The organism is Pseudomonas ulcerans, from assembly GCF_036324125.1.
In the GTDB taxonomy this organism is placed as follows: Bacteria; Pseudomonadota; Gammaproteobacteria; order Pseudomonadales; family Pseudomonadaceae; genus Aquipseudomonas; species Aquipseudomonas ulcerans.
Genome location: NZ_JAZDQN010000004.1, coordinates 169,877 through 225,741, shown reverse-complemented (window position 1 = coordinate 225,741; position 55,865 = coordinate 169,877). Strand labels below are relative to the sequence as shown.

The 55,865-nt window shown below is 65.4% G+C and carries 55 protein-coding genes (2 of these 55 running past the window's edge); 36 read left to right on the top strand and 19 right to left on the bottom strand.

From position 1 onward, the window contains the following. The 5 genes from V0R59_RS05975 to V0R59_RS05955 form a co-directional block, all read left to right on the top strand. Positions 1–175, top strand: partial view of an acetyl-CoA hydrolase/transferase C-terminal domain-containing protein gene (locus V0R59_RS05975; protein ID WP_375547337.1) — the end only. Its footprint begins 1,670 nt before the window's first position; only the last 175 of its 1,845 coding nucleotides appear in the window; its start codon lies off the left edge, out of view; the stop codon is at positions 173–175. 288 nt (positions 176–463) lie between these two features. Further along, positions 464–1,363, top strand: coding sequence for a TauD/TfdA dioxygenase family protein (locus V0R59_RS05970; RefSeq protein WP_330072779.1), 900 nt, complete (start codon positions 464–466; stop codon positions 1,361–1,363). Between the two features lie 18 nt (positions 1,364–1,381). After that, positions 1,382–2,401, top strand: a complete 1,020-nt coding sequence (locus tag V0R59_RS05965; protein WP_330072778.1) for an ABC transporter substrate-binding protein — start codon at positions 1,382–1,384, stop codon at positions 2,399–2,401. Positions 2,402–2,405: 4 nt separating this feature from the next. After that, positions 2,406–3,269 carry an ABC transporter ATP-binding protein gene (locus V0R59_RS05960; protein WP_330072777.1) on the top strand — a complete coding sequence of 288 codons (864 nt, stop codon included), beginning with the start codon at positions 2,406–2,408 and terminating at the stop codon, positions 3,267–3,269. 13 nt (positions 3,270–3,282) lie between these two features. Next, positions 3,283–4,149, top strand: a complete 867-nt coding sequence (locus tag V0R59_RS05955; protein WP_330072776.1) for an ABC transporter permease — start codon at positions 3,283–3,285, stop codon at positions 4,147–4,149. Positions 4,150–4,152: 3 nt separating this feature from the next. Here the strand turns inward: V0R59_RS05955 and V0R59_RS05950 are convergent, their stop codons facing one another. Next, positions 4,153–5,160, bottom strand: coding sequence for a helix-turn-helix transcriptional regulator (locus V0R59_RS05950; protein ID WP_330072775.1), 1,008 nt, complete (start codon positions 5,158–5,160; stop codon positions 4,153–4,155). 209 nt (positions 5,161–5,369) lie between these two features. Here V0R59_RS05950 and V0R59_RS05945 point away from each other — a divergent pair, with 209 nt between their 5' ends. From V0R59_RS05945 to V0R59_RS05910, 8 genes are all read left to right on the top strand, one after another. Next, entirely contained in the window at positions 5,370–6,191 is an 822-nt protein-coding gene (locus V0R59_RS05945) for a tetratricopeptide repeat protein (RefSeq protein ID WP_330072774.1), read from the top strand. 89 nt (positions 6,192–6,280) lie between these two features. Continuing rightward, positions 6,281–6,733 (top strand): MarR family winged helix-turn-helix transcriptional regulator, encoded by a 453-nt coding sequence (locus tag V0R59_RS05940; protein WP_330072773.1) that lies wholly within the window; start codon positions 6,281–6,283, stop codon positions 6,731–6,733. Beyond that, a complete protein-coding gene (locus tag V0R59_RS05935) occupies positions 6,730–8,817 on the top strand; it encodes an FUSC family protein (RefSeq protein ID WP_330072772.1) in 2,088 nt (695 codons plus the stop codon). The genes V0R59_RS05940 and V0R59_RS05935 overlap by 4 nt, the downstream gene beginning before the upstream one ends. Beyond that, on the top strand, positions 8,814–9,026 hold the full coding sequence (locus V0R59_RS05930; RefSeq protein WP_330072771.1) for a DUF1656 domain-containing protein: 213 nt from the start codon (positions 8,814–8,816) through the stop codon (positions 9,024–9,026). The genes V0R59_RS05935 and V0R59_RS05930 overlap by 4 nt, the downstream gene beginning before the upstream one ends. Continuing rightward, positions 9,023–9,898 carry an HlyD family secretion protein gene (locus V0R59_RS05925; RefSeq protein ID WP_330072770.1) on the top strand — a complete coding sequence of 292 codons (876 nt, stop codon included), beginning with the start codon at positions 9,023–9,025 and terminating at the stop codon, positions 9,896–9,898. The genes V0R59_RS05930 and V0R59_RS05925 overlap by 4 nt, the downstream gene beginning before the upstream one ends. Next, a complete protein-coding gene (locus tag V0R59_RS05920) occupies positions 9,895–11,295 on the top strand; it encodes an efflux transporter outer membrane subunit (protein WP_330072769.1) in 1,401 nt (466 codons plus the stop codon). Before V0R59_RS05925 ends, V0R59_RS05920 begins: the two co-directional genes overlap by 4 nt. Before the next feature lie 162 nt (positions 11,296–11,457). Continuing rightward, positions 11,458–11,697, top strand: coding sequence for a DUF2789 domain-containing protein (locus V0R59_RS05915; RefSeq protein WP_330072768.1), 240 nt, complete (start codon positions 11,458–11,460; stop codon positions 11,695–11,697). 65 nt (positions 11,698–11,762) lie between these two features. Continuing rightward, positions 11,763–12,401, top strand: a complete 639-nt coding sequence (locus tag V0R59_RS05910; RefSeq protein ID WP_330072767.1) for an NADH:ubiquinone oxidoreductase subunit N — start codon at positions 11,763–11,765, stop codon at positions 12,399–12,401. A 3-nt stretch (positions 12,402–12,404) separates the two neighbouring features. Here the strand turns inward: V0R59_RS05910 and V0R59_RS05905 are convergent, their stop codons facing one another. The 6 genes from V0R59_RS05905 to V0R59_RS05880 all read right to left on the bottom strand — a co-directional run bounded on the left by V0R59_RS05905 (position 12,405) and on the right by V0R59_RS05880 (position 18,282). Next, the gene (locus V0R59_RS05905; RefSeq protein WP_330072766.1) at positions 12,405–12,845 is read right to left on the bottom strand and encodes a CBS domain-containing protein; all 441 of its coding nucleotides are present in this window, start codon (positions 12,843–12,845) and stop codon (positions 12,405–12,407) included. A 148-nt stretch (positions 12,846–12,993) separates the two neighbouring features. Further along, positions 12,994–14,853: a DUF3857 domain-containing transglutaminase family protein gene (locus tag V0R59_RS05900; protein ID WP_330072765.1), complete on the bottom strand. Its 1,860-nt coding sequence runs from the start codon at positions 14,851–14,853 to the stop codon at positions 12,994–12,996. A gap of 98 nt (positions 14,854–14,951) precedes the next feature. Further along, entirely contained in the window at positions 14,952–15,698 is a 747-nt protein-coding gene (gene tcyN, locus V0R59_RS05895) for an L-cystine ABC transporter ATP-binding protein TcyN (RefSeq protein WP_330072764.1), read from the bottom strand. Beyond that, positions 15,695–16,369: a cystine ABC transporter permease gene (tcyL, locus tag V0R59_RS05890; protein WP_330072763.1), complete on the bottom strand. Its 675-nt coding sequence runs from the start codon at positions 16,367–16,369 to the stop codon at positions 15,695–15,697. Before tcyL ends, tcyN begins: the two co-directional genes overlap by 4 nt. Continuing rightward, positions 16,366–17,166, bottom strand: a complete 801-nt coding sequence (gene tcyJ, locus V0R59_RS05885; protein WP_330072762.1) for a cystine ABC transporter substrate-binding protein — start codon at positions 17,164–17,166, stop codon at positions 16,366–16,368. The genes tcyL and tcyJ overlap by 4 nt, the downstream gene beginning before the upstream one ends. A 123-nt stretch (positions 17,167–17,289) precedes the next feature. Continuing rightward, the gene (locus V0R59_RS05880; RefSeq protein WP_330072761.1) at positions 17,290–18,282 is read right to left on the bottom strand and encodes a D-cysteine desulfhydrase; all 993 of its coding nucleotides are present in this window, start codon (positions 18,280–18,282) and stop codon (positions 17,290–17,292) included. A gap of 230 nt (positions 18,283–18,512) precedes the next feature. Here V0R59_RS05880 and epsC point away from each other — a divergent pair, with 230 nt between their 5' ends. Both epsC and betT read left to right on the top strand, forming a co-directional pair. After that, entirely contained in the window at positions 18,513–19,445 is a 933-nt protein-coding gene (epsC, locus tag V0R59_RS05875) for a serine O-acetyltransferase EpsC (protein WP_330072760.1), read from the top strand. A 295-nt stretch (positions 19,446–19,740) separates the two neighbouring features. Beyond that, a complete protein-coding gene (gene betT, locus V0R59_RS05870; RefSeq protein WP_330072759.1) occupies positions 19,741–21,726 on the top strand; it encodes a choline transporter BetT in 1,986 nt (661 codons plus the stop codon). Between the two features lie 111 nt (positions 21,727–21,837). Here betT and V0R59_RS05865 read toward each other — a convergent pair whose 3' ends face one another. Beyond that, positions 21,838–22,878, bottom strand: coding sequence for a LacI family DNA-binding transcriptional regulator (locus V0R59_RS05865; RefSeq protein WP_330072758.1), 1,041 nt, complete (start codon positions 22,876–22,878; stop codon positions 21,838–21,840). Positions 22,879–23,193: 315 nt separating this feature from the next. On the opposite strand from V0R59_RS05865, the gene V0R59_RS05860 reads away from it, so the two are divergent. The 14 genes from V0R59_RS05860 (at position 23,194) to V0R59_RS05795 (ending at position 38,446) form a co-directional block, all read left to right on the top strand. Next, positions 23,194–25,344 carry a TonB-dependent receptor gene (locus tag V0R59_RS05860; RefSeq protein WP_330073014.1) on the top strand — a complete coding sequence of 717 codons (2,151 nt, stop codon included), beginning with the start codon at positions 23,194–23,196 and terminating at the stop codon, positions 25,342–25,344. A 1-nt stretch (position 25,345) separates the two neighbouring features. Further along, the gene (locus tag V0R59_RS05855) at positions 25,346–26,677 is read left to right on the top strand and encodes an LLM class flavin-dependent oxidoreductase (RefSeq protein WP_330072757.1); all 1,332 of its coding nucleotides are present in this window, start codon (positions 25,346–25,348) and stop codon (positions 26,675–26,677) included. Positions 26,678–26,687: 10 nt separating this feature from the next. Beyond that, entirely contained in the window at positions 26,688–27,725 is a 1,038-nt protein-coding gene (mgrA, locus tag V0R59_RS05850) for an L-glyceraldehyde 3-phosphate reductase (RefSeq protein WP_330072756.1), read from the top strand. A 3-nt stretch (positions 27,726–27,728) separates the two neighbouring features. Next, positions 27,729–28,652 carry an aliphatic sulfonate ABC transporter substrate-binding protein gene (locus tag V0R59_RS05845; protein ID WP_330072755.1) on the top strand — a complete coding sequence of 308 codons (924 nt, stop codon included), beginning with the start codon at positions 27,729–27,731 and terminating at the stop codon, positions 28,650–28,652. A 344-nt stretch (positions 28,653–28,996) separates the two neighbouring features. After that, the gene (locus V0R59_RS05840) at positions 28,997–29,470 is read left to right on the top strand and encodes a YMGG-like glycine zipper-containing protein (RefSeq protein ID WP_330072754.1); all 474 of its coding nucleotides are present in this window, start codon (positions 28,997–28,999) and stop codon (positions 29,468–29,470) included. A 339-nt stretch (positions 29,471–29,809) separates the two neighbouring features. Beyond that, on the top strand, positions 29,810–30,892 hold the full coding sequence (locus V0R59_RS05835) for a methyl-accepting chemotaxis protein (RefSeq protein ID WP_375547332.1): 1,083 nt from the start codon (positions 29,810–29,812) through the stop codon (positions 30,890–30,892). 17 nt (positions 30,893–30,909) lie between these two features. Next, positions 30,910–31,275 carry a response regulator gene (locus V0R59_RS05830; protein ID WP_330072752.1) on the top strand — a complete coding sequence of 122 codons (366 nt, stop codon included), beginning with the start codon at positions 30,910–30,912 and terminating at the stop codon, positions 31,273–31,275. Continuing rightward, the gene (locus tag V0R59_RS05825; RefSeq protein ID WP_330072751.1) at positions 31,275–31,598 is read left to right on the top strand and encodes an STAS domain-containing protein; all 324 of its coding nucleotides are present in this window, start codon (positions 31,275–31,277) and stop codon (positions 31,596–31,598) included. The genes V0R59_RS05830 and V0R59_RS05825 overlap by 1 nt, the downstream gene beginning before the upstream one ends. Positions 31,599–31,601: 3 nt before the next feature. Further along, positions 31,602–33,635, top strand: a complete 2,034-nt coding sequence (locus V0R59_RS05820; protein WP_330072750.1) for a chemotaxis protein CheA — start codon at positions 31,602–31,604, stop codon at positions 33,633–33,635. Further along, positions 33,626–35,245: a methyl-accepting chemotaxis protein gene (locus tag V0R59_RS05815; protein ID WP_330072749.1), complete on the top strand. Its 1,620-nt coding sequence runs from the start codon at positions 33,626–33,628 to the stop codon at positions 35,243–35,245. The genes V0R59_RS05820 and V0R59_RS05815 overlap by 10 nt, the downstream gene beginning before the upstream one ends. Before the next feature lie 11 nt (positions 35,246–35,256). Then, positions 35,257–35,760: a chemotaxis protein CheW gene (locus V0R59_RS05810; RefSeq protein WP_330072748.1), complete on the top strand. Its 504-nt coding sequence runs from the start codon at positions 35,257–35,259 to the stop codon at positions 35,758–35,760. A gap of 2 nt (positions 35,761–35,762) precedes the next feature. Beyond that, complete coding sequence (locus V0R59_RS05805; RefSeq protein ID WP_330072747.1) at positions 35,763–36,575, top strand: CheR family methyltransferase; 813 nt, start codon at positions 35,763–35,765, stop codon at positions 36,573–36,575. Continuing rightward, the gene (locus V0R59_RS05800) at positions 36,572–37,642 is read left to right on the top strand and encodes a protein-glutamate methylesterase/protein-glutamine glutaminase (RefSeq protein ID WP_330072746.1); all 1,071 of its coding nucleotides are present in this window, start codon (positions 36,572–36,574) and stop codon (positions 37,640–37,642) included. The genes V0R59_RS05805 and V0R59_RS05800 overlap by 4 nt, the downstream gene beginning before the upstream one ends. 147 nt (positions 37,643–37,789) lie before the next feature. Then, complete coding sequence (locus tag V0R59_RS05795; protein ID WP_330072745.1) at positions 37,790–38,446, top strand: response regulator transcription factor; 657 nt, start codon at positions 37,790–37,792, stop codon at positions 38,444–38,446. Between the two features lie 12 nt (positions 38,447–38,458). Here the strand turns inward: V0R59_RS05795 and V0R59_RS05790 are convergent, their stop codons facing one another. From V0R59_RS05790 to hslO, 3 genes are all read right to left on the bottom strand, one after another. Then, positions 38,459–38,884, bottom strand: a complete 426-nt coding sequence (locus V0R59_RS05790) for an acyl-CoA thioesterase (protein WP_330072744.1) — start codon at positions 38,882–38,884, stop codon at positions 38,459–38,461. A 113-nt stretch (positions 38,885–38,997) separates the two neighbouring features. Further along, on the bottom strand, positions 38,998–40,539 hold the full coding sequence (locus V0R59_RS05785; protein WP_330072743.1) for a phosphoenolpyruvate carboxykinase: 1,542 nt from the start codon (positions 40,537–40,539) through the stop codon (positions 38,998–39,000). A 180-nt stretch (positions 40,540–40,719) separates the two neighbouring features. After that, positions 40,720–41,622, bottom strand: a complete 903-nt coding sequence (gene hslO, locus V0R59_RS05780; RefSeq protein ID WP_330072742.1) for an Hsp33 family molecular chaperone HslO — start codon at positions 41,620–41,622, stop codon at positions 40,720–40,722. Between the two features lie 105 nt (positions 41,623–41,727). Here hslO and V0R59_RS05775 point away from each other — a divergent pair, with 105 nt between their 5' ends. Then, complete coding sequence (locus V0R59_RS05775; RefSeq protein ID WP_330072741.1) at positions 41,728–42,531, top strand: phosphatase PAP2 family protein; 804 nt, start codon at positions 41,728–41,730, stop codon at positions 42,529–42,531. On the opposite strand, the gene V0R59_RS05770 is transcribed toward V0R59_RS05775, so the two are convergent. Further along, positions 42,522–42,920 (bottom strand): RNA-binding S4 domain-containing protein, encoded by a 399-nt coding sequence (locus V0R59_RS05770; protein WP_330072740.1) that lies wholly within the window; start codon positions 42,918–42,920, stop codon positions 42,522–42,524. The two genes, V0R59_RS05775 and V0R59_RS05770, sit on opposite strands and share 10 nt — an antisense overlap. A gap of 108 nt (positions 42,921–43,028) precedes the next feature. On the opposite strand from V0R59_RS05770, the gene rimB reads away from it, so the two are divergent. Both rimB and rimK read left to right on the top strand, forming a co-directional pair. Beyond that, complete coding sequence (gene rimB / locus V0R59_RS05765; protein WP_330072739.1) at positions 43,029–43,511, top strand: retropepsin-like aspartic endopeptidase RimB; 483 nt, start codon at positions 43,029–43,031, stop codon at positions 43,509–43,511. Next, the gene (rimK, locus tag V0R59_RS05760; RefSeq protein WP_330072738.1) at positions 43,508–44,413 is read left to right on the top strand and encodes a 30S ribosomal protein S6--L-glutamate ligase; all 906 of its coding nucleotides are present in this window, start codon (positions 43,508–43,510) and stop codon (positions 44,411–44,413) included. Before rimB ends, rimK begins: the two co-directional genes overlap by 4 nt. Before the next feature lie 33 nt (positions 44,414–44,446). Here the strand turns inward: rimK and V0R59_RS05755 are convergent, their stop codons facing one another. Beyond that, positions 44,447–45,760, bottom strand: coding sequence for an ATP-binding protein (locus V0R59_RS05755; protein WP_330072737.1), 1,314 nt, complete (start codon positions 45,758–45,760; stop codon positions 44,447–44,449). 124 nt (positions 45,761–45,884) lie between these two features. Further along, positions 45,885–46,625: an osmolarity response regulator transcription factor OmpR gene (gene ompR, locus V0R59_RS05750; RefSeq protein ID WP_042121420.1), complete on the bottom strand. Its 741-nt coding sequence runs from the start codon at positions 46,623–46,625 to the stop codon at positions 45,885–45,887. Between the two features lie 242 nt (positions 46,626–46,867). On the opposite strand from ompR, the gene V0R59_RS05745 reads away from it, so the two are divergent. The 4 genes from V0R59_RS05745 (at position 46,868) to V0R59_RS05730 (ending at position 51,934) form a co-directional block, all read left to right on the top strand. Next, complete coding sequence (locus V0R59_RS05745) at positions 46,868–49,186, top strand: Tex family protein (RefSeq protein ID WP_330072736.1); 2,319 nt, start codon at positions 46,868–46,870, stop codon at positions 49,184–49,186. After that, positions 49,186–49,569: a PaaI family thioesterase gene (locus V0R59_RS05740; RefSeq protein ID WP_330072735.1), complete on the top strand. Its 384-nt coding sequence runs from the start codon at positions 49,186–49,188 to the stop codon at positions 49,567–49,569. The genes V0R59_RS05745 and V0R59_RS05740 overlap by 1 nt, the downstream gene beginning before the upstream one ends. A gap of 153 nt (positions 49,570–49,722) precedes the next feature. Further along, positions 49,723–51,306, top strand: coding sequence for a glutamate--cysteine ligase (gshA, locus tag V0R59_RS05735; protein WP_330072734.1), 1,584 nt, complete (start codon positions 49,723–49,725; stop codon positions 51,304–51,306). A gap of 1 nt (position 51,307) precedes the next feature. Next, a complete protein-coding gene (locus tag V0R59_RS05730; RefSeq protein ID WP_330072733.1) occupies positions 51,308–51,934 on the top strand; it encodes a TetR/AcrR family transcriptional regulator in 627 nt (208 codons plus the stop codon). An 84-nt stretch (positions 51,935–52,018) separates the two neighbouring features. Here the strand turns inward: V0R59_RS05730 and V0R59_RS05725 are convergent, their stop codons facing one another. The 5 genes in view from V0R59_RS05725 to V0R59_RS05705 are tightly spaced (at most 58 nt apart) and all read right to left on the bottom strand, a layout consistent with a single transcriptional unit that may run on beyond the window. Beyond that, positions 52,019–52,234, bottom strand: coding sequence for a TOBE domain-containing protein (locus V0R59_RS05725; protein WP_009400132.1), 216 nt, complete (start codon positions 52,232–52,234; stop codon positions 52,019–52,021). A 27-nt stretch (positions 52,235–52,261) separates the two neighbouring features. After that, entirely contained in the window at positions 52,262–53,074 is an 813-nt protein-coding gene (gene ssuB / locus V0R59_RS05720; protein WP_330072732.1) for an aliphatic sulfonates ABC transporter ATP-binding protein, read from the bottom strand. Further along, entirely contained in the window at positions 53,071–53,868 is a 798-nt protein-coding gene (ssuC, locus tag V0R59_RS05715) for an aliphatic sulfonate ABC transporter permease SsuC (RefSeq protein WP_330072731.1), read from the bottom strand. Before ssuC ends, ssuB begins: the two co-directional genes overlap by 4 nt. 10 nt (positions 53,869–53,878) lie before the next feature. Next, positions 53,879–55,030, bottom strand: coding sequence for an FMNH2-dependent alkanesulfonate monooxygenase (ssuD, locus tag V0R59_RS05710; RefSeq protein WP_330072730.1), 1,152 nt, complete (start codon positions 55,028–55,030; stop codon positions 53,879–53,881). Between the two features lie 58 nt (positions 55,031–55,088). Next, positions 55,089–55,865: the 3' portion of a sulfonate ABC transporter substrate-binding protein gene (locus V0R59_RS05705; protein ID WP_330072729.1), read on the bottom strand. Its footprint extends 189 nt past the window's final position; only the last 777 of its 966 coding nucleotides appear in the window; its start codon lies beyond the right edge, outside the window — the gene reads right to left on this strand; it ends in the stop codon at positions 55,089–55,091.

Here is a 55,865-nt window from a genome sequence, read left to right as displayed (position 1 = left end):
GAGCAAGTTCAAGCTGAGCGAGGTGCTGGAGCTGGGCAAGGCGGCGCTGGATGCGCCACCGGCACAGGACTGGCCGGTGCAGTTGGCACGGATGGGGCTGGAGCAGCCGGAGGGACTGAAGGAGGAGATCTACCAGCGGCTGCTGTTGGCGGGATTGCAGGTAACGGCAGGTTGATCGCGGCCCCCTGTGGGAGCGGGTTCACCCGCGATCGCGGTGGTGGTGCCACTATCGTAATCGCGGGTGAACCCGCTCCCACAGAGGCTATGCGAGGCAGAGAAAAGGCGAATATTCATATTTCTTAAAGGTATTTAAATAATTTTTCTTATGCCTTTATAGTTGGTCCCCTGCGTACCCGCCGACCAATCGGCGCGCCGCACGAACACGAACGAACACGGCGAACCCGTGAGTTTCTTGATCGATGCGCGCCAACCGATCGTGCGCGCTCTGCGTGGGAGCAACATCATGCCAGCGGCCTCTAACGCCTTGTCGTCCAACGACAGCGCACTGCAGCAATCCTTCGACATCCAGCCTTTCGACGGCGCAGTCGGCGCCGAGATCATCGGCCTGGACCTGTCCCGCCCGGTCAACGGCGAGGACTTCCGCCGAATCCACCGTGCCCACCTCGACCACCATGTCCTGGTCTTCCGCGACCAACGCATCACGCCCGAACAACAGATCGCCTTCAGCCGCCGCTTCGGCGTCCTGCAGATCCATGTGCTCAAGCAGTTCCTGCTGGCCAACCACCCGGAAATCCTCATCGTCTCCAACATCGTCGAGAACGGCCAGAACATCGGCCTGGGCGATGCCGGCAAGTTCTGGCACTCGGACCTGTCGTACAAGGAACTGCCGAGCCTGGGTTCCATGCTGCACGCCCAGGAACTACCGAGCGAAGGCGGCGACACCCTGTTCGCCGACATGCACAAGGCCTGGGACGGCCTGCCCGAGGCGCTGCGTAACGCAGTCGAAGGCCGCCAGGCGGCGCATTCCTATACCGCGCGATACAGCGAAACCAAGTTCGAGGGCAACTGGCGCCCGACCCTGACCGCCGAGCAACTGGCGCAGGTGGCCGAAGTCATTCACCCGGTGGTCCGCACCCACCCGGAAAACGGCCGCAAGGCGCTGTTCGTCAGCGAAGGCTTCACCACCCGCATCCTCGGTCTGCCCGAAGACGAAAGCCGGCAGATCCTCGCCGAGCTGTACGCCCACAGCGTGCTGGAGCAGAACACCTACCGCCATCAGTGGCGCCCCCATGACCTGGTGTTCTGGGACAACCGCTCGCTGATCCACCTCGCCACCGGCTGCCCGGCGCACCTGCGTCGCAAGCTGTACCGCACCACCATCCAGGGCGACGCCCCGTTCTGATCCGCCGAGGAATCCATCATGCGCAAAACACTCAGCCGCCTCGCGGCCGGTATCGGCCTGAGCGCCAGCCTGGTAGCCGGTAGCCTCGTGGCCCCGGCCACCGCCCACGCCGAAGGCGAAATCCGCATCGCCGAGCAGTTCGGCATCGTCTACCTGCTGCTCAACGTGGTCCGCGACCAGCACCTGATCGAGAAGCACGGCAAGGAGCAGGGCGTCGACATCAAGGTCGACTGGACCCAGCTGTCCGGTGGTGCCGCCACCAACGACGCGCTGCTTTCCGGTTCGGTGGATATCGTCGGTGCCGGCGTCGGCCCGCTGTTGACCATCTGGGACCGCACCTACGGCCGGCAGAACGTCAAGGCCGTGGCGTCGCTGGGCAACTTCCCGTACTACCTGCTGAGCAGCAACCCCAACGTCAAGACCATCGCCGACATCAGCGAGAAGGACCGCATCGCCCTGCCGGCGGTAGGCGTCTCGGTGCAGTCGCGCTTCCTCCAGTACGCCGCGGCCAGGCAGTGGGGCGACAAGGAGTTCAACCGCCTCGACAAGTACACCCTCGCGGTACCGCATCCGGATGCCACCGCGGCGCTGATCGCCGGCGGCACCGAGCTCAACGGCCACTTCTCCAACCCGCCGTTCCAGGAGCAGGCGCTGGCGAACAAGGATGTGCACGTGGTCCTCGATACCTATGAACTGCTCGGCCCCAACTCGCCGACCGTGCTGTTCACCACCGAGAAATTCCGCAAGGACAACCCGAAGACCTACAAGGCCTTCGTCGATGCCCTGGCCGAGGCGGCGGACTTCGCCCAGAAGGACAAGGCCGCTGCCGCCGACACCTATATCCGCGTGACCAAGGCCAAGATCAGCCGCGAAGAACTGCTGAAGATCATCGACAGCCCGAAATACGAGTTCACCGTCACGCCGAAGAACACCTACCCGCTGGCGGAATTCCTCTACCGGGTCGGCGCCATCAAGCACAAGCCCGAGTCGTGGAAGGACTACTTCTTCCAGGATGAAAAGCCGCTTCAGGGGAGCTGAGTTCATGACCGCCCAACTGCAAGGCCACACGGCCAGCAAGCTGAGCCGCGTAGATACCCCACCGCTGTTGCAGGTGGACAACCTCAGCCTGGAATACCGCACCGCGCAGCGCGTGGTGCGGGCCACCCACCAGGTCGGTTTCGAAGTGGACAAGGGCGATCGCTTCGTCCTGCTCGGGCCTTCCGGGTGCGGCAAGTCGACCCTGCTCAAGGCCGTCGGCGGCTTCATCGAGCCGAGCGAAGGCAGCATCCGCCTGCAGGGCCAGGCGGTGCACGGCCCGGGGCCGGACCGCATCGTGGTGTTCCAGGAGTTCGACCAGTTGCCGCCCTGGAAGACGGTGAAGCAGAACGTCATGTTCCCGCTGCTGGTGTCCGGCACCCTCAAGCGCGCCGAGGCCGAACAGCGGGCCCTGGAATACCTGGAGAAGGTCGGCCTGGCCGCCTTCGCCGACGCCTACCCGCACACCCTCTCCGGCGGCATGAAGGCGCGGGTGTCGATTGCCCGTGCCCTGGCCATGCAGCCGAAGATCCTGCTGATGGACGAACCCTTCGCCGCCCTCGACGCCCTGACCCGACGCAAGATGCAGGAAGAGCTGCTGGCGCTCTGGGACGAAGTGAAATTCACCCTGCTGTTCGTCACCCACTCCATCGAGGAAGCGCTGGTGGTGGGCAACCGCATCCTGCTGCTGTCGCCCCATCCGGGCCGGGTGCGGGCCGAAATCCACAGCCATCAGTACGACCTGCACAGCCTCGGCGGCGCCGATTTCCAGGCCAGCGCCCGGCGTATCCACAGCCTGTTGTTCGAGGATGGCCAGCAAGCGCCCGCCGAGGCCGCGCTGGACTTCAACGACATCCGCATCGCCTACTGACGGGAGCTTCGCCATGACTACCTCATCCACTCCACGCCGGGAGTACGAAGTCGCGCTCGAACCCTGGGACGGCGTTGCCCTGGAGCGCGAGCTGCCGCTGCTGCAGCGCCTCTGGCAGCACGGCTGGCTGCGCAAGAGCGTGATCCTGGTCCTGCTGGCGATCGCCTGGGAAGCGGCGGCCCGCTACCAGGGCAACGACCTGCTGTTGCCGACCTTCCTGCAAACCGCCCGGGCGCTGTTCGACGGCCTGGCCAGCGGCGAGCTGCCGGCCAAGGTCGGTGTGTCGCTGGTGGTGCTGCTCAAGGGGTACGTGCTGGGCATCGTCCTGGCCTTCGGCCTGACCAGCCTGGCGGTATCGACCCAGGTTGGCCGCGACCTGCTCGACACCCTGACGTCGATGTTCAACCCGCTGCCGGCCATCGCCTTGCTGCCGCTGGCATTGCTGTGGTTCGGCCTGGGCGAGAACAGCCTGATCTTCGTCCTCGTGCATTCGGTGCTGTGGGCGCTGGCACTGAATACCTACGCCGGCTTCCGTGGCGTCGGCGAAACCTTGCGCATGGCCGGGCGCAACTATGGCCTGCGCGGGCTGCGCCTGGTCGTCCACATCCTGGTGCCGGCGGCGCTGCCGTCGATCCTGTCGGGGCTGAAGATCGGCTGGGCGTTCGCCTGGCGCACGCTGATCGCCGCCGAGCTGGTGTTCGGCGCCACCAGCGGCAAGGGCGGTCTGGGCTGGTACATCTTCCAGAACCGCAACGAGCTGTACACCGACAAGGTGTTCGCCGGCCTTGCCGTGGTGATCCTGATTGGCCTGCTGGTGGAAGGGCTGGTGTTCAACGCCCTGGAGCGGGTGACCGTGCGCCGCTGGGGCATGCAGCGTTAGGCCCTAATCGCTGTACTGCGCCGCGGCGTTGCTCAGGGTCGTGGCAATCAGTTGGCGCAACGCCGCCGGCTGCTCGACGATCAGTTCATCGCCCTGGCTCAGCAGCCACCAGCGCAGGCTCCAGCTGTTGCTGACCGTGGCCTGCAGGCGATGGCCGTGTTCCAGGTCGGTCAGGCTCATGTCCGGCGACAGCGGTGTCTCGCGCATCAGGCGGGCCAGGTTGTCGCTGATCCAGGCGTGCAGTTCGATCTTCTCGGCGCTGCCGAACTGCAGGGCGTCGCTGCGCAGGTAGTGCTGCAGGTCGAACGCGTCCAGGCCCTGGGCCGGGGTGTCCAGCACGCTCAACTGGCGGAAGCGGTGCACCGCGAACTGGCGGATATCGGTGTACGGCTGCGCCGTGGCAATCAGGTAAGCGACCTGGCCGCGCTGGATCAGGGCCAGCGGATTCAGGGTCAGCTCCACGGTGCGGTCGTTGTGCGCCGAGTAGTACAAGCCCTGCAACTGATGCTCTTCGAGCAGGGCCTTCTGCACGGTTTCGAGGATGCTGTCCGGTACCTCGGGAGCGCGCATGTTCAGGTCCGGGCGCACGCTGGCGACCTTGTCCAGCCAGCGCGCCGCCTTGTTTTCCGACGACAGGGTTTCGAGTTTCTGTCGCGCATGGGCGAAGCGTGCATCCAGGCCCTTGAGCATGCTGCCCGGCAGCAGCGGGCGCACGGCTTCTTCCACCAGGGCCAGGCTCAAGGCCTCGCTGACGCTAAGTCCACGCAACTCTACGCAGGCATTCGCTGCCCAATACCAACCATAGGGAATGCTGCGGTCGTTGCGTTCCAGCGGAAAGATCAGCGACAGCTCGTTGAGATCGCGCTCGATGCTGCGCTTGCTGATGTTGAAACCGGCGTCCTTGAGGCGCATCACCAGCTCCGCGGTGGTAATGCCGGGAGAGCGGCTGGGCAACTGGCGCAGCAGTTCCCATTGACGACTGAGGGTGGCGCGGGTGGTGGCGGAGGGCAAAACGGTAAGTCCTTGTCTAGGCTTGCGGCGGTCGCGTGTAGTCGGCGACATCATATGGCAATTTGCCATTAATTTATCCATCCAGGGACGAACCGTTTGAATTGCCCCGACGAACGCGTTCGCGACAGGTTTTGTCGTGGCGCCCCGCAGAATCACGCCTCATCGCCCACAAGGAACCCAAGAAGGAGGGCGGTTCAATGAGGATGAACATGTCTGCTGCCAGCAATATCTATTCTCTGCTCGGACGCCTGCTGCCCGAGCGCGTCGTGCCAGCGCCGGGGCGCGCCCAGGTGCGCCGGCTGTACAGCGGTGTCGGCATGCCGGCGCAGCGGGCGGCGCTGGGGGAGAGCTTCAGCCTGGTCAGCCTGCTGGACGAAGCGCCGGACCTGCAGCATGTCTACGCCGACCTGCGCAAGCAGGCGCTGGACGGCAGCGTGGCAGCGCTCAACGACCTGGGCTGGATCTGGCTGAACGGTCGCTACTGGCGCGCCGATCCGGTACTGGCCGGGCACTTGCTGCGCATGGCGGCGTTGCAGGGGAGTGCGGTGGCCTGGTTCAACCTCGGCCAGCAGTACTACTTCGGCAAGGGCGTGGATATTTCCTATGGCAGTGCCGCCGAGTACTACCGGCATGCTTTCGAAGCCGGGTTGGCGGAAGCCGCCGCGGCGCTAGGCGATCTCTATGAAGAGGAAACCTGCGACGGCGAGGGTGAGCCCAATCCTTGGCAGGTGGACCTGGGCCTGGCGTGCCAATGGTTTCTGCGCGGGGCCCAACGTGGCGATGCGCGCTGCCGGTTCGAGGCCGGGTATCGGCTGTTGCACGGGCAGCAGGTGCCGGCGGACAGCCGGGCCGGGGTTTACTGGCTGGAGTTGGCGGCGGTGGCCGGGGTGGTGCAGGCGGCCGAGGAACTTGCCCTGCATTTCCAGGACTCGGGCAACGAGCTGCGTTACCTGTTCTGGCGCGACCAGGCGATCGGCCTGGGCAGCCCGCTGGCATTGACGATGAAGCTGGAAGATCAGCTCAGGCCCTGATGCTGTTTTGCCTGCCAGCTTGACGCTTCCTGCGGGATGGAAGAATATTGATAGTTAGCAAACTATGAATATGGTCACGACTCTTCCCCATGACTCTCGACGCCCTCCAACTGAACACCAGCAGCGGCATGGTGATGGCCAGCCGCAACTGGCGGCGCATCTGCCAGACCACGCTGGCGCGCTTCGGCGTTTCCGAAGCCTGCGCGGTTCCGCTGCTGATGATCCTGCGGCTCGGCGACGGCGTGCACCAGGTCGCGGTGGCCCAGGCGGTAGGGGTGGAAAGCCCGTCGCTGGTGCGCCTGCTCGACCAGCTGTGCAACGCCGGCTATGTCTGCCGCACCGAGGATCCGGGTGACCGCCGCGCCAAGGCCCTGTGCCTGACCGACAAAGGCCGTGAGCTGGCCGAAGCCATCGAGGGCGAACTGGTGCGCCTGCGCCGTGACGTGCTCAAGGACATCCCGGCCGGCGACCTGGAAGCCGCGCTGCGTGTGGTGAAAGCCTTCGAAGAGGCCGCCCAGCGCTCGCCAGGACTGCCCCTGTGAAAGGCTTCTTCAGCTCGATGCCGCCCGCCCGCGACTGGTTCTACGGCGTGCGCACCTTCGCCGCGTCGATGATCGCCCTGTACATCGCCCTGCTCCTGCAACTGCCGCGCCCCTACTGGGCGATGGCCACCGTGTACATCGTCTCCAGCCCCTTCGTCGGCCCTACCAGTTCCAAGGCGCTGTACCGCGCCCTGGGCACGCTGCTGGGCGCTGCCGGCGCGATCTTCCTGGTACCCATGCTGGTGCAGGCGCCGGTGCTGCTGACCCTCGCCGTGGCCTTGTGGACCGCGACGCTGCTGTTCCTCTCCCTGCACCTGCGTACCGCCAACAGCTACACCCTGATGCTGGCCGGCTACACCCTGCCGATGATCGCCCTGCCGGTGGTGGACAACCCGCTGGCGGTGTTCGACATCGCCTCGTCGCGGGCCCAGGAGATCTGCCTGGGCATCGTCTGCGCCGCCGTGGTCGGGGCGATCTTCTGGCCGCGCCGGCTGACCCCGGTGTTCGTCGGCGCCACCGGCAGCTGGTTCGCCGAGGCGATGCGCTACAGCGACACCTTCCTCGCCCGCAATGCCAGCGCCGACACCGTCGGCAGCCTGCGTGCCTCCATGGTGACCACCTTCAACTCCCTGGAAATGATGATCGGCCAGCTGTCCCACGAAGGCGCGCGGCCGCAGACGGTGAAAAACGCCAGCGAGCTGCGCGGGCGCATGATCCACCTGCTGCCGGTGATCGATGCCCTCGATGACGCCTTGCTCGCCCTCGAAGGCCGCGCGCCACGGCAGGCCGAAGCGATCAAGGACTTGCTGGAGCAGTGCCGGCAATGGCTGCAATCCACCGCCGAGGACGCCTCGGTAGCGCGTTGGTCGGCCCTGCGCGAACAGCTCGAACGCCTGCAGCCCAGCGTCGCCGACCTGGACGAACGCCCCGGCCTGCTGCTGTCCAACGCGCTCTATCGCCTCGGCGAGTGGATCGACCTGTGGCAGGACTGCTGCAGCCTCAAGCACGCCATCGCCCGTGAAGACCTGTCGCCCTGGCGCGCGGTGTATCGGCACTGGCGCCTGGGCCGCCTCACACCGTTCTTCGACCGCGGCCTGATGCTCTACTCGGTGTTCTCCACCTTCAGCGCCATTGTCGTCGCCATCACCCTGTGGATCCTCACCGGCTGGGCCGACGGCGCCAGCGCCGTGATCCTCGCCGCCGTGGCCTGCAGCTTCTTCGCGGCGATGGACGATCCGGCGCCGCAGATCTACCGCTTCTTCTTCTGGACCACGCTGTCGGTGGTGTTCGCCAGCCTGTACCTGTTCCTCGTGCTGCCCAACCTGCACGATTTCCCCATGCTGGTGCTGGCCTTCGCCGTGCCGTTCATCTGCGTCGGCACCCTGACCGTGCAGCCGCGCTTCTACCTCGGCACCCTGCTGACCATCGTCAACACTGCCTCGTTCATCAGTATCCAGGGTGCCTACGACGCGGACTTCCTGGCCTTCATCAACGCCAATATCGCCGGCCCGGTGGGCTTGCTGTTCGCCTTCATCTGGACCCTGGTGATGCGCCCGTTCGGCGTCGAGCTGGCGGCGCGCCGGCTGACCCGCTTCAGCTGGCGCGACATCGTCGGCATGACCCAACCGGCGACCCTGGCCGAACACCGTCACCTCGGCGTGCAGATGCTCGACCGCCTGATGCAGCACCTGCCGCGCCTGAGCCAGACCGGCCAGGACAGCGGCAGTGCCCTGCGCGACCTGCGCGTGGGCCTGAACCTGCTCGACCTGCTGGCCTACCTGCCACGTGCCGCGGCGCAACCGCGGGCGGCGCTGGAGAAGGTCATCGAAGAGGTCGGCGGGCACTTCCAGGCCTGCCTGGATGCCGGAGAACGCTTGCACGCTCCGCCGGCGCTGCTGGGCAACATGGAACTGGCCCGTCGTGCCCTCAACCTGGAGGTCATGGACGGCCATGGCGACGCCCGCCTGCACCTGCTGCATGCCCTGAGCGGCCTGCGCCTGGCGCTGCTGCCGGGTGTCGAGGTGGTGCTGGAGCCCACTGACCCACCGCAACTGCCCTTTGGCCTCGACGGAGCCCCGCTGTGATCGGTGAACTGGATATCAGCGGGGTGTTCCTGCCCACGCTGCTGGTGATGATGCTGGCCAGCTACGTGCTGTTCCTCGGCATCCATGCGGTGCTCAACCGCGTGCATTTCTACCGCCTGGTCTGGCACCGGGCGTTGTTCAACGTTGCTCTCTATGCCGTGCTGCTTGGCGCGGTGGACCACTTTTGCCGAAGCCTGATGCTGCCATGAAAAAACCTTTGTTGACCCTGGGCCAAGTGGTCCTGACGCTGCTGGTAGTGACCCTGGCGACCGTGCTGGTCTGGCAGATGGTCCTGTACTACATGTTCGCTCCCTGGACCCGCGACGGGCATATCCGCGCCGACGTGATCCAGGTCGCGCCGGACGTTTCCGGCTTGATCCAGGACGTCGCGGTGCGCGACAACCAGCCGATCAAGCGCGGCGACGTGCTCTTCACCGTCGACCAGGACCGTTTCAAGCTGGCCCTGCGCCACGCCCAGGCCACCCTGGCCGAACGCAAGGAAACCCTGGCCCAGGCGCAGCGCGAGACCCGGCGCAACAAGGGCCTGGGCAACCTGGTCGCCGCGGAGCAACTGGAAGAAAGCCAGTCGCGCCAGGCCCGCGCCCAGTCGGCGCTGGACGAGGCCCAGGTGGCGGTGGACGCCGCGCAACTGAACCTCGACCGCTCGGTGGTGCGCAGCCCGGTCAACGGCTACCTCAACGACCGCGCGCCGCGCGCCCACGAGTTCGTCAGCGCCGGGCGCCCGGTGCTGGCAGTGGTGGACAGCGAGTCGTACCACGTCGATGGCTACTTCGAGGAAACCAAGCTGTCGGGCATCCAGGTCGGCCAGTCCGTGGACATCCGCGTGATGGGCGACAACACCCGTCTGCGCGGCCATGTGCAGAGCATCGCCGCCGGTATCGAGGACCGTGACCGCAGCAGCGGCGCCAACCTGCTGCCCAACGTCAACCCGGCCTTCAGCTGGGTGCGCCTGGCCCAGCGGATTCCGGTGCGCATCGCCTTCGACGAAGTGCCGGCGGACTTCCGCCTGATCGCCGGACGCACCGCCACGGTGTCGATCATCGAGGACAAGACGCAATGAAAAGGCTGTCGCTGCTGGGTATCAGCCTGATGCTGTCGGCCTGCCAGATGGTCGGGCCGGATTACCACCTGCCGGAAAAGGCCGCCTTCAACCGCGACGACCTGCAAGGCCAGCTGCGCGCCGATGCCGACAGCGTGGTCTCGGCGCCGGTGCCGAAGGACTGGTGGCGGCTGTACCGCGACGAGCGTCTCGATACCCTGGTCAACCAGGCGCTGGCGGCCAACAGCGAACTGCGCGTGGCGGCGGCCAACATTGCCCGGGCCCGTGCCCAGGTCGAGGAAGCCGAGGCCCAGGGCGGCTTCAATGGCGGCGTGAAGCTGGGGGCGCAGCGCCTGCAGGAGTCCGGCGAAGCTTTCCTGCTGCCGGAGAAGGTGCCGGTGGCGAACATCGGCGAGGCGATCCTCAGTGCCTCGTACCAGTTCGACCTGTGGGGCACCCTCAAGCGCGGCGTCGAAGCGGCCCAGGCCAATGCCGATGCGGTGCAGGCGGCGGCGGATACCGCGCGGATCACCGTGGTCGCCGATGTGGTGCGGGCCTACACCCAGGTGTGCGCGGCCAACGAGGAATACCACATCGCCCGCGAGTCGCTGGACCTGCAGGAACAGAGCGTCAGCCTGACCGCGCGCCTGCGCGATGCCGGGCGTGGCGATGAAACCCAGGTGACCCGTTCCGAGACCCGCTTCAAGTCGCTGCGCGCGGAGCTGCCGCGCTATCAGGCAGCGTGGGAGGCGGGCTTGTACACCCTGTCGATGCTGCTGGCCAGGCCCGTCGAGCAACTGCCGGCCGGTACCGCCGACTGTGCCGAGCTGCCGCATATCGCCCAGTTGCTGCCGGTGGGGGATGGGGCTGCGCTGCTCAAGCGCCGGCCGGACGTACGCCGCGCCGAACGGCTGCTGGCGGCGTCCACCGCGACCATCGGCGTGGCCACCGGTCAGCTGTATCCGGACATCAGCATCGGCGCCCAGGTGGGCACCATCGGCATCCTGGAAAACCTCGGCAAGCCGGCGACCAACCGCTGGGGCTTCGGCCCGCTGCTGACCTGGAGCGTGCCGACCAACGGCTCGCGGGCGCGGATCCGCGAAGCGCAGGCGAGCACCCAGGCGGCGCTGGCGAATTTCGACGGTGTGGTGCTCAACGCCATCCGCGAGACCCAGACCAGCCTGGCCCAGTACAGCGCGCTGCTGGACCGGCGTGAGGCGCTGGAGGATGCGGAGCGCTCGGCGAAGCTGGCGGCGGACCAGACCCATCGCTTCTATCAGGCGGGACGGGCGTCGTTCCTGGCCGACCTGGAGGCAACCCGCACCTACACCGACATGCGCGCCCAGTTGGCCACGGCCAATACCCAGGTGGCGATGGGACAGATCGGCTTGTTCCTGGCCCTCGGTGGCGGCTGGTAGACAACCCTGTGGGAACGGGTTCACCCGCGATTACGTTGCTGAATCCAACATCGCAATCGCGGGTAAACCCGCTCCCACAGGGCGCGACCGAAAAATCCCCGCCTAAACTTTCACTCCCCAAGGCACTCAATCCCTTGGTAACCACCGCCCAAGGAGTGAATCATGGACCTGTCCCACCACGAGTTTTCCGCCCTGTTCGAGCAACTGGGCCTGCCCTCCGATGCCACCAGCATCCAGCAGTTCCTCACCAGCCATTCCCCGCTCAAGAATGAAATCAAGCTGGTCGACGCGCCGTTCTGGAGCGAAGGCCAGCGGGCGTTTCTCAAGGCCGAATACATCGCCGATTCGGACTGGATCATGACCATCGATCAACTCAACGTCGCCCTCAGAAATAAACGCTGAGCGGCACCCTATGACCTTCATTGGCGTTGCTATGCTCAGAAAAAAACAACAAGGGGACAGCGCCAATGAAAGACCCCTATGCCGTTGGCTTCTGGGCTGCCGTGACAGCCCTGGGCCTGCTGACCGCCGGTTATTTCTACGGAGTCAGGGAAGTTCACCAGCTCGAACAGGCCCGCCAGTTCCTCTATGGCTCGGCCGGCCTGATCGCGGCCCTCGCCCTGGGCTCGCTGGCGTGGATACGCTGGCAACTGCTCAGGGTGCGTCGCCGCCAGCTGGAACAGGGACGAACGCTCGTGGCGATCTGGAATACCAAGGTCGCCCTGCGTCGTGTGGAAACGGTGTTCGACCGGTATTTCTGGGGCAGCTATTGGCAGCCCGGGCGGACCTTCCAGGAAGTCATGGGTGAACTCGAAGGCACCCCGCTGGAGCGCAGCCTGGAAGCCTTGAAGGCGCAGTGCCAGGAACTCGATCAGGAAATCCATGACCATCATCGCCACTGGCTGAACAATGCCCGCGAGCTGTCCAGCGTGGCGACGGCCATGGCCCGCGAGCGCTACCAGCTCGACCTGTGCGATTCGCAGCAGAGCTCGCGCCGCGGCGCCGCGGTGCTCAACCGCGACCTGGAGGTGCTGGTGTACACCTGGTCGGCGCGGTTGCGCAGCTTCGACCACCAGCTCGATGAGCTGGAGGGCGAATACCGCTGAGCCTCAATCGCCGCGGATATAACCTTCCAGCTGACGAATCAGCTCGGCCTGCGCGGCGATCGACTCCTTGACCAGGTCGCCGATCGACAACAGGCCGAGCAGTTCTCCGTCCTCCACCACCGGCAGGTGGCGCAGATGGCTGTCGGTCATCATGCTCATGCAGGTCTCGACGCTCTGGTGCGAGTCCACGGTGATCACCGGAGAACTCATGATGTCGCGCACCTCGGTGCCCACCGACGAACGCCCCTTGAGCACCATCTTGCGCGCATAGTCGCGCTCACTGACGATCCCCACCACTCGACCGCCTTCGACCACCGGCAGGGCGCCGACGTTCTTTTCCGCCATGACCATCAGGGCTTCCAGCACCGTCTGGTGCGGGGCGATGGTGTAGACCTGCTGCGCGTGCTGCGCTTTCAACTTCAATAGCTGTGCCACGGTTTTCATTGCGGGCCCTCTGCATGGGGTGGTGTTGGTAACGGCAGATACCCTCAAGAATCGTGCACGGCAGGCAAAGGGGCAAGGCGGATTGCGGCATCGAGGCTATTGAAAAACGTCATGGCCCTGGTTGGGGCCGCTTTGCGGCCCCATGCTTTCAGTCTTGCTGGACGATCACCTGGCTGTTGAGGTCGCGGATCAGCGCCTCTACGGTCGGCATCAGCGCGCGCAACTGCTCTGGTGTACAGGTCGAACCGTCGTTGCGGAAGTCCATGCGCCGGGTCACCACCACGCTGTTGCCTTCGCGGCGGTACTCGGCGCTGTAGTCGAGGTTCGGCGCCTTGAGCGACACCGGCTTGGGCGTGGCGACGATCTGCACCTGGGCCGGGAAGTCGAAGCGCGCCTCTTCCTCGGTCCGGCTCGATACGCAGAGAAACGCCTGCCGGCGCGATTTCTCGCTGATGAAGCCCTGGGCGTTCTGCGCGATGCCGCCGGCGAAGCTGCTCAGGGTCGGCACGCCGATCGGTCCGGGCAGGTTGACCAGGTTGCGCGAGTGGCCGTTGATCGAGAGCTGGAAGCCGTGGCCCTGCTTGTCCAGCTTCTTGCCTTCGACGCGGCCATTGCCGGACTGGTTGTAGCTGCTGAGGATGCGTTGCACCAGCATGTCGCGCTCGCCCGGTGCCATGTTGCGCAGACCGTAGCGGTTCAGCTCGGCGCCCCAGCCTTCGATGTTCGAATCATTGCTGAAGTCCGCCTCGCCGTTCTCGTTGATGCGGAAGGTGGTGCGGCTCTTGACGCTATTGGCCTGGGTCTTCGGCGTGTGGGCGAGGGTGGCCGAGTCGATCAGTACCACGGGTTTGTCCATGTCCGGCAGCGGCAGGAAGCCGGCGGCGATGCCTTTCATGGTCGGGTCCAGGTACAGGTCCAGGCTTAGGATGTAGGTGATGGCGTGGTTGATCACGCCGAGGGTCGGCACCTTCGGCAACTGGTAGGCGGTGCCCAGGTTGATCAGCGCCGGGGTGCTGTGGATATCCACCGCCTTCAGCAGCGCGCCGAGCAGGGCGACGTGATCCTTGCAGTCGCCGTAGCGGTTGTTCAGCACGGTTTCGGCGGCATGCGGCACCACGCCGCCGGCACCGATGTAGACGGCGACGAAGCGCACGTTCTTGCGCACCCAGTCGCTCAGCACCAGGGCCTTGGCGCGGGGCTCCTTGATCTCGGCGGTGAGGGATTTGGCCAGGTCCGCGATGGCCGGGGTCACTTCGAACTGCGAGCGCGCCGCGTAGGCCTTGGCGAAGGCGGCATAGTCGGAGAAGGTCGAGACCGCCAGGTACTGCCCGTAGTCGGCGTAGGACACCGCGCCGATTTCCATGCGCGGTTGCGCGTCGTTCTGGTAGTCCCAGCGCCACACCTTGCGCCCGCTTTCGGCGGACGGGGTGGAGGGTTTGAAGTCGCGGGCATCGGCGTGCAGCGCCAGGTCGGCGGGCAGGTCGTAGACCACGCTCATCTGCCGCACCGGGTAGATGTAGGGGAACACCGTGTCCTCGAACTGGCCGGGGAACAGCGCGGTGTTGCGATGGCGCTGGTAGGTCAGGACCAGGCGGTCGCCCACCGCGACCTCGGGGAAGATCACCACCTTGACCAGGCTGTCGAGGAACATCGGTGCGTCGGCCGAGGCCTGTTGCTGTTGTTCCTTGATCTGATCGGCGCTGACCGTCACCTTGCGGCCGTCGGGCTTCTGCGTGTACGCCTCGACCACCTCAAGGGTTTCCAGGGTGCGGTTGTACGGCAGGGATTGCTGCGCGGTGGTCTTGATCGCGCGCTCTTCCTCGATCTGGAACACCAGTTCATGGCGCAGGTCGTAGCTGCCATCGGCTTGCACGCGGTATTGGCGCGCGTCCTTTTCCACGGTGACCGACCTGTCGGCGCCGTCCTCGGCGGCCTGGGCCAGGTTCAGGGTGAGCAGGCAGACCAGCAGGCCCAGCCAATGCGCCGGGCGTGAAACGAGCCACTTCATAGAGATCCTTCTTGCAGACGATTCCAGGGTTGATCAGCAGTAATGCGAATCAATGCTGGCAATTGTGCCTGAATTGGCCTGCCGGGTCTTTGCAGCCCTCAGCCGCCGAGGATCTTGCCGAGGAACTGGCGAGTCCTTTCATGCTGCGGGTTGGCGAACAGTGCCTTGGCTTCGTTCTGTTCCACGATCACACCCTTGTCGAAGAAGATCACCCGGTTGGCCACGTCGCGTGCGAAGTTCATCTCGTGGGTGACGATGATCATGGTGCGCTTTTCCTCGGCCAGGCCGCGGATGGTCGCCAGTACCTCGCCGACCAGTTCCGGGTCGAGGGCCGAGGTGGGTTCGTCGAACAGGATCACTTCTGGCTCCATGGCCAGGGCGCGGGCGATCGCCACCCGCTGTTGCTGGCCGCCGGACAGGCGCCGCGGGTACGAGTCTTCCTTGCCCGCCAGGCCGACCTTGGCCAGCAACTGCCGACCCAGGGCCTCGGCCTTGTCGCGGGGCGTCTTCTTCACCACCAGCGGTCCTTCGATAACGTTCTCCAGCGCGGTGCGATGGGGGAACAGATTGAAGTTCTGGAACACGAAGCCCACCTGCTGGCGCAGGCGGCGGATCGGCCCGCCCTGCTGCTTGAGCGGGCGGCTGGCGTCGATCTCCACGTCGCCGACCTGGATCAGGCCGCTGTCCGGGGTTTCCAGCAGGTTGAGGCAGCGCAGGAAGGTGGTCTTGCCCGAGCCGCTGGGGCCGATGATGGCGATCACTTCACCGGGTTCGACGCTGAGGTCGATGTCCTTGAGCACGGCCTGGCCGTTGAACTGCTTGTTCAGGCGTTGCACGCGGATCATCGCTGCGGCTCCTGGTCATGACGGTTGACCCGCGCTTCCATGCGGTGCTGGAAGTGCGCGAGGACGCTGCAAAGAATCCAGTAGATGACTGCCACCGCAAGGTACATGGTGAACACTTCGAAGGTGCGCGCGGTGATCAGCTGGGCCTGGCGGAACAGCTCGGGGACCTGGATGGTGGCCGCCAGGGCGGTGTCCTTGACCAGCGAGATGAAGCTGTTGCCCAGCGGCGGCAGCGCGGTGCGCAGCGCCTGCGGCAGGATCGCCCGGCGCATCGCCTGGGTGCGGGTCATGCCGATGCTGGCGGCGGCTTCCCACTGGCCGCGATCGATGGAGGAAATCGCCGCGCGCAGGATCTCGCAGATGTACGCGGCCATGTTCAGCGACAGGCCGATCAGCGAGGCCGGGATCGGATCGAGCTCGATGCCGATCTGCGGCAGGCCGAAATAGATCACGAACAACTGCACCAGCAGCGGCGTGCCGCGGAAGAAGGACACGTAGATGCGTGCCAGCCAGTCCAGCGGCAGGATCTTCGACAGGCGCATCAGCGCCAGGGCAAAGCCCAGCACCAGGCCGAAGAACATGCCGCCGACGCTGAGCAGCACGGTGTAGCCAGCGCCCTTCAGCAGGAAGGGCGTGGAGTCGGCAACGAGTTGCAGGCTTTCAGCGATCATTGGGTGACATCGGCACCGAAGTATTTCTCCGAGAGCTTGGCCAGGGTGCCGTCAGCCCGCAGTTCGTCCAGCGCCTTGTCGATCGCCGCGAGCAGTTCCGGTTCGCCCTTGCGCAGTGCGATGCCGGATTCCAGGCGGGAGAAGGCGTCGCCGGCGAGGGCGGTGTCCTTGGCTTTCTGCGCGTATTCGAGGGCGGCCAGGCGGTCGACCAGGATCGCGTCGATGCGGCCGTTGCGCAGGTCGGCGAACTTGCTCGGGTCATCCTCGTAGGTGCGCACGTCGGCCTTCGGGACTTCCTTCTTCACCCACTGTTCGTAGTTGGTGCCCAGGCCAACGCCGACTTTCTTGTCGGCCAGGTCGGCGGCGGAGTGGATGTTCAGTGTCTCGGCCTTTTTCTTCAGGATCAGCGCCTGGATGCCGGAAATGGTGTAGGGCTTGGAGAAGTCGTACTTCTTCTTGCGTTCGTCGGAAATGGTCACCTGGTTGACCACCACGTCCAGGCGCTTGGATTCAAGGGCGGCAAGGATGCCATCCCACTTGGTCGGCTGTACCTTGGCCTTGACCCCCAGCTTCTGCGCCAGAGCTTCCGAGAGTTCGACCTCGAAGCCGGTGAGCTTGCCGTTCTCGTCGACGAAGCTGAACGGCGGATAGGTACCCTCCAGGCCGACGTTGATGACGCCCTTGTCCTGGATGGTCTTCAACTGCTCGCCGGCAACCGCCTGGCCGAGCAGGCTGGCGCCCAGGACGACGCCTGCGCCGACCGCGAGAATACGTTTGGTGAAAACGGAAATCGTCATGCCCTGTCCCCAGTCTTGTTGTGAAAGTGGTGGTGACTATAGGGCGCGGCTTATAGGTTCAAAAATAATAAAAGAATCTTTTCTTATGTATTTGTGAACTATGAGGCCGCACCTGATTCAGCGTTAACAGACATCAGGGTAGGCGAATAATGCCGGCGCCCCGCCCGTGTGCAGAAAAATCAGCGGACCTTCGTCGAAGCGTTCCCGGGCGATGCCATCGAGCAGGCCGGCCATGGCCTTGCCGGTGTACACCGGGTCCAGCAGGACGCCTTCCTGGCTGGCCAGCAGGCGAATCGCGGCGAGGCCGCCGGCGCTGGGTTCGCCGTAGCGTGGGGCGTAGTACTCGTCCCACAGCTGCACGTTGAAAGCGTCCGGTACGCGAACGTCCAGCAGCTCGGCGGTACGCTCGGCCAGGGCCTGGACCTTGGGTTTCTGCGCCTCTTCGCTGCGGGACACGGTGACGCCGATCACCGGCAGCTCCGGCAGTCGTTCGGCCAGTGCCAGGGCCAGCCCGGCATGGGTGCCGGCGCTGCCGGAAGCGAGCACCACGCCGGCGAAGCGGCGACCGCTGTGTTCGATCTGCTCGGCCAGTTCCAGGCCAGCGCGCACGTAGCCCAGGGCGCCGAGGGCATTGGAGCCACCGATGGGGACCAGATACGGCTTGCGGCCGCTGGCGTGCAGGCGCACGGCGAGGGCTTCGAGTTGCTGGTCGGCGTTGTCGAGGTTGTCCACCAGCTCGACCTTGGCGTCGAACAGGTCGAGGAGCAGGCGGTTGCCGTTGTCCAGGTAGCTGGCCGAATCGGTGCCGATAGGGTTCTCCAGCAGTGCCACGCAACCGAGGCCGAGGCGGGCGGCGAGGGCGGCGGTCTGGCGCACATGGTTGGACTGGATCGCGCCGGCGGTGACCAGGGTGTCGGCCCCTTTGGCCAGGGCATCGGCGGCGAGGTATTCGAGTTTGCGCAGCTTGTTGCCGCCGAGGGCGAGGGGCGTGAGGTCGTCGCGCTTGAGGTGGATCTCGCGACCAGTCCACTCGGACAGGCGTCGGGCCTTTTCCAGCGGGGTCGGGGCGCCGAGCAGTTCCAGTCGATTGAAGCGGTTTAGCTGTCGTTCGATCATGGGGGAAGTCGCTGTAGGAAAATTCGAGCATAGGCAGGCGGCCCTTCGCGAGCAAGCCTGCTGCTGCAGGAGCCGGAGCGCACAGCGCTCACGATGTGGCTTATGCCCTACATATAGCCAACTGGCATAAACCGTTATTTTTTCCAGCGCGGGCCAATGCCGTAGAGTGCTCGGTCAAGAGAGCGGCATTTCCCCTTCCAGTCCCATGCCGCCGAGCAGGAGAAACAACCGTGAGCGACAACGCGCAATCCGGGCATTGGCAACTTCACACCATCGTCGGCCAGCTGCGTGCGGCCCGCGACCAGTGGCGCACCCGCAATGGCCGCAGCAGCGGCGAACAGGGCGGACGCGAGCTGCCGTCGCGCGAGGCCGTGCGGCATATCCTCGAACAGCTGTGTGGCGCGTTGTTCCCGATGCGCCTGGGTCCGGTGGACCTGCGCGAGGAAAGCGAGGATTTCTACGTCGGTCATACCCTCGACTCGGCGCTGACCGCGCTGCTCGCCCAGGCGCGCCTGGAACTGCGCTATGCGGCGCGGCATGACAACCAGGACGCCAGCACCGTCGACGCCACCGCGCTGCGCCTGATCCAGGAGTTCGCCGCGGCCCTGCCGGCCATGCGCGTGCTGCTCGATACCGACGTGCTGGCCGCCTTCCACGGCGATCCGGCGGCCCGCAGCGTCGATGAAGTGCTGCTGTGCTATCCGGGCGTGCTGGCGATCATCCACCATCGCCTGGCCCACCACCTGTACCGTGCCGGGTTGCCGTTGCTGGCGCGGATCAGCTCGGAGCTGGCGCATTCCATCACCGGCATCGATATCCACCCGGGCGCGCAGATCGGCCCGAGCTTCTTCATCGACCACGGTACCGGTGTGGTGATCGGCGAGACCGCGATCATCGGCGAGCGTGTGCGCATCTACCAGCACGTCACCCTGGGCGCCAAGCGCTTCCCCGAGGACGAGTGCGGCAAGTTGCAGAAGGGCCATCCGCGGCACCCGATCGTCGAGGACGATGTGGTGATCTATGCCGGCGCGACCATTCTCGGGCGCATCACCATCGGCAAGGGTTCGACCATCGGCGGCAACGTGTGGCTGACGCGCAATGTGCCGGCGGACAGCAATATCACCCAGGCCAACCTGCAGTCGGATGAGGGGGCGCAGAAGTAGTACAACTCGCGCACCGTTCACCAGAATCCTGTGGGAGCGGGTTCACCCGCGATGACGATAGTGACGCCACTATTGCAATCGCGGGTGAACCCGCTCCCACAGGATAGCGAAAGATCCACCCACGATTTCCCAGTCCAGTAGTCAGCTATAGGTCGCCTCGATCCCCGATCCATGTTTAACTTGAACGCTTGTTCAAATTAAAACGCTGGTCCGCTGCCGGTGTTCAACAGGAGGATCTGCCTTTGCTGAACCCGTTCAACCCCACCGCTCTCCCGTCTTGCGGGGTGCTTCTGCCATGAATGCCCCGTCGAAGATCCGCATGAATCCCCCGGTGTTCTACTTCGCCGCCAGTTTCATCCTGCTGTTCGCCCTGACCGTCATCGCCAACCCCCAGGCCGCTGGCGAGTGGCTGCTGGCCGCGCAGAACTGGGCGGCGCATACCGTCGGCTGGTACTACATGCTGGCCATGACCCTGTACCTGGTGTTCGTGGTGGTCACCGCGCTGTCCGGCTACGGCAAGATCAAGCTCGGCGCCGACCATGACGAGCCCGAGTTCAGCTACCTGTCCTGGGCCGGCATGCTGTTCGCCGCCGGGATCAGCATCACCCTGTTCTTCTTCTGCGTCTCCGAGCCCCTGACCCACCTGATGCAGCCGCCCCAGGGCGAAGCCGGCACGGTGGAGGCCGGGCGCCAGGCGATGCAGGTGCTGTTCCTGCACTGGGGCCTGCACGGTTGGGGCGTATTCGCCTTCGTCGGCATGGCCCTGGCCTATTTCGCCTACCGCCACAACCTGCCGCTGGCCCTGCGCTCGGCGCTGTACCCGCTGATCGGCAAGCGCATCAACGGGCCGATCGGCTACGCGGTGGATGGCTTCGGCATCATCGCCACGGTGTTCGGCCTCGGCGCTGACATGGGCTTCGGCGTGCTGCACCTCAATTCCGGCCTGGACTACCTGTTCGGCATCGCCCACACCCAATGGGTGCAGGTGGCGCTGATCGCCCTGATGATGGGCGCGGCGGTGTTGGTGGCCGTGGCCGGGGTGGAGAAGGGCGTGCGAGTGATGTCCGACGTCAACCTGTTCCTCGCCTGCGCGCTGCTGCTCTTCGTGCTGTTTGCAGGGCCCACCCAGCACCTGTTCAACACACTGATCCAGAACCTCGGCGACTACCTCGCGGTGTTGCCGCGCAAGAGCTTCGACGTCTACGCCTACGACGGCGCCAACGACTGGCTGGGCAACTGGACGGTGTTCTATTGGGCCTGGTGGATCGCCTGGGCGCCGTTCGTGGGGTTGTTCATTGCTCGGATTTCCCGTGGCCGGACCATTCGCGAATTCGTCTTCGGCGTGCTGCTGATCCCGCTGGGCTTCACCCTGGCGTGGATGTCGATCTTCGGCAACAGCGCCCTGACCCAGGTGCTCGACCACGGCATGACCGCCCTGGCCGATTCGGCAGTGAACAACCCGTCGATGACCCTCTACCTGCTGCTGGAAACCTATCCGTGGAGCAAGACGGTGATCGCCATCACCGTGTTCATCAGCTTTGTCTTCTTCGTCACCTCGGCCGACTCCGGCACTGTGGTGCTCTCGACCCTTTCGGCCAAGGGCGGCGGCACCGACGAGGACGGCCCGAACTGGCTGCGGGTGTTCTGGGGCGTGATGACCGCGCTGGTCACCAGCGGGCTGCTGTTCGCCGGCAGCATCGATTCGTTGAAATCGGCGGTGGTGCTCACCTCGCTGCCGTTCTCGGTGATCCTGCTGGCGATGATGTGGGGCCTGCACAAGGCGTTCTACCTGGAGTCGCAACGGCGTATCGCGCAGATGCACTCGCTGTCGCCCTCCGCTGGTTCGCGACGTGGCAAGAACGGCTGGCGCCAGCGCCTGAGCCAGGCGGTGCATTTCCCGTCGCGGGACGAGGTATATCGCTTCATGGAAGACGTGGTGCGCCCGGCGATTGCCGAGGTCACCGAGGTGTATGCGGAAAAGGGCCTGAGCGTCATCACCCAGGAAGACCCGAGCCACGACAACGTCAGCCTGAAGATCGGCCATGGCGAGGAGCAGCCATTCCTCTACCAGGTGCAGATGCGCGGCTACTTCACCCCGTCCTTCGCCCTCGCCGGGCTGGGCACCCAGGAACTGAAGAACCGCCGCTACTACCGCGCCGAGGTGCACCTGGCCGAAGGCAGCCAGGACTATGACCTGATGGGCTACAGCAAGGAGCAGGTGATCAACGACATCCTCGACCAGTACGAGCGGCATTTGCAGTATCTGCATCTGGTGCGGTGATTTGCCAGGTTCAGCGCGATCCTTGTGGGAGCGGGTTCACCCGCGATGACGACGGTGGGTTCAACACCGTAATCGCGGGTGAACCCGCTCCCACAAGGTCCAAGCACCTTCTCAAGCGCTCTCCCGGCCGATCACCTGACACTCCAGCAGATTCAGGTGATCTGCCTCTCCTTCTATCACCCCCAGCTTCTGCAGCACCCGCGTGGCCGCCAGCACCCCCATCTGCAACGCCGGCGGTTTCACCGTGGTCAGCCCCGGCATCAGCATCGCGGCGAACGGATAATCGCCAAAGCCCATCACCGCGCAGTCCTCGGGAATTCTGAAGCCCGCTCGTTGCCCCGCCAGCAAGGCCCCCGCCGCCAGGTTGTCGTTGGCGAAGATGATCGCTTCCGGCCGCTGCTCGGAGGCCATCAGCGCCAGCATCGCCTGCTTGCCTGCTTCGAACGGCGCCAGGTCCGTCTCGGGTGCGAACACCTGCGGCTCGCCCCCTAGCTCCTTCAGCGTTTCGATATACCCATCACGCCGCTCCAGCGCACTGAAGTCCCCCGCCGCGCTGTTCTGCACGAAGGCAATCTTCCGGTAGCCCTTGCCGTGCAGGTGGCGCGTGGCAATTACGCCGACTTCATGGTGGGAAAACCCGATCTGGATCGGCGCCCGCTCTGGCCGGTAGTCCCAGGTTTCCACCAGCGGGATATCCGCCTCGGCCAGCATCTTTTCCGTGGCCGGGCTGTGGAAGTGGCTGGTCAGCACCAGCGCTGCCGGCGACCAGCCGAGAAACGCCCGCACCGCGCTTTCTTCCTGCTCGCTGGAGAAATAGCTGGAGGCCAGCAGCAACTGGTAGCCATGGCGGGTGAGGGTGTCGCTGAAGCCCTGGATGGTGTCGGCGAAGATCGGCCCGGAGATGTTGGGGATGACCATGGCCACGATCCGCCCCCGCGCAGACGCCAGTCCCCCGGCTACCAGGTTTGGCACGTAGCCCAGTTCGGCGACCACTTCGGCGATGCGTTCGCGCCGCTCGGGCGAGACCGATTCCGGCTGGTTGAAGTAGCGCGACACGGTAATCGCCGATACCCCGGCTGCCCGCGCCACCGCCAGCAAGGTGACCCGGCCGGCGCCACGGCGCTTGCGCGGCGGGCTTTTTTCATCGCTCACGAGGCATGTCCTTAAAAACCTAAAGGCATATAAAAGTAATTTTTCAGTATTGGACGATCTATTCAGCGCCCGATGATACTGGCGATGTTAGCGCTAACAAAATGGTTTGTCTGCTACTCGCACGAGCGAATGCCCAAGGACCCTGCGCTGACGTTTCATCAGGCGCCGCGGTCAGCGATCGCGGTGGACAGGGCATTCTTCGAGTAGCGAACCATGTACAGCCGTGCCGCGTTTTCCTCCGCAATTTCTCCCTTGGCCCAGGCCATTCGTCGTCAGCGCCTCAGCCTCGGCGTGCTCGCGCTGAGCACCTTGCCAATGGCGCCGGTGATGGCCGCCGAGACCGCGCCTGGCGCGCAAGGCGATAGCCCGACCCTCAAGGCCGTCACCGTTACCGCAACCCGTCGCGAAGCCTCGCTGCAGCAGGTGCCGGTCGCCGTTTCGGTGGTGGATGGCGAACAGCTGGAGCGGGAAAACCGCAACAGCGTGGCGAGCATCGTGCAACAGGTGCCGAGCCTGAATTTCCGCACCGGCGCCTCGAACAAGGACACCTCGCTGTTCATTCGCGGCGTGGGCACCATTTCCACCTCGCCGGGCGTCGAGCCAACCGTGGCGACGGTGATCGACGGCGTGGTCTTCGGCCGTCCGGGCCAGTCGACCCTGGACCTGTTGGATATCGAACGCCTGGAAGTGCTGCGTGGCCCGCAGGGCACCCTGTTCGGCAAGAACGCCTCGGCCGGTGTACTGAACATCACCACCCGCGCGCCCACTGAAGAGACCCACGGCTTCGTCGAGCAGTCGTACTACAGCGGCAATGAGAGCCGTACCCGCTTTGGCATCGGCGGCGCGCTGATCCCGGATACCCTCAAGGGCTCGATCAGCACCCTCTTCGGCAGCTATGACGGCAACGTCGACAACAAGGCCAATGGCCAGGAGGTCAACGGCTACAACCGCAAGGGCGTGCGCGGCAAGCTGGTGTTCACCCCCAGCGACGACCTCAGCCTGACCCTCGCCGCCGACTACCTGAAATCCCGCGATGACGCGCCCAACGGCGTGGTGGCCAAGTCCCTGCTGCCGGCCTTCTCCAATGCCCTGGCGCCGGTGCGTGCCGACAGCGACAACCGCGATATCGTCAGCGACTACCGCAGCCATGTCGACGACACCAACAAAGGCCTGTCGGCCCAGCTCGACTGGAATCTCGGCGATTACACCCTGACCTCGATCACCGCCTGGCGCGGCTGGGACAACACCCAGTGGCAGGACGGCGACCGCCTGGCGACCATCAGCGCTGCCTTTCCCGGCATCGAGGACAAGGGCGAGCTGGAATACAACCAGTACTCCCAGGAACTGCGCCTGGCTTCGCCGAAAGGTCAGTTCGTCGAATACGTCGGCGGCCTGTTCTACATGCACGGCAAGGACGAGGAAACCTACCGTCGCACCCTGCGCACCACCACCGTGACCCAGCAGGGCACCGCCGACTACAGCACCACCAACGACAGCTACGCGGTATTCGGCGAAAGCACCCTCAACTTCACCGAGCATTTGCGTGGCATCGCCGGTCTGCGCTGGACCCATGACGACCTCGAATACGACCACCGCCGCGTGTCCACCTCGACGGTAGCGGTCAACGGCATCCAGCCGGGCACCAGCAGTTCCGGCTCCGTGGATGAAGACGGCTGGTCCGGGCGCCTGGGCGTGCAGTACGACCTGACCGACGACATCACCAGCTACCTGACCTACTCCCGCGGCTACAAGGGCCCGGCCTACAACGTGTTCTTCAACATGCAGCCGCGCGACACCGACGCGCTCAAGCCGGAAACCTCCAACAGCTGGGAGGCCGGGCTCAAGGCGAGCCTGTGGAACAACCGCCTGACCAGCAACCTGGCGGTGTTCCACACCGAGTACGACAACTACCAGGCCAACTTCTTCGACAGCGTCGCCGGCCAGGTGGTGACCCGCCTGATCAACGCCGGCTCGGTGAAGAGCGAAGGCGTCGAACTGGACTTCGCCTTGCAGGCGACTTCGCAACTGAAATTCTCCGGCGCACTGGCCTACACCAAGGCGCGTATCGACGAATTCGCCTGCCCGGCGGGCGCCGCGGCGTCGTGCAACGTCAATGGCAAACCGCTGCCGTACAGCCCGGATTGGAAGAGTTACGTGCGCGCCGACTACAGCATCCCGCTGGATAACGGCCTGGATATCGAACTGGGCACGGACTTCAGCTGGCAGAGCAAAGTGCAGTACGACATTTCCCAGAACGCCGACACGATCCAGGGCGCCTACGGCATATGGAATGCCAGCGTCGCCCTGGCCGACTACAACGAAGGCTGGCGCGTGGCGTTGCTGGCCAAAAACCTTGCGGACAAATCCTACTCACCCCTGCTGGCCACCGGCGGCAACTACGTCTACCGCGCTGTTCCGCGCGATGACGAACGTTACTTCGGCATCCAGCTGCGCAAGGACTTCTGACATGAGCAAAACCCCACGGCAAATGAGTCTCGGCGCTTTCTTGATGGCTACCGGGCATCACGTAGCGGCCTGGCGTCACCCCGATGTTCCGGCCAATGCCGGACTGGATATCCAGCATTACAAGCAGCTCGCTCGGATTGCCGAGAACGCCTGTTTCGACGCGTTGTTCGTCGCCGACAGCGTGGCCGCTGCGGACGGGCCAATTGCCAGCATGATGGCCCGTTCCGACCATTTCGAGCCCCTCACCCTGCTTTCGGCGCTCAGCGCCGTCACGGAGCGCATCGGTTTGGTGGCCACAGCTACTACAACGTACAACGATCCATACCATGTGGCACGGAAATTTGCTTCGCTGGATCATCTGTCAGGAGGGCGGGCAGGGTGGAACCTGGTAACGTCCGATGCAGCCGCCGAAGCGCTGAATTTTGGCCTCGAAGCTCACGTAGGCCACGCAGAACGCTATATTCGTGCCCGCGAGTTTCATCAAGTGGTCACCGGCCTGTGGGATAGCTGGGCCGACGATGCCTTCATTCGAGACAAGAAAACCGGTACGTACTACAAGCCTGATTCAGTACGATTGCTCAATCATGAGGGCGAACACTTCAAGGTGCGCGGTCCTTTGAATGTAGCCCGCACCCCGCAAGGCCGCCCGGTGGTGGTCCAGGCCGGTTCTTCGCCGGCCGGGCTTGACCTGGCGGCGCGCACTGCCGACGTGGTGTTCACCGCGCAGACGTCGCTGGCATCGGCCCAGGTGTTCTATGCCGATCTCAAGGGGCGGCTGGCGGACCACGGGCGTGATCGCGACTCGCTGAAGATCATGCCGGGGGTGTTCGTGGTGACGGGGACAAGCCAGGCCGAGGCCGAGGATAAGTTCGCGGCCTTCCAGGAACTGGTGGAGCCTCAGGTGGGGATCGCCCTGCTCGGGCGGATGCTCGGCAATTTCGATCTGTCGGGTTATCCACAGGATGGTCCCTTGCCCGCGCTGCCCCTCACCGACAGCGGCCAGCGCAGTCGCCAGCAATTGCTCAGCGAACTGGCCGAGCGGGAAAACCTCAACCTTGCCCAGCTTGGTCGGCGCATCGCCGGCGGGCGCGGCCATCACAGCCTGATCGGCACGCCACGGCAGATCGCCGACCAGTTGCAGGAATGGTTCGAGAACGACGCCGCCGATGGTTTCAACGTCCTGGTGCCGCACCTGCCGGGTGGCCTGGGAGACGTCGCGCAATGGGTGGTGCCGGAGTTGCAGCGGCGCGGTCTGTTCCGCAGCCGCTATGAAGGCCGCACCCTGCGTGAACACTTGGGCCTGAGCCGGCCGAACAACCCCTATTTCTCCTGAGGAAAGCGCCATGAGCTACATCGCCGCGGAAAACCGCTACAACGCCATGCCATACCGCCGGGTCGGCCGCAGCGGGCTGGTGCTGCCGGCCCTGTCCCTGGGCCTGTGGCACAACTTCGGCGACAGCACGCCGCTGGACAACCAGCGTGCGTTGCTGCGCACCGCCTTCGACCTGGGCATCAACCATTTCGACCTGGCCAACAACTATGGCCCGCCCTATGGCAGCGCCGAGATCAACTTCGGGCGCCTGCTGCGCGAGGACTTCAAGGGCTATCGCGACGAACTGATCATCTCCAGCAAGGCCGGCTGGGACATGTGGCCCGGGCCTTACGGGCAGGGCGGCGGTTCGCGCAAGTACATCCTCGCCAGCCTCGACCAGAGCCTGGCGCGGCTGGGGTTGGACTATGTGGATATCTTCTATTCACACCGCTTCGACCCGGATACCCCGCTGGAGGAAACCGCCGGCGCGCTGGCCACGGCGGTGCAGCAGGGCAAGGCGCTGTATATCGGGATCTCGTCCTATTCCGGGAGCAAGACCCGGGAAATCGCCCGGCTCTTGCAGGAATGGAAGGTGCCGCTGCTGATCCATCAACCGGCCTACAACCTGCTCAATCGCTGGGTGGAAAAGGACCTGCTGGACGTCACCGACGAGCTGGGTGCCGGCGTCATCGCCTTCACCCCGCTGGCACAGGGGCTGCTGACCGACAAATACCTTAACGGCGTGCCCGGCGATGCCCGGGTCAACAAGCCGGGCGGTGGTTCGCTGCTGCCGTCGCACCTGTCCGAGGCCAACCTGGCGCATGTCCGCGCCCTTGATGAAATCGCCAGGGCGCGCGGACAAAGCCTGGCGCAACTGGCGCTGGCCTGGACCCTGCGTGATCCACGGGTCACCTCGGCGCTGATCGGTGCCAGTCGACCGGAGCAGATCGTCGAGAACGTCGGCGCCTTGAGCAATCTCGCCTTCAGTCCGGAGGAACTGGCGCTGATCGACCGGCATGCGGTGGAAGGCGGTATCAACCTCTGGGAAAAGCCCTCGCTGGCGGAGTGACGCATGAAGCTATTGGCAATGTTCGTCGCCGGCCTGGGCCTGCTGGGCCTGGCGACGCTGGCGCAGGCCGAGCCACAGGCGTTGCGCATCGGCTACCAGAAGGGCTCCATCGCCCTGGTACTGGCGAAGGAGCACGGGCTGCTGGAAAAGCGCTTCCCCGAGACCCGCGTGCAGTGGATCGAATTCCCTGCCGGACCGCAGATGCTCGAAGCGCTGAACATCGGCAGCCTGGATGTCGGCTCCACCGGTGATATCCCGCCGCTGTTCGCCCAGGCGGCGGGGGCCGACCTGGTGTACATCGGTGCCGAGCCGGCCAAGCCGTCGGCGGAAGTGATCCTGGTGCGCAATGACAGCGGGTTGCAGCAGGTGGCTGACCTGAAAGGTCGCAAGGTCGCGCTGCAGAAGGGTTCCAGTTCGCACAACCTGGTATTGCGTGCGCTGAACAAGGCAGGGCTGTCGTTCCTTGACATCCAGCCGGTCTACCTGAGCCCGGCGGATGCCCGCGCGGCCTTCGAGCATGGCAGCGTGGATGCCTGGGCGGTGTGGGATCCGTACGTTTCGCTGGCGCTGAGCGAGGGTCACAGCCGCAAGCTGGCCGATGGTGAAGGGCTGGGGCTGTCCGGGCCGGTATACACCGCGCGGCGGGCCTATGCGGCGGAGAATGGCGAGTTTATCCACAGCCTGCTGGCTGAACTGACCGCCGCCGAACAACTTACCCACAGCGAGCGTGAAGCCAGCCTGAAGGTATTGAGTGCTTCCATGGGGCTGCCGGAAGCGGTCGTGGCCAGCTATGTGGATAACCGCCCGCCATCGCCGGTGCTGCCGATCACCGAGGCGGTGATCCAGGCGCAGCAGGCGACGGCGGATCTGTTCTTCGAGAACCGGTTGTTGCCCAGGCGCCTGGAGGTGCGCAAGGCATTGCCTTAGTCTCTCCAGACTCAACTAATCCTGTGCCTGGCATGATCCTGCAGGAGCGGTTTACCCGCGATTGCGATAATGAATTCACCAGTGCCATCGCGGGTAAACCCGCTCCCACAAGTTCCCGCTGAATCAATGAGAGCCAACCCGGTAGCACAAACAAAAAAGGCCCTGACATTACCGTCAGGGCCTTGATCCGCAAGTAACCTAAGACCGCCAAAATCACGATAAGTTTCACAGCTAAATCAATAGCTTAGAAATATGTGCTGCACTCGTGCTACTCGTCGGATTTCCGTTGTCAGCCTCATGCGCGGGACGCAGGATCGGCCCCGTCATCCCTTTGAGGCTCTCGTATGAAGTACTCCTCGATTCTTCTGTTGTCCCTCAGCCTGCTCAGTGGCGTTGCCAGCGCGGGCGGCACCACCGAAGCCGGTATTGGCGGCGCATTGGGTGGGGTATTGGGCTCGGTGGTCGGCCAGTCGATCGGTGGCAGCACCGGCTCGGCGATCGGCGCCGGCCTCGGTGGTGCGGCCGGTAGTGCCGTCGGTGCCGACAAACGCAGCCGCGGCGAAGCGGCCATCGGTGGTGCATTGGGCGCCGCCGGCGGCAATGTGGTGGGCCGCAGCATGGGCGGCAACACCGGCAGCCTGATCGGCGCCGCCGCCGGTGGTGGCGCGGGTGGTGCGCTGGGCAACTACATGGGCAACAAGGCCGACGACGACGATCGTCGCTACCGCGATCGCGGTCGTGGCTACGACCGCCGCTATGTCCATGACCGCGGTCATCACTACGGCCATCGCAAGCACAAGCGTCACTGGCGCGACTGATCGATCGCCCCGCATTCCGTTCTCCCGGAGGACGGAATGCGGGAAAGCCCCCACATTCCCTGTAACCAATTGCTTATCAAGCTAAACGCCATCACACCTTTGGCTTAAGCCATACACCTATGTATCCCGCCTTCTCCTAAGCCAGCCCGGAATCCACCGGTGCGCGGCGCCTAAAGCGTTTCAGTCGACAATCCTGTCGGTGTGGTCAGCGCAGTCCCGTATTGTTTTGCCGAGTCACTTTTATGACTGCCCGGTCGGCTTAAGGGGCGTCCCGATTTTGACGTCAAATCACTATCGCTACCATGCGAAGCCTTCAGAGAAGGACGGTGGGCGTAAGGGATGCGAATGCACGTGGGTATCGGGATAGGGATTGTTCTGTGCGTCGCCGCGATGCTGTCCGGCCTGGCCTGGCTGAATGTCGCCGGGCTGCTGCTGATCGCTGCCGCCGCGCTGTTCCTGGCGCCACGCAAGGCTGTCTTGCCGGTGACACAGTCGGTCGACGACCACCTCCCGGAACCCCAGCCCCACGCCCTTGAACAACTGTTGCCAGCGGTCGTGCCGTCCTGGACCGACAGCCTGCAGCAAAGCCGCCGTCTGCTCGCCGACAACATCGGCGGCCTGCTCGACCGCTTCACCGATATCAGCCAGCGTCTCCAGGCCAGTCTCGACCAGAGCGAAGACGTGCTCACCAGCGGCGGCCTCGGCGAAAACCTGCGCCAGGCTAACCAGCGCCTGCAAGGCGTGACCGAAGCCTTCGCCGCCGGCAGCCGTCGCCAGCAGGAATTCCTCGCCACCATCGGCCACCTCGGCGGCTACACCGGCGAGCTGCAGCAGATGGCCCGCCACGTCCAGGAAATCGCCAGCCAGACCAACCTGCTGGCCCTCAACGCGGCCATCGAGGCCGCTCGCGCCGGTGAGTTCGGCCGCGGTTTCGCGGTGGTCGCCGATGAGGTGCGCAAGCTCTCCCGGCTGTCGGCGGAAACCGGCCAGTCGATGGACAGCAAGGTCGGCGAGATCAACCAGGCGATCCAGTCCAGCATCGAAGCCGCCAACGAGCTCGGCAGCGAGGAACAGCAGAACCTCGCGCGCCTGGAGCAGGTGCTTGCCGAGGTCATCAGCGGCCTGGGCAACAACCTCGACGCCCTCGACGCCGCCTCACGCAATCTCCAGGACAACGCCCGCTCGACCCAGGGCGATATCCACGCGGTGATGGTCGCCCTGCAGTTCCAGGACCGCGCCGACCAGATGCTCGATCACCTGCAGACCGACCTGCAGCAACTCCAGGAAGCCATCGAACGCCGCGACCAGCGCCTGCACGATGCCCAGGCCTGGCTCGCCCGCCTGCGCGAGCGCTTCACCACCAGCGAGGAGCGCGTCGGCCACAGCCAGGCTGCGACCGCCAGCGACGTGACCTTTTTCTAACTGCCGAGTGCCCTGACATGGCCAAGACCATCCTGATCGTCGACGACTCCGCCTCCATGCGCCAACTGGTGAAAATCAGCCTCAACGGTACCGGTCACCAGGTCATCGAGGCCTGCGACGGCCGCGATGCGCTGAGCAAGCTCACCGGACAGAAGATCAACCTGATCATCAGCGACGTGAACATGCCCAACCTCGACGGCATCGGCCTGGTCAAGGCGGTGAAGGCCAAGCCCGAGTACCGCTTCACCCCGATCATGATGCTCACCACCGAAAGCGAGCAGGCCAAGAAAGCCGAAGGCCAGGCCGCCGGGGCCAAGGCCTGGATCGTCAAGCCGTTCCAGCCGCAGCAACTGCTGGCGGCGGTCGAAAAGCTGATCGGCTGATGGCCACCGTCACGCTGCATCCCGCCAGCGATTCGCAGCCCGCGCGCCTGGACGTGCGTGGCGACCTGACCATCTACGAAGCCAGCGACACCCGCCAGGCCCTGCTCGCCCTGTTGGCGCAGGACCCGGGCCCCTGGGCCCTGGACCTCGGCGGCCTGGACGAACTCGACAGTGCCGGCGTGCAACTGCTGCTGTCGCTGCAAAAGACCCTGGCGCAGGGCGCGCATGTCATCGACCTGTCCACGCAGGGTCGCGCGCTGGTGGAACTGCTGCGCCTCGAATCCCTGTACCCGGTCGGTGCCCACGGCACCGGCGAGGAATAAGCGATGTTCGATAGCGATCAGTGGACGCAACTGCTGGAAGGCTTCCTGGAAGAGGCCCGTGACCTGCTCAAGGAAGCCGAGGACAACCTGCTGCGCCTGGAGCAGGCCAGCGACGATGCCGAGGCGATCAACGCGCTGTTCCGCGCCGTGCACACCCTCAAGGGCTCGGCGGGGATCTTCTCCCTGGAGCCGCTGGTGGCCCTGGCCCATCAACTGGAAAACCAGCTGATGGGCGTGCGTGACGGCCAGCGCCAGCTGACCCCGGCGCTGGTGTCGCTGATGTTGCAGTGCATGGACGAACTCAACGGCATGGTCGAGAGCATCGACCCGCAGCACGGCACCCTGGCACCGCACACACCGCGCCAGAGTGAACTGCTCCTGGCCCTCGGCGGCAGCGTGGCCGACAGCGGTGAAGTGGTAGCGGAGGTGGCCGAGGCGGCGGGCGAGATCAAGGAGTGGTTCCTGTCGATCCGCTTCGACGCCGAACTGCTGCGCAACGGCTTCGAACCCAGCAGCTTCCTGCGCTACCTGGACCGCCTTGGCCGTATCGAGTCGTTGCAGACCCTGACCTGGGCGGTGCCGGACCTCCACGGTCTCGACGCCGAAGCCTGCTACCTCGGCTACGAACTGACCCTGCTCAGCGTCGCCAGCCGCGAGGAATTGCTCGACGTCTTCGCCCTGGCCGAAGACTTCTGCACCCTGCGCCTGCAGGCGCGGGAGGAAGAGGACAACGCGCAGCCGGTCGCCGAAGCCCGCGAAACGCAAACGTTGGCGCCGGCTGCGCACGCCCCCGTTCCGGCTGCCAGCACCGAGCCGCGCAGCCCCCAGGGCAGCAGCATGGTCAAGGTCGCCGCGCACAAGCTCGACGAGTTGATCAACCTGGTGGGCGAGCTGGTGATCAGCACCGCCGGGGCCCATATGCAGTCGCTGCGCAGCGGCTCGACGGCGTGCATCGAAAGCGTCCAGGCGGTGCAGCAGCATGTCGAGCAGATCCGCGAGCGCGCCTTGAAGCTGCGCATGGTGGAGATCGGCGAGACCTTCAACCGCTTCCACCGCGTGGTGCGCGACGTCAGCCAGGCGCTGGGCAAGCAGATCCAGCTGACCCTCTCCGGTAGCGAAACCGAACTGGACAAGACCCTGATCGACCGCATCGCCGACCCGCTGGTGCACCTGGTGCGCAACGCCATCGACCACGGCATCGAGCCGGCGGACGAGCGCCGCGCCGCCGGCAAGCCTGCCCAGGGCAGCCTGCGCCTGAACGCCTTCCATGACTCGGGGATGATCGTCCTCGAAGTCAGCGACGACGGCCGCGGGCTGAATACCGCGCGCATCCGCGAGAAGGCCGTCGCGCGCGGCATGCTCGATGCTGACGCCCAGCTCAGCGACCAGGACATCCACCTGCTGATCTTCGAGCCCGGCTTCTCCACCGCCGAGGCGGTGTCCAACCTGTCCGGCCGCGGTGTCGGCATGGACGTGGTGCGCAGTGCCATCGACGAGCTGCGCGGGATCATCGAGATCGACTCGCAGCCAGGCGTTGGCTGCACCTTCCGCGTCCGTCTGCCGCTGACCCTGGCGATCATCGACGGCTTCCTCGTCAGCGTCGGCGGCGATCACTTCGTGATCCCGCTGGACATGGTCACCGAATGCATGGAAGAGCGCGCCGATGCCCTCGACGCCGGCGGCCACCTGAACCTGCGCGGCAAGCCGCTGCCCAGCGTCGACCTGGGCCGGCACTTCGGCCTGCGCGGCGATCCCCGCGCCCGTCGCAACATCGTCGTGGTCAGCCAGGGCCGGCAGCAGGCCGGGCTGATCGTCGAGCAGTTGCTGGGCGAACTGCAGACCGTGATCAAACCGCTGGGGCAGATGTTCCAGCACCTCTCGGGCATCAGCGGCTCGACCATCCTCGGCTCCGGCCAGGTGGCGCTGATCCTCGATATCCCCAGCCTGTTCCGCCAATTGCAGCAACGTGCCGAGAGCGAACCGCGCCTCGCCGCCACCAGCATGCCCAGCCTTTCCGGAGAGTCACCATGCAAATGATCAGCAACATGAAGATAGGCGTGCGCCTGACCCTGGGCTTCCTGCTGGTGGTCGCGCTGACCGCCATCATCGGCTTCATCGGCATCCGCAACCTGAACCAGGTCAACGACCTGTCCGACCGCATGTACGACATGGACGTGGTCGGCCTGAGCACCCTGCAGGAAGCCAATATCCAGTTGCTGATGGCCAACCGCGCGGTGCGTCGCAGCCTGATGGCGACCACCATCGAGGACCGCGACGAATCCGCTCGCGTGGCCCGTACCGCGATGGACAAGACCCGCGAGCTGGTGACCGGCGCCAAGGAGTTCTTCCTCACGGCCGACGGCAAGGCCCAGGTCACGGCCATCGAGGCGCCGCTGCAGGAGTACATCGCCGCAGCCAACCTGATGCTCAATACCCACCAACAGTCCGGCGAGCTGCAGAGCATGAGCGCCGCCCTGGAACTGATGCCGCGCAATACCGCCGCCGCCAACGAAGTCGACCGCCTGCTCGGCGAGGCCAGCGATGCCAAGCAGAAGCGTGCCGGTGAAGCCAATGCGTCGATCACCGAGATCGCCGAGAACTCGCGCTTCCAGATGATCATCCTGGTGGTGGTGGCGACCCTGCTGGGCATGCTGGTCGGCGTGCTGGTCACCCGCAGCATCACCCGTCCGCTGGCGGGTGCGGTGCTGGCTGCCGACCGCATGGCCGCGGGCGACCTGAGCCAGGACCTGGTGGTCGACCGCAAGGACGAGACCGGCCGCCTGCTGGGCGCCATGCAGAACATGACCGAGCGCCTGCGCAGCATCCTCGGCGACGTGCGCAGCTCCGCCGACGCGCTGTCGTCGGCCTCCGAGCAGGTCAGCTCGACCTCGCAGTCGTTGAGCCAGGCGGCCAACGAACAGGCGGCCAGCGTCGAGCAGACCAGCGCCTCGGTGGAAGAAATGTCCGCCTCCATCGCGCAGAACACCGAAAGCGCCAAGATCACCGACGGCATCGCCGGCAAGGCCGCCAACGACGCGGTGCAGGGCGGTAGCGCGGTGGGCGACACGGTGCTGGCGATGAAACAGATCGCCGACAAGATCGGCATCATCGACGACATCGCCTACCAGACCAACCTGCTGGCCCTCAACGCCGCCATCGAGGCCGCTCGCGCCGGCGACCATGGCAAGGGCTTCGCGGTGGTCGCCGCCGAGGTGCGCAAGCTTGCCGAGCGCAGCCAGGTGGCGGCCCAGGAGATCGGCCAGGTGGCCTCCAGCAGCGTGCAGCTGGCCGAGTCGGCCGGCAAGCTGCTGGGCGAGATCGTGCCGAATATCCAGCGCACCTCAGACCTGGTCCAGGAGATCACTGCTGCTTCGCAGGAGCAGAGCAGCGCCGCCGGGCAGATCAACATCGCCATGGGCCAGATGAACCAGATCACCCAGCAGAACGCCTCGGCGTCCGAGGAACTGGCGGCCACCGCCGAGGAAATGAACGCCCAGGCGAGCCAGCTTCAGGAACTGATCGGCTATTTCCGTTTCGAACAGGGCAGTGTCGCCGTGCGCAGCCCGCGCGGCGACAGCCTGCCGGCACCGGTACGTCCGGGGCCGAAGGCGCTGATCGATGAAGGCCAGTTCGTCAGCTTCACTTGAGCGAGGTGCCCATGAGCCAGCCGCAACGAATCGAGGCACAAGCCGACGCCATCCAGCACCTGAGCTTTCGCGTGCGTGAGGCGGGCTACGCGCTGCCCATCGAACTGGTCCGCGAGATCATCGAGTACGCCGAGGTCACCCGGGTGCCGATGATGCCCGCCTACATCCACGGCGTGATCAACCTGCGCGGCAACGTGGTGCCGGTCCTCGACCTGGCCGCGCGCTTCGGCCTGAGCCTGACCGCGCCGGGCAACCGCACCTGCATTGTCATCATCGAGCTGGCGCTGGGCGATGGTCTGCAGCGCATCGGCCTGGTGGTGGACGAGGTGGACGAAGTGCTGGAGATCGACCCGCGGCAAATCATGCCGGCGCCGGCCTTCGGCACGGCGATCCGCTCCGACTTCATCGCCGGCATGGCCCAGCAGGGCCAGGAGTTCCTGATCATCCTCAACATGCTGCAAGTGCTGTCGCTGGACGATATCCGTCACCTCAGCCAGGCGGCAAAGGCCCACTGAACATGTCCGCGATGCCCTCGTTGCCCGTCCTCGGCGAGCAGAACTTCCGCGAGCTGCAGCGACTGATGCAGGATGCCTCCGGCATCCACCTGTCGAGCAACAAGCGCTCGCTGGTGGCCGGGCGCTTGCTCAAGCGCCTGCGCCACCACCAGCTGGACAGCTACGACGACTACATCAATTGCCTGGCGTACCCGCAGTACGCCCGCGAGCGACGCCTGGTGGTCGACCTGCTGACCACCAACGAAACCTACTTCTTCCGCGAGTACGCCCACTTCGAATACCTCGGCCAGTGGCTGAGCAAGCGCGGCGGGCCGCTGCGCCTGTGGAGCGCGGCCTGCTCGTCCGGCGAGGAGCCCTACAGCCTGGCCATGACCGCCGCCGAGTTCGCCCGTGGCAACGAGTGGTCGATCCTCGCCAGCGACCTCAGCCAGAGCATGCTGGAGCTCGCCGAGCTGGGTATCTACGACATGGCCCAGGCGCGCTATTTCCCCGAGGGCTGGCTGCACCGCCATTGCCTGTGCGGGGTCGAGGACATGCAGGGGCGCATGCGTGTGCAGGGCTGGTTGCGCAACAAGGTGCAACTGCGCGAGATCAACGTGATCCAGCCGATGCCGGAAAGCCTCGGCCAGTTCGACGTGATCTTCCTGCGCAACCTGCTGATCTATTTCGACACGGCGCAGAAGCAGCGCATCGTGCGTAACCTGGTGGAGCGCCTGCGCCCCGGCGGGCTGCTGTTCATCGGCCATGCCGAAAGCATCCACGGTTTCAACCTGCCGCTGCGGCCGGTGCGACCCTCGGTGTTCGAACGCCTATGATCGAGCGTTCCACTCCGATCCGCGTGTTCATCGTCGACGACTCCGCCCTGGTCCGCCAGGTGCTGGGGCAGTACCTCGGCAACCACCCCGGGATCCAGGTGGTCGGCATGGCCGCCGACCCGCTCTACGCCATCGACAAGATGCGCCGTGACTGGCCTGACGTGCTGGTCCTCGACGTCGAGATGCCGCGCATGGATGGCCTGACCTTCCTGCGCCAGATCATGGCCGAGCGACCGACGCCGACCATCATCTGCTCGACCCTCACCGAGGCCGGCAACGACCTCAATGTCGAAGCCCTGGCCGCCGGTGCGGTCGGTGTGTTCACCAAGGCCAAGCTGGGTCTGAAGCAGAGCCTGGAGGGCATTGCCGGCGACCTGGTGCGCTGCATCGAGGACGCCGCGAAAACCCGGCCGGTGGCTCGCCATGCCCTGCCGTCGGGCGGGGAAAAAAAAGACCTGCCGGCCACCCCGGCGCTGCGCAAAACCACCGACCGAATCGTTACACTTGGCTGCTCGACCGGCGGTACCCAGGCACTGGAATTCGTCTTGCGGCAATTGCCGCCCGACTGCCCCGGCCTGGTCATCGTTCAACACATGCCGGAGAAGTTCACCGCCGATTTCGCGCGCCGCCTCAACGGCCTGTGCCAGATCGAAGTGCGCGAGGCCAGGCACCTGGATCGCGTGCACACCGGGCTCGCCTTGCTGGCGCCCGGTGGCCTGCACATGCAGCTCAAGCGCAGCGGTGCCCACTACCTGGTCGAAGTGCTCGACGGCCCCGCCGTCAACCGACACAAGCCTTCGGTCGATGTCCTGTTCCGTTCCGCCGCCCGCCATGCCGGCAGCAATGCCCTGGGCATCATCATGACCGGCATGGGCGACGACGGAGCCCGTGGCCTGCTGGCCATGCGCGAACAGGGTGCCAGCACCGTGGCCCAGGACGAGGCCAGCTGCGTGGTGTTCGGCATGCCCAAGGAAGCCATTCGCCTCGGCGCGGCCCAGACCATCGAGCCGCTGAGTCGCCTGCCGGCATTGATCAACCAGTTCTGCGTCAGCGCCCGTAATGGCTGAGCATTTCCAGGTCAGACCACCCCCATCGACGCCCTGTTCGCGACACCGCTGAGCGGTGCACGAGACGCAGGCTTTTCCATCGCAAGGGAGCAACACCGCGCAGCGAAGATCCGTTCACCCAAATTCATGCGACACGGGCACACACCTATGCTTTGCCGATTACTGATTGCCGACGATTCGCCCCTGTTCCGCGCAGGGCTGCGAGCGTTGCTCGAACAAAAACAAGAATATGCCGTGGTCGGTGAGGCGGGCGATACGGTGACCACCGTAGAGCTGGCCGAGACGCTGAAACCGGACATCATCGTGCTGGACATCGCCCTCGGGACGCTGACCGGCGAGGAACTGCTGCGCGAGCTATACCTGCGGGTGCCGGCGTGCACGGTGCTGATGCTGTCGTCGCGCTCGGAGCTGGAGTTCGTCATGCACTGCCTGCAGCAGGGCGCCCATGGCTTCCTGCTCAAGAGCGCGACGGTGCAGGAGCTGGAGCTGGCCTTGCAGTCGCTGCGCGGTGGCGGCCAGTACCTGTCGTCGGCGGTGTTGCCGCTGGTGATCGGCCAGGCGGTGAAGCAGAACCGCCGGCGTCCGCAAGTCAGCGCGGCGATGCAACTGACCGCGCGGCAGATGGAGATCCTGCGCCTGATCGCCCGCGGCGAGTCCACCCGCTCCATCGCCGACGGCCTGGGCCTGAGCGTGAAGACCGTCGAGGCGCACCGCTCGCAGATCATGCACCGCCTGCAGATTCACGATGTGCCGGGGCTGGTGCTGTTTGCGGTGCGCGAAGGGATCATCCGGCTGAACGACTGATCCGCCGGGGATTCAGTTCAGCGCCTGCAGGGCCGTTTCCAGCGTCGCGGGGAAGGCCGCGGGCTTGCCGGTCTGGCGCTCGATGAACACCTGCACCACCCGGCCCAGCGCATGAAGTTCCTTGCCGCTCTGGTCGAACAGGGCCACCTGGTATTCCACGGTGCTGCCGGCGAAACGCTCGACCCGGATACCTACCTGCAACAGGTCGGTGAAGCCCGCCGAGGCGTAGAAGTCGCAGGAGGAACTGACCACGAAACCCACCACTGCACCTTCCTGCGGATCGACTTCGCCGTGGGTGGCGAGGTAGGTCTGGATCGCGGTATCGAAGAAGCCGTACACCGCGGCGCTGGAGATCTGGCCGTTGATATCGGCGTCCTGCCAGCGGGTGGAGATGTATTCCGCGTGGGGGAAGTCTTCGATCTGCAGGTTTTCGGACATCGTTGTTCTCCCTGAAATGGAAAGGGTCGCGCTCCCACGGGGCGCGCGCCGAACTGCAAAAACGAAAAAGCCCCGGCTCTCGCGAGTCGGGGCTTCTTCATGCCGGGATCAGCTTACAGCTGCGGACCGGCAGCCTTGATCGCGTCGGAAACTTCGAACTTCTTGAAGTTTTCGATGAACAGCGAGGCCAGGCCTTTCGCTGCTTCGTCGTAGGCAGCCTTGTCGGCCCAGGTGGTGCGCGGGTTCAGCAGCTCGGTATCGACGCCCGGAACGGCCTTCGGCACGTCCAGGTTGATGATGTCCAGGTGCTCGGTCTCGGCACCGATCAGCGCGCCGCTCTGGATCGCTGCGATCACCGCACGGGTGGTCGGGATGCTGAAGCGCTTGCCGACGCCGTAGCCACCGCCAGTCCAGCCGGTGTTGACCAGGTAGACCTTGGAGCCGAAGCCCTTGATGCGCTTGATCAGCAGTTCGGCGTACTCGCCGGCCGGACGCGGGAAGAACGGTGCGCCGAAGCAGGTGGAGAAGGTCGACTTGATGCCGCCGCCCGAACCCATCTCGGTGGAACCGACCAGTGCGGTGTAGCCGGACAGGAAGTGGTAGGCCGCCTGCTCGTTGTTCAGGATCGACACTGGCGGCAGCACGCCGGTCAGGTCGCAGGTCAGGAAGATGACCGCGTTGGGCTCGCCGCCCAGGTTCTTCTCGGAGCGCTTCTCGACGTGCTCCAGCGGGTACGCGGCACGGCTGTTCTGGGTCAGGCTGCCATCGGCGTAGTCGGCGTGCTTGGCGTCGTCGAGGACGACGTTTTCCAGGACCGCGCCGTGCTTGATGGCTTTCCAGATGACCGGCTCGTTCTTCTCGGACAGGTCGATGCACTTGGCGTAGCAGCCGCCTTCGATGTTGAAGACAACGCCTTCGCCCCAGCCGTGCTCGTCGTCACCGATCAGGTAACGGCTTTCGTCGGCCGACAGGGTGGTCTTGCCGGTGCCGGACAGACCGAAGAACAGGGTCACGTCGCCTTCTTCGCCGATGTTGGCGGCGCAGTGCATCGGCAGCACGTCGGCAGCCGGCAGCAGGAAGTTCTGCACCGAGAACATGGCTTTCTTCATCTCGCCGGCGTAGCGCATGCCAGCGATCAGGACTTTCTTCTGGGCGAAGTTGAGGATGACGCAGCCGTCGGAGTTGGTGCCGTCACGCTCTGGCACGCACTCGAAGTTGGCGACGTTCAGTACTTGCCACTCTTCGCGGCCAGCCGGGTTGTACTGGGCCGGGTTGATGAACAGGCAACGGCCGAACAGGTTCTGCCAGGCGGTCTGGGTGGTCATCTTGACGGCCAGGTAGTGCTCTTCTGCAGCACCTACGTGGACGTGGGAAACGAAGTGTTCCTGGGCGTTGTTGAACGCCTCGACACGGGCCCACAGGGCATCGAACTTGTCGGCGGGGAACTTGCGGTTGATCGGGCCCCAGGCGATGGCGTCCTGGGTGCTCGGCTCTTCGACGATGAAACGGTCAACCGGCGAACGACCGGTGCGGTGACCGGTTTTCACGACCAGCGCGCCAGTGTCGGCAAGCTCGCCTTCACCGCGTTTCAGTGCTTCTTTTACCAGCTCGTCGACGCTCAGATCGGTGAACACGGCGTTGTTGGCTTGCGTCATGAGATACCCCATCCGGCCCGGTGGCCGAGTGCTCCAAACGATTTGTAGTAGATCTTTACGAGTTACTACAGCGAAAAAAGTGGCCGGATTATGCCAGAAACGCCCAAAAAAAGTAGGGCCCTCCTGTCAGAACTGCGTCTTAAGCGCATTCGACAGGAGAATCTCCTGAGCGGAAACGTTTCAGTGACGAGTATCTGACGGCGCGTCCACACCACCGCCAGCGAACAGCTGCTCCACATCGGCTGCATCGAAGCGATAGCGCTCGTTGCAGAACTGGCAATCGATCTCGATCCGGCCGCCATGTTCGGCCACCAGCTCACGCGCATCGTCCAGGCCCAGGCTGACCAGGGCACTGCCGGAACGCTCCCGCGAACAACTGCAACGGAACTGCAGCGGCTGGATGTCGAACAGGCGCACGGCGTCCTCGTGGTAGAGGCGGTGCAGCAGGGTTTCGTTGTCCAGGCCAAGCTGCTCCTCGCGGCTGAGGGTGCCGGCGAGGGTGGCGACGTGGGCCCAGCTTTCGGCGCGCTCGTCGGCGTCCGGCTGGCGGTCGACCGGCAGTTGCTGCAGGAGCATGCCACGGGCGCGGCCGCCGTCGGCGCTGAGCCAGAAACGGGTGCCCAGCTGCTCGGACATGACGAAGTAGTTGGTGAAGGATTCGGCCAGGTCGGCTCCGTCCAGTTCGACGATGCCCTGGTAGCGCTGGCCCTGGCGTGGGTCGATGGTCAGCGCCAGCATGCCGTTGGGCATCAGTTCGCGCAGGCCGGCGTCGGCGCTCAGCGCCTCGCCGTCATAGCGGGCGATGCCGCGGATCTCGCGCTCGCTGGAGCACTCGACCATCAGCAGCGGCACCGGGCCATCGGAGCGCGCCTGGAGAATCAGCAGGCCATCGAACTTGAGGGTGCCGACCAGCAACGCGGCGGCGGCCATCAGTTCGCCCAGCAGTTGCGCGACCGGCTGCGGGTAGGGGTGCTTTTCCAGCACGCGGGCATAGCTGCTTTCGAGGCAGACGAGTTCGCCGCGTACGTCGCGCTCGTCAAAGATGAAACGTTGGGTGAAGTCGGTGTCCGGCAAGTCGCTCATGGGGTTCCGCTGTTCGCAATTGTGACAAAATAATTACAGGGCCCTTGGGGCCCTGTGGCAGAGCGCCCTGAAGGCGCTCGCATCGTTTATCTGGAGAGGTATCTTATGGACAATCGACCCCTGTTCCAAGCCAGGTGGTCATGGGGCCCGTTGGCAGCCTGTACCTTGCTGCCCATTGCTCTACTGTGTTTCTGGTTATGGCCTTTTGGCCAGATCCTGTGCCTGACTTTCGACGAGTGGCTGTTCCACACCCTCAATGCGCCGCTGGCCGACAACACCGCCTGGCGCTATATCTGGACCCTCGGCAGCCTGCGTCCTTTTGACATCGTCGTCGGCCTGATCCTGCTGGCCCTGCTGATCCGCGGCAACTGGGTATTCAAGGCTCACCAGGTACGCGAGGCCTTCTTCGGCTTCTTCGTCACGCTGATCCTCTTAGTGGTGATTCGCGCGCTGTTTTCCAAGTGGGTCGATGCCGCAGGCTGGCAACACGAGAGCCCGTCCGCCGTATTCAGCGACGCCATTCGCCTCAGTCACTTCTATCCACATCTGGAATCCGCCTGGGAACTGAAGGACCGTTCCACCAAGAGCTTCCCCGGTGACCACGCCTCGGTGCTGCTGATCTGGGCGCTGTTCATGACCCTGTTCACCCGTGGCTTCTGGCAGAACCTGGTGGTCTGGGCGCTCGCCTTCCTGTTCATGCTGCCGCGCCTGGTGGCTGGGGCCCACTGGGGCCAGGACGATTACATCGGCGGCTTGCTGATGGCGATCCTGGCGCTCGGCTGGAGTTGCTACACGCCCCTGGCGGCCAGGGGGAGCGCCGCATTGCTGCGCTGGACCGCGCCGCTGTTCTCGCTTGTGGCCCGGCTGCCGCTGGTTGGCCGGATGAGCGTGGTTCGCGCTCAGTCGTAGTTGCCCTGGAACTGATGGATCTGCCGACGCTGCTTCTTGGTCGGCCGACCATCGGTGGTCACGCCCAGGGCGCCGGCCTTGCGCAGTTCCGCCGCCTGTTCACGGCGGCGGATACTCTCTTCGGTTTCCTCGTACAGGGTCTGCGCCTCCGGTGCGCCACGGCGCACGATGGACAGCGCCTTGACCACCACGGTGCGCTCGTCGAACCCGGTGCGCAGGACGAACTCGTCACCGACGCGGGGCTCCTTGCCCGGCTTGCAGCGTTCGCCGCGACAATGCACCTTGCCGCTCTCGATGGCGGCCTTGGCCAGGGCGCGGCTCTTGTAGAAACGTGCGGCCCAGAGCCACTTGTCCAGACGCACCTTGTCGTCGTCCTGCTCGTATGCCATCGCACTGCTCCGATGATTTGCGGTCATGGAACTGTACTACCTTCACTTACGGATGCAAAAAGTCCGCTGCCTGCTTACAGTTCACCGACTTTCCCCGGGTTGTGCATCGTGAAGACATTTGATCATTTGAGCGTTATCGGTTTGCGCGAGTGGGTGGCCTTGCCCGACCTCGGCCTGGCCGGCCTGCGCGCCAAGATCGACACCGGCGCCAGCACTTCCAGCCTGCATGCCACCGAGGTCGAGCCGTTCATGCGCAACGGCGAGCGCTGGGTGCGCTTCAACGCCCACCTGGGCACGGTGGTGCAATTGCGTCACCGCCGCTGCGAAGCGCCGCTGGTGACCATGAAGACCATCAAGAGCTCCAACGGCCAGGCCCAGGTGCGCTATGTGATCCGCACGCCGCTGGCGCTGGGCGATCGGGTCTGGGAGGTGGAATTTACCCTGGCCTGTCGCAAGGCCATGCGCTATCGCCTTCTGCTCGGTTCAAAAGCCTTGATACATGGCCAACTGGTAGTCAACCCGGGTCTCAAGTACGTTCAGGACAAGCCGGTGTTCCCGGCGACCATTACCCCCTCCACAGGTGCTGCATGAAGATCGCTGTGCTGTCGCGAAACCCGCGTCTGTATTCCACCCGTCGCCTGGTCGAGGCCGGTACGCAACGGGGCCATCAAATGGTGGTGATCGATACCCTGCGTGCCTACATGAACATCGCCAGCCACAAGCCGCAGATCCACTATCGCGGCAAGCCGCTGGAAGGCTTCGACGCGGTGATTCCGCGGATCGGCGCCTCGGTGACCTTCTATGGCTGCGCGGTGCTGCGCCAGTTCGAAATGATGGGCGTGTTCCCCCTCAACGAATCCGTGGCCATCGCCCGTTCACGGGACAAACTGCGCTCCCTGCAACTGCTGTCGCGGCGTGGCATCGGCCTGCCGGTGACCGGCTTCGCCCACTCGCCGGACGACATTCCCGACCTGATCCAGATGGTCAATGGCGCACCGCTGGTGATCAAGGTGCTGGAAGGCACCCAGGGCATCGGCGTGGTGCTGTGCGAGACGACCAAGGCCGCCGAGTCGGTGATCGAGGCGTTCATGGGCCTGAAGCAGAACATCATGGTCCAGGAATACATCAAGGAAGCCGGTGGCGCGGATATCCGCTGCTTCGTGGTGGGTGACAAGGTCATCGCCTCGATGAAGCGCCAGGCCAAGCCCGGGGAGTTCCGTTCCAACCTGCACCGCGGCGGTACCGCCAGCCTGATCAAGGTCACCCCGGAAGAGCGCATGACCGCGATTCGCGCGGCCAAGGTCATGGGCCTGAGTGTCGCGGGCGTGGATATCCTGCGCTCCAATCACGGGCCGCTGGTGATGGAGGTGAACTCGTCGCCGGGGCTGGAAGGCATCGAGACCACCACCGGCAAGGACGTTGCCGGGATGATCATCGAGCATCTGGAGAAGAACGGCGGGCCGAACCTGACCCGGACGAAAGGCAAGGGCTGAGCCGATCGGGGCTGCGCAGCAGCCCCGGAATCGCTAGACCGCGTCCCGCGGCAGCAGCAGACCCAGCGGCAGCCTGACCCTGGCCTCGATGCCGCCGCCGGAACGGTTGCGCAACTCCACGTTACCGCCATGCTGGGCAGCGATCCGCTTGACGATCGCCAGGCCCAGGCCGGTGCCCTTGCCGCTGCGCGCGCGGTCGCCGCGAATGAACGGATTGAAGATCGCCTCCAGCTCGCCCGGATCGATGCCGGCACCACGGTCGAGCACGCTCAGCACCACGTAGGGCGCGCTGCTGTCACCGGAGACATAGGCTGCCACCTCGACGCCCTTGCCCGCGTGATACAGGGCGTTGCCGATCAGGTTGTTGAGCAAGCGCTTGATCGAGACACGACGCAGCGGGAAGGGCGGGATCGGTTCCAGGCACAGGCGCACCTGTTCCTCGGGCTGGTTGAACGGTGCGACCACTTCCCGCACCAGGTCGCTGAGATCGACTTCTTCCACCGGTTCGTCACGGCCATCGCGGATGAAGGCGAGGAACTGGTCGAGGATCGCGTCCATGTCCTCGATGTCGCGGACCATGTCGTCGGTCAGGTCGTTGTCGCTGGCCAGCATGGAGAGCGACAGGCGCAGGCGCGTCAGGGGCGTGCGCAGGTCGTGGGAGACGCCGGCGAGCATCAGTTCGCGCTCGCGGCCGGCCTGTTCCACGTCCTCGGCCATCTGGTTGAAGGCGCGATAGACCTCGGTCATCTCGCTCGGCGTGTCGCTGATCGGCAGGCGCACGCTGCGCCCCTGGCCCAGCTGCCGGGCCGCGAACACCAGGCGTTTCAGCGGCTGGTTGAGCTGACGCACGAAGATCCACGCCGAGGCGGTGGACAGCAAGCCGATGGCGAGGAACCAGCCGAGCACGTTCCAGATCTTCTGGCCGCGCAGCGGGTGCGGGTACAGCGGCACTTTCAGCCAGTCGTCGCCCAGGCTTGGCGCCCGTACCCACAGCGCCGGCGGCGCATGCACGCGCAGGCGAACCTCGGTGTCCTCGCCCAGCTCGGCCTGCATCTGGCGCTGGTAGATCTCGCTGTAGGGCCAGTGCTGTTCGCCCTCGGGCACGCCGTTGCCGGTGACGCGGATCAGCCCGGCGGCCTCGGCGATCTTCTCCCGGTCCGACTCGTCCGCCGCCCAGTACGCGCGCAGGGTCAGCGCGACGCCGTGGCTGTACTGGCGATCGACCAGCACGTCCTCGTTCATCAGCAGGTAGACCAGGGTCAGCGCCTTGGAAAACAGGACGACGATCAGCACCAGCCACAGCGTGCGGGCGAAGAAGCTTTGCGGGAACCACAGCGGCGTTTTCATGGACAACGGCTACACACTTGGCAGGCGCGAGCGCGGCTCGCGGGCTTTGCGGGGCTGATCATGCAAAAGCAGGGCAACCCTGCGGTGGCCCTGCTTTCGATGCATCACGGCAAACGACGATGGATCACTTGCTGGCGTTGCCATCCGGGACGAAGACATAGCCGACGCCCCAGACGGTCTGGATATAACGCGGTTTGGACGGGTCCGGCTCGATCATCCGGCGCAGGCGCGAGATCTGCACGTCGATGGAGCGCTCCAGCGCATCCCACTCGCGGCCGCGGGCCAGGTTCATCAGCTTGTCGCGGGTCAGCGGCTCGCGGGCATGCATGACCAGCGCCTTGAGCACGGCGAACTCGCCGGTGGTGAGCATGTGCACTTCGTCGCCACGCTTGAGCTCGCGGGTGGCCAGGGACAGCTCGTAGTCGCCGAAGGTGACGGTTTCGTCCTCGCTGCCCGGCGCGCCCGGCACCGATGGCGTCTGCCGGCGCAGCACGGCCTTGACCCGGGCCACCAGCTCGTCGGGGTTGAACGGCTTGGCCAGGTAGTCGTCGGCGCCCAGTTCCAGGCCCTTGATGCGGCTCAGCTCGTCGCCCTTGGCGGTGAGCATGATGATCGGCACCTGGTTGTTCGCCGCGCGCAGGCGACGGCAGGCGGAGAGGCCGTCCTCGCCAGGCAGCATCAGGTCGAGGACCACCAGGTTGAAGACTTCGCGCGCCAGCAGGCGGTCCATCTGTTCGACATTGGGTACAGCCCGCGCGCGATAGCCTTTGCTGGTGAAGAATCGCTCCAGCAGGCTGCTCAGGCCCGGGTCGTCGTCGACGATGAGGATCTTTTCGCCTTCGGCTGTTTGTGCAGTGCTGCTCATGGATAGCTCCTTTAATCTCGGCGCGCATTATGGCTTAGCCGCCATTTGACAGTGCCGAGCTCATTGTTAGCAGATTTTTCCCCATGTGCCAGCGGAAAGGTCCGGCAGGCTGGCCCGGCGCTATCACCGCAACCCCGGCGCGCTGGGTATAATGCGCCGCTTTCACCGAGCGCCGCCTTGCCCCGACGCCCTCTGGCGCCGGCCCCCGCGGCCCAAGCATTCACAATTTGTCAGGTGGTTTTATGGACAGCATCAACAGCCGCATCGCCGAGGAACTCGGCGTCCGCCCGCAACAGGTCGAGGCGGCCGTGGCTCTACTTGATGAAGGCTCCACGGTGCCTTTTATCGCCCGTTACCGCAAAGAAGTGACCGGCAGCCTGGATGACACCCAGCTGCGCAACCTCGAAGAGCGCCTGCGCTACCTGCGCGAACTCGACGAGCGCCGCGCCAGCATCCTCGCCAGCATCGAGGAGCAGGGCAAGCTGACTCCGGAGCTGGCTCGCGAGATCAAGCTGGCCGACACCAAGACCCGCCTCGAAGACCTCTATCTCCCGTACAAGCAGAAGCGCCGCACCAAGGGCCAGATCGCCCTGGAAGCCGGCCTTGGCGAGCTGGCCGACGGCCTGCTGGCCGACCCGCAGCTGAATCCGGAAAGCGAAGCCGCGCGCTTCGTCGACGCCGAGAAAGGTGTCGCCGACGTCAAGGCCGCGCTGGAAGGCGCCAAGTACATCCTCATGGAGCGCTTCGCCGAAGACGCCAGCCTGCTCGACAAGCTGCGCGGCTTCCTCAAGCAGGAAGCGACCCTGGCGGCCCGCCTGGTGGCCGGCAAGGAAGAGGAAGGCGCCAAGTTCCGCGACTACTTCGAACATGACGAACCGCTCAAGAGCGTGCCATCGCACCGCGCCCTGGCGATCTTCCGCGGCCGCAACGAAGGCGTGCTTTCCGCCTCGCTGAAGGTCGGCGAGGAGCTGCCAGGCACCCTGCACCCGTGCGAAATGATGATCGCCGAGCGTTTCGGCCTGGGTAACCAGGGCCGTCCGGCCGACAAATGGCTGGCCGAGGTGGTGCGCTGGACCTGGAAGGTCAAGCTCTACAGCCACCTGGAAACCGACCTGTTCGGCGAACTGCGCGACAACGCCGAAGGCGAGGCGATCAACGTCTTCGCCCACAACCTTCACGACCTGCTGCTGGCCGCCCCGGCCGGCCCGCGCGCGACCCTGGGCTTCGACCCGGGCCTGCGTACCGGATGCAAGGTCGCCGTGGTCGATGCCACCGGCAAGCTGCTGGACCACACCACGGTCTACCCGCACGCGCCGAAGAACGACTGGGACCGTACCATCTCCATCCTCGCCGCCCTGTGCGCCAAGCACTCGGTGGAACTGGTGGCCATCGGCAACGGCACCGCCAGCCGCGAGTCCGACAAGCTCATCAGCGAGCTGGTCAAGAAATACCCGGCACTGAAAGTCACCAAGGTCATGGTTTCCGAGGCCGGTGCGTCGGTGTACTCGGCTTCCGAACTGGCTGCCCGCGAATTCCCCGACCTGGACGTGTCGATCCGTGGCGCGGTGTCCATTGCCCGCCGCCTGCAGGACCCGCTGGCCGAGCTGGTGAAGATCGATCCGAAGTCCATCGGTGTCGGCCAGTACCAGCACGACGTGTCCCAGCTCAAGCTGGCCCGTGGCCTGGACGCGGTGGTCGAGGACTGCGTGAACGCCGTCGGCGTCGACGTCAACACCGCCTCGGTGGCGTTGCTGGCGCGCATCTCCGGCCTGAACAGCACCCTGGCGCAGAACATCGTCAGCCACCGTGACGCCAACGGCGCGTTCAAGACCCGCGCGGCGCTGAAGAAGGTCAGCCGCCTCGGCGAGAAGACCTTCGAACAGGCCGCCGGCTTCCTCCGCGTGATGAACGGCGACAACCCGCTGGACGCCTCCGCGGTGCACCCGGAAGCCTACCCGCTGGTCCAGCGCATCGCCGCCGACACCGACCGCGATATCCGCTCGCTGATCGGCGACAGCGGTTTCCTCAAGCGCCTCGATCCGAAGAAGTTCACCGACGAGACCTTCGGTCTGCCCACCGTCACCGACATCCTCCAGGAGCTGGACAAGCCCGGCCGCGACCCGCGTCCGGAGTTCAAGACCGCCGAGTTCCAGGAAGGCGTCGAGGACCTCAAGGACCTGCAGCCGGGGATGATCCTCGAAGGCGTGGTGACCAACGTCACCAACTTCGGTGCCTTCGTCGATATCGGCGTGCACCAGGATGGCCTGGTGCACATCTCGGCGTTGTCGGAGAAGTTCATCAAGGACCCGCGTGAAGCGGTCAAGGCCGGCGACGTGGTCAAGGTCAAGGTCATGGAAGTGGATATCCCGCGCAAGCGCGTCGGCCTGTCCATGCGCATGAGCGACACCCCGGGCGAGAAGGTCGATGGCGCCCGTGGCAGCCGTCCGGGCTCGGCGCCGCGCCAGCAGGGCGCGCCGGCGCGGGTCAAGGAGACCCCGCCACCGGCCAACAACGCCATGGCTTCGCTGTTCGCCAACGCCAAGCAGTTGAAGAAAAAGTGATGGACGTGCCTGAAGGGATAGTCCAGAGCGCCTTCAGCCAGTTGCTGGGCTGCCGTCTGCAACGCCTTGAAGAAGGCGTTGCCGAGGTGGTCCTGGCCCTGGAGCCGCACCTGCGCAACCGCGGCGGTTTCCTCCACGGCGGGGCGATCTTCAGCCTGGTGGACATCGCCATGGGCCTGGCCTGCTCCAGCAGCCACGGCTTCGACCAGCGCAGCGTCACCGTTGAGTGCAAGATCAACTACATGCGTGCGGTCAGCGAAGGCGAAGTAACCTGCACCGCCCGGGTGCTGCATGCCGGGCGTCGCACGCTGGTTCTGGACGCCGACGTGCTTCAGGGCGACAAACTCGTCGCCAAGGCCCAAGGCACGTTCGCCATCCTCTAGCCGCAAAAGGCCATCTGCGGTACTTTCGGCAGTGCGCGGGCACTGCCGATTTCCTGCGAAAACCAGGCGACAACGCCAGTTCCTCCTGTCCACCCTTGTAGACCGTCATCTCCACCCCCATATCGGGGCGACTGACGTGTGAAGGAATCCATCTTGAGCGAACTTCTCAACCGCCGCCTGAGCCTGCTCGGTCAGGGCGACAACCTCTCCCTGCTCAAGCAGTGCCTGCACGGCATCGAGCGTGAATGCCTGCGCGTGACCGAGGACGGTCGCCTGGCCCAGACTCCCCACCCCGAGGCCCTGGGCTCGGCGCTGACCCACGAACAGATCACCACCGACTATTCCGAGTCGCTGCTGGAGTTCATCACCCCGGCACTGGCCGACCCGGCGCAGACCCTGGCAAGCCTGGAGAACATCCACCGCTTCGCCTACAGCCGGCTCGGTGGCGAATACCTGTGGAGCCCGTCGATGCCGTGTCCGCTGCCGGCGGAAGAAGACATCCCGATCGCCTGGTATGGCACCTCGAACATCGGTCAGCTCAAATACGTCTACCGCAAGGGCCTGGCCCTGCGGTACGGCCGCACCATGCAGTGCATCGCCGGTATCCATTACAACTTCTCGCTGCCGGAGGCCCTGTGGCCGCTGCTGCGTGAAGCCGAAGGCAAGGAGGGCGACGACCGTGACTACCAGTCGTCGGCCTACATCGCCCTGATCCGCAATTTCCGTCGCTACAGCTGGCTGCTGATGTACCTGTTCGGGGCCTCGCCGGCACTGGACGCCGGCTTCCTGCGCGGTCGCCCGCACCAGCTGGAATCCTTCGACGCCGACACTCTGTTCCTGCCCTGGGCCACCAGCCTGCGCATGAGCGACCTGGGCTACCAGAGCAACGCCCAGGCGGGCCTGACCCCGTGCTACAACGACCTCACCAGCTACACCGACAGCCTGCGCCGTGCCGTGGCCACGCCGTACGCACCGTACGTCGAGATCGGCACGCACCAGGACGGCGAGTGGGTGCAGCTGAACACCAACATCCTGCAGATCGAGAACGAGTACTACTCGAACATCCGTCCCAAGCGCGTGACCTACACCGGCGAGCGGCCGATCCAGGCGCTGGTGGCCCGCGGCATCCAGTACATCGAAGTGCGCTGCCTGGACATCAACCCGTTCCTGCCCACCGGCATCGACCTGCCGCAGGCGCGTTTCCTCGACGCCTTCCTGCTGTTCTGCGCCCTGGAAGACAGCCCGCTGCTGGAAAACGGCGAATGCGGCCAATGCACCGACAACTTCCTCAAGGTGGTCAAGGAAGGGCGTCGCCCGGGCCTTGAACTGCACCGCGACGGTCAGCCGGTCAGCCTGAAGACCTGGGCTTCCGAACTGCTGGCGCGCATCGCACCGCTGGCCGAGTTGCTCGACCAGGCCCACGGCAGCGACGAGCACCACCGCGCCCTGGCCACCCAGGCCGCCAAGGTCGACGACCCGGCGCTGACCCCGTCGGCCCAGGTCCTGGCCAGCATGACCGAGAACCAGGAGAGCTTCGCCCGCTTCGCCCTGCGCCAGAGCCAGCTGCACGCCGACTACCTGCGTGGCGAGCGCCTGCCGGCGGACGAGGAAGCGCGTTTCGAAGCCATGGCCCGCACCTCGCTGGAGGAACAGGCGCGTCTGGAGCAACAGGAGGTCGGTGATTTCGACCTGTTCGTCGGTGCCTACCAGGCCAGCATCCTGGCGATCAGCAACTGACATGAGCCGCGGTACCACCCCTCGCAAACCCCGCGCCCGCAGCCAGGCGCGGATCGACTCGATCCTCGACGCGGCCCGCGCCCTGCTGGCCAGCGAGGGCGTGGCCAGCCTGTCGATCTACAGCGTCGCCGAGCGCGCGCAGATCCCGCCGTCGTCGGTCTATCACTTCTTCGCCAGCGTCCCGGCATTGCTCGAAGCGCTGACGGCGGATGTCCATGGCGCCTTCCGCGCCTGTCTTGAGGAACCAATAGATCCGGGCCACCTGAACAGCTGGCGTGATCTGGCGCGACTGGTGGAAATGCGCATGCTGGCGATCTACCAGGAGGACGCCGCGGCGCGGCAGTTGATCCTGGCGCAGCATGGCTTGAGCGAGGTGACCCAGGCCGACCGGCAGCACGATATCGAGCTGGGCGACCTGATGCACAAGCTGTTCGAGCAGCATTTCCGCTTGCCGGAGTTGCCGCAGGAAGTGGATGTGTTCGCCTTGGCGATGGAGTTGAGCGACCGGGTGTATGCCCGTTCGATCCAGGTCCACGGGGCGATCACGCCGCGCATGGCGGAGGAGGGGATGCGGGTGTTCGAGGCGTATGTGGGGCTGTATCTGCCGCCGTTCCTGCCCAAACTCTGAAAGAGCATCGCTGGCAAGCCAGCTCCCACAGGGGCCGTGGTGCACGCGGTCCCTGTGGGAGCTGGCTTGCCAGCGATTGAGGTCTCACAGCTTGGCGATGGAAACCTCGGTCGATTTCACGAAGGCAATCACTTCGCTGCCGATGGTCAGTTCCAGTTCTTTCACCGAACGGGTGGTGATCACCGAAGTGACGATGCCCGAGGCGGTCTGCACATCGATTTCCGACAGTACCGGACCTTCCAGGATTTCCTTCACGGTGCCCTTGAACTGGTTACGCACGTTGATCGCTTTGATAGTCATGTCTTTGCTTCCTTCACGGGTCTTAGGTCAATGAGCCCAGCGCAGTTGCGTAGGCAAGGGTGCTACGGGTTCGGGCTCGGGCGGGGTGCCCGGGACCGAGAGAACACGGTTCAATACTTCGCTTTCCAGGGCCGCCAGGCGGTGTGAGCCACGCACCCGCGGCCGTGGCAGGTCGACCTGCAGGTCCAGGCCGATCTCGCCGTCCTCGATGAGGATCACCCGGTCGGCGACCGCCACCGCTTCGGCGACGTCATGGGTCACCAGCAACACGGTGAAGCCATGCTTGCGCCACAGGTCTTCGATCAACTGCTGCATTTCGATCCGGGTCAGGGCATCCAGCGCCCCCAGCGGTTCGTCGAGCAGCAGCAGGCGCGGCTGGTGGATCAGGGCACGGGCCAGGGCCACGCGCTGTTTCTGTCCGCCGGACAGGGCCGCCGGCCATTCATTGGCGCGGTCGGCCAGGCCCACCGCTTCCAGCGCCTGGCGGGCGCGGTCCTGCCATTGGCCTTCGAGGCCCAGGCCCACGTTGTCGATCACCCGCTTCCATGGCAGCAGGCGCGCTTCCTGGAACATCAGGCGGGTGTCTTCGCGGGCTTCTTCGAGCGGCGCCGCGCCGGCCAGCAGTTGTCCACCCGTAGGCTGGTCGAGACCGGCCAGCAGGCGCAGCAGGGTGCTCTTGCCGCAGCCGCTGCGACCGACGATGGCGACGAACTGCCCGGCCGGGATATGCAGGTCGATATCCCGCAGCACCTTGCGCTGGCCGAAGGCCTTCTCGACGTTGCGGGCCGCCAGCGGGATGCCACGCAGCAGGCGCGGCGGTTGTTCCTTGAGAATGCTCATGCGCCGTCTCCCTTGCTTGGCTGATAGGCCGGGTGCCAGCGCAGCCAGACCCGTTCCAGACCGCGAGCGGCGAGGTCGGCGAGCTTGCCCAGCACGGCGTAGAGGACGATGGCCAGCACCACCACATCGGTCTGCAGGAACTCCCGTGCGTTCATCGCCAGGTAGCCGATGCCGGCGTTGGCCGAGATGGTCTCGGCGACGATCAGGGTCAGCCACATGAAGCCGAGGGCGAAGCGCACGCCCACCAGGATCGACGGCAGCGCACCCGGCAGGATCACCTGGCGGAACAGCGAGAAGCCGCTCAGGCCGTAGCTGCGGGCCATTTCCACCAGCGCCGGGTCGACGTTGCGGATGCCGTGGTAGGTATTCAGGTAGATCGGGAACAGGGTGCCGAGGGCGACCAGGAAGATCTTCGCCGACTCATCGATGCCGAACCACAGGATCACCAGCGGGATCAGCGCCAGGTGCGGCACGTTGCGGATCATCTGCACCGAGCTGTCCAGCAGACGCTCGCCCCAGCGCGACAGGCCGGTGATGAAGCCCAGGGTCAGGCCGATGCTGCCGCCGATGACGAAGCCCAGTCCGGCACGCCAGCCACTGATGGCCAGGTGGGTCCAGATCTCGCCGCTGCGCACCAGCTCGACGCCGGCCGCGATCACCGCGCTGGGTGCCGGCAGGATGCGTGTCGACAGCCAGCCGGCGCTTACCGCCAGTTGCCAGATCGCCAGCAGTGCCACCGGCAGGGCCCAGGGCGCGAGGCGCTGGGTCCAGGGTGTGGAAGAAGAACGACTCATGGGCGGTTCCTCACAGCTGCGCCGCGGATTTCTTGGGCAGGATGTCGTTGGCCACCATCTCGCCGAACGGGCTGACATAGCCACGTTCCTGCGGCAGCGACGGGCGCTCGACGTCCAGGTGCGGGAACAGCAGTTCGGCGACCCGGTACGACTCTTCCAGGTGCGGGTAGCCGGAGAAGATGAAGGTGTCGATGCCGAGGGCTGCGTATTCCTTCACGCGGGCGGCCACGGTCGGACCGTCGCCCACCAGCGCGGTGCCGGCACCGCCACGCACCAGGCCGACGCCGGCCCACAGGTTGGGGCTGACTTCCAGGTTGTCGCGGTTGCCGCCGTGCAGGGCGGCCATGCGCTGCTGGCCGACCGAATCGAAGCGTGCCAGGGAGGCCTGGGCGCGGGCGATGGTGTCGTCGTCCAGGTGGGAAATCAGGCGCTCGGCGGCTTTCCAGGCCTCGTCGTTGGTCTCGCGGACGATCACGTGCAGGCGGATGCCGAAGCGCACGGTGCGGCCCAGCTTCGCGGCCTTTTCACGGACCTCGGCGATCTTCTCGGCGACGGCGGCCGGTGGCTCGCCCCAGGTCAGGTACAGCTCGACCTGCTCGGCGGCGAGGTCTTGCGCCGCTTCCGACGAGCCACCGAAGTACAGTGGCGGACGCGGTTGCTGGATCGGCGGGTAGAGCAGCTTGGCGCCCTTCACCGTGATGTGCTGGCCGTCGTAGTCGACCGTCTCGCCTTCCAGCACCCGGCGCCAGATGCGGGTGAATTCCACCGAAGCCTGGTAACGCTCTTCATGGCTGAGGAACAGGCCGTCGCCGGACAGTTCCTCAGGGTCGCCACCGGTCACCAGGTTGAACAGCGCGCGACCGTTGGACAGGCGGTCGAGAGTCGCCGCCTGGCGTGCGGCCACGGTCGGCGAAATGATCCCCGGACGCAGGGCGACGAGGAATTTCAGGCGCTGGGTCACCGGGATCAGCGACGCGGCCACCAGCCAGGAATCCTCGCAGGAGCGCCCGGTGGGGATCAGCACGCCACCGAAGCCGAGGCGGTCGGCCGCCTGGGCCACTTGCTGCAGGTAACCGTGGTCGACGGCGCGAGCGCCTTCGGCGGTGCCAAGGTAATGGCCGTCGCCATGGGTCGGTAGAAACCAGAAAACGTTGAGGCTCATTGGAGTTGTCTCCTAAGGGTGGCTCAGACCGGGGCGGCGCCCCGGCGCAGGCGAAACGTCAGGGTGCGGTGGCGACCTTGGCCGGCGGCGTCCAGATCACGTCCTTGATGCTCAGCGGCTTGGGAATCAGCTTCAGGCTGGTGAAGGTGTCGGCGATCTTCTGCTGCGCAGCGACCACTTCCGGGGTGAGGAAGCCGGCGCCGTAGCCCTGGCGCTTGACCGAGGTCAGGGTGATGTCGGCGGGCAGGCCGAGCAACGGGGCGACCTGGTCGGTGACTTCCTGCGGGTTGGCCTTGGACCATTCGCCGACGGCGCGGACCTCGTCCACCAGGGCGCTGATCACCTCAGGATGCTGCTGGGCGTAGGGCTTGGTCGCCAGGTAGAACTGGTGGTTGTCGACGATGCCCTGGCCATCGCGCAGGGTGCGGGCTTGCAGTTGCTGCTCGGCGGCGGCCTGGTACGGGTCCCAGATCACCCAGGCATCGACGCTGCCACGCTCGAAGGCGGCGCGGGCGTCGGCAGGCGGCAGGAACACCGGCTGGATGTCGCTGTATTTCAGGCCGGCGTCTTCCAGGGCACGGACCAGCAGGTAGTGCACGTTGGAGCCTTTGTTGAGGGCGACCTTCTTGCCCTTGAGTTCCTTCACCGACTGGATCGGCGAGCCCTTCGGCACCAGGATCGCTTCGCTGTGCGGCGCAGGTGGCTCATAGGCGACGTAGAGCAGGTCGGCGCCGGCGGCCTGGGCGAATACGGGCGGGGTTTCGCCGGTCACGCCGAAGTCGATCGAGCCGACGTTGAGGCCTTCCAGCAGCTGCGGGCCGCCGGGGAATTCGGT

Excerpts from the sequence above, each read along its gene's own strand:
- V0R59_RS05970 (WP_330072779.1), top strand. The coding sequence starts at position 464 with ATGCCAGCGGCCTCTAACGCCTTGTCGTCCAACGACAGCGCACTGCAG.
- V0R59_RS05965 (WP_330072778.1), top strand. The coding sequence starts at position 1,382 with ATGCGCAAAACACTCAGCCGCCTCGCGGCCGGTATCGGCCTGAGCGCC.
- V0R59_RS05960 (WP_330072777.1), top strand. The coding sequence starts at position 2,406 with ATGACCGCCCAACTGCAAGGCCACACGGCCAGCAAGCTGAGCCGCGTA.
- V0R59_RS05955 (WP_330072776.1), top strand. The coding sequence starts at position 3,283 with ATGACTACCTCATCCACTCCACGCCGGGAGTACGAAGTCGCGCTCGAA.
- V0R59_RS05945 (WP_330072774.1), top strand. The coding sequence starts at position 5,370 with ATGTCTGCTGCCAGCAATATCTATTCTCTGCTCGGACGCCTGCTGCCC.
- V0R59_RS05940 (WP_330072773.1), top strand. The coding sequence starts at position 6,281 with ATGACTCTCGACGCCCTCCAACTGAACACCAGCAGCGGCATGGTGATG.
- V0R59_RS05925 (WP_330072770.1), top strand. The coding sequence starts at position 9,023 with ATGAAAAAACCTTTGTTGACCCTGGGCCAAGTGGTCCTGACGCTGCTG.
- V0R59_RS05920 (WP_330072769.1), top strand. The coding sequence starts at position 9,895 with ATGAAAAGGCTGTCGCTGCTGGGTATCAGCCTGATGCTGTCGGCCTGC.
- V0R59_RS05915 (WP_330072768.1), top strand. The coding sequence starts at position 11,458 with ATGGACCTGTCCCACCACGAGTTTTCCGCCCTGTTCGAGCAACTGGGC.
- V0R59_RS05910 (WP_330072767.1), top strand. The coding sequence starts at position 11,763 with ATGAAAGACCCCTATGCCGTTGGCTTCTGGGCTGCCGTGACAGCCCTG.
- V0R59_RS05905 (WP_330072766.1), bottom strand. The coding sequence starts at position 12,845 with ATGAAAACCGTGGCACAGCTATTGAAGTTGAAAGCGCAGCACGCGCAG.
- V0R59_RS05900 (WP_330072765.1), bottom strand. The coding sequence starts at position 14,853 with ATGAAGTGGCTCGTTTCACGCCCGGCGCATTGGCTGGGCCTGCTGGTC.
- tcyN (WP_330072764.1), bottom strand. The coding sequence starts at position 15,698 with ATGATCCGCGTGCAACGCCTGAACAAGCAGTTCAACGGCCAGGCCGTG.
- tcyL (WP_330072763.1), bottom strand. The coding sequence starts at position 16,369 with ATGATCGCTGAAAGCCTGCAACTCGTTGCCGACTCCACGCCCTTCCTG.
- tcyJ (WP_330072762.1), bottom strand. The coding sequence starts at position 17,166 with ATGACGATTTCCGTTTTCACCAAACGTATTCTCGCGGTCGGCGCAGGC.
- V0R59_RS05880 (WP_330072761.1), bottom strand. The coding sequence starts at position 18,282 with ATGATCGAACGACAGCTAAACCGCTTCAATCGACTGGAACTGCTCGGC.
- betT (WP_330072759.1), top strand. The coding sequence starts at position 19,741 with ATGAATGCCCCGTCGAAGATCCGCATGAATCCCCCGGTGTTCTACTTC.
- V0R59_RS05860 (WP_330073014.1), top strand. The coding sequence starts at position 23,194 with ATGGCGCCGGTGATGGCCGCCGAGACCGCGCCTGGCGCGCAAGGCGAT.
- V0R59_RS05855 (WP_330072757.1), top strand. The coding sequence starts at position 25,346 with ATGAGCAAAACCCCACGGCAAATGAGTCTCGGCGCTTTCTTGATGGCT.
- mgrA (WP_330072756.1), top strand. The coding sequence starts at position 26,688 with ATGAGCTACATCGCCGCGGAAAACCGCTACAACGCCATGCCATACCGC.
- V0R59_RS05845 (WP_330072755.1), top strand. The coding sequence starts at position 27,729 with ATGAAGCTATTGGCAATGTTCGTCGCCGGCCTGGGCCTGCTGGGCCTG.
- V0R59_RS05840 (WP_330072754.1), top strand. The coding sequence starts at position 28,997 with ATGAAGTACTCCTCGATTCTTCTGTTGTCCCTCAGCCTGCTCAGTGGC.
- V0R59_RS05835 (WP_375547332.1), top strand. The coding sequence starts at position 29,810 with ATGCGAATGCACGTGGGTATCGGGATAGGGATTGTTCTGTGCGTCGCC.
- V0R59_RS05830 (WP_330072752.1), top strand. The coding sequence starts at position 30,910 with ATGGCCAAGACCATCCTGATCGTCGACGACTCCGCCTCCATGCGCCAA.
- V0R59_RS05825 (WP_330072751.1), top strand. The coding sequence starts at position 31,275 with ATGGCCACCGTCACGCTGCATCCCGCCAGCGATTCGCAGCCCGCGCGC.
- V0R59_RS05820 (WP_330072750.1), top strand. The coding sequence starts at position 31,602 with ATGTTCGATAGCGATCAGTGGACGCAACTGCTGGAAGGCTTCCTGGAA.
- V0R59_RS05815 (WP_330072749.1), top strand. The coding sequence starts at position 33,626 with ATGCAAATGATCAGCAACATGAAGATAGGCGTGCGCCTGACCCTGGGC.
- V0R59_RS05810 (WP_330072748.1), top strand. The coding sequence starts at position 35,257 with ATGAGCCAGCCGCAACGAATCGAGGCACAAGCCGACGCCATCCAGCAC.
- V0R59_RS05805 (WP_330072747.1), top strand. The coding sequence starts at position 35,763 with ATGTCCGCGATGCCCTCGTTGCCCGTCCTCGGCGAGCAGAACTTCCGC.
- V0R59_RS05800 (WP_330072746.1), top strand. The coding sequence starts at position 36,572 with ATGATCGAGCGTTCCACTCCGATCCGCGTGTTCATCGTCGACGACTCC.
- V0R59_RS05795 (WP_330072745.1), top strand. The coding sequence starts at position 37,790 with ATGCTTTGCCGATTACTGATTGCCGACGATTCGCCCCTGTTCCGCGCA.
- V0R59_RS05790 (WP_330072744.1), bottom strand. The coding sequence starts at position 38,884 with ATGTCCGAAAACCTGCAGATCGAAGACTTCCCCCACGCGGAATACATC.
- V0R59_RS05785 (WP_330072743.1), bottom strand. The coding sequence starts at position 40,539 with ATGACGCAAGCCAACAACGCCGTGTTCACCGATCTGAGCGTCGACGAG.
- hslO (WP_330072742.1), bottom strand. The coding sequence starts at position 41,622 with ATGAGCGACTTGCCGGACACCGACTTCACCCAACGTTTCATCTTTGAC.
- V0R59_RS05775 (WP_330072741.1), top strand. The coding sequence starts at position 41,728 with ATGGACAATCGACCCCTGTTCCAAGCCAGGTGGTCATGGGGCCCGTTG.
- V0R59_RS05770 (WP_330072740.1), bottom strand. The coding sequence starts at position 42,920 with ATGGCATACGAGCAGGACGACGACAAGGTGCGTCTGGACAAGTGGCTC.
- rimK (WP_330072738.1), top strand. The coding sequence starts at position 43,508 with ATGAAGATCGCTGTGCTGTCGCGAAACCCGCGTCTGTATTCCACCCGT.
- V0R59_RS05755 (WP_330072737.1), bottom strand. The coding sequence starts at position 45,760 with ATGAAAACGCCGCTGTGGTTCCCGCAAAGCTTCTTCGCCCGCACGCTG.
- ompR (WP_042121420.1), bottom strand. The coding sequence starts at position 46,625 with ATGAGCAGCACTGCACAAACAGCCGAAGGCGAAAAGATCCTCATCGTC.
- V0R59_RS05745 (WP_330072736.1), top strand. The coding sequence starts at position 46,868 with ATGGACAGCATCAACAGCCGCATCGCCGAGGAACTCGGCGTCCGCCCG.
- V0R59_RS05740 (WP_330072735.1), top strand. The coding sequence starts at position 49,186 with ATGGACGTGCCTGAAGGGATAGTCCAGAGCGCCTTCAGCCAGTTGCTG.
- V0R59_RS05730 (WP_330072733.1), top strand. The coding sequence starts at position 51,308 with ATGAGCCGCGGTACCACCCCTCGCAAACCCCGCGCCCGCAGCCAGGCG.
- V0R59_RS05725 (WP_009400132.1), bottom strand. The coding sequence starts at position 52,234 with ATGACTATCAAAGCGATCAACGTGCGTAACCAGTTCAAGGGCACCGTG.
- ssuB (WP_330072732.1), bottom strand. The coding sequence starts at position 53,074 with ATGAGCATTCTCAAGGAACAACCGCCGCGCCTGCTGCGTGGCATCCCG.
- ssuC (WP_330072731.1), bottom strand. The coding sequence starts at position 53,868 with ATGAGTCGTTCTTCTTCCACACCCTGGACCCAGCGCCTCGCGCCCTGG.
- ssuD (WP_330072730.1), bottom strand. The coding sequence starts at position 55,030 with ATGAGCCTCAACGTTTTCTGGTTTCTACCGACCCATGGCGACGGCCAT.